Annotated in this window: 51 protein-coding genes, 1 pseudogene and 1 riboswitch (2 of these 53 only partly in view); of the genes and pseudogenes, 31 read left to right on the top strand and 21 right to left on the bottom strand. The window is 66.2% G+C overall.

All coding sequences use genetic code 11. From position 1 onward, the window contains the following. On the top strand, positions 1 to 1,943 hold the 3' portion of the coding sequence (locus ACDI39_RS10785; protein ID WP_253081709.1) for a pyridoxamine 5'-phosphate oxidase family protein. It extends 91 nt beyond the left edge of the window; the window shows 1,943 of its 2,034 coding nt (coding positions 92-2,034); its start codon lies off the left edge, out of view; the stop codon is at positions 1,941 to 1,943. 46 nt (positions 1,944 to 1,989) lie between these two features. Continuing rightward, positions 1,990 to 2,889, top strand: coding sequence for a LysR family transcriptional regulator (locus ACDI39_RS10780; RefSeq protein ID WP_253081708.1), 900 nt, complete (start codon positions 1,990 to 1,992; stop codon positions 2,887 to 2,889). Between the two features lie 71 nt (positions 2,890 to 2,960). Here the strand turns inward: ACDI39_RS10780 and ACDI39_RS10775 are convergent, their stop codons facing one another. Then, positions 2,961 to 3,869, bottom strand: coding sequence for a DMT family transporter (locus ACDI39_RS10775; RefSeq protein WP_253091576.1), 909 nt, complete (start codon positions 3,867 to 3,869; stop codon positions 2,961 to 2,963). Positions 3,870 to 3,967: 98 nt separating this feature from the next. On the opposite strand from ACDI39_RS10775, the gene ACDI39_RS10770 reads away from it, so the two are divergent. After that, positions 3,968 to 4,822: a LysR family transcriptional regulator gene (locus ACDI39_RS10770; protein WP_486538627.1), complete on the top strand. Its 855-nt coding sequence runs from the start codon at positions 3,968 to 3,970 to the stop codon at positions 4,820 to 4,822. A gap of 4 nt (positions 4,823 to 4,826) precedes the next feature. Here the strand turns inward: ACDI39_RS10770 and ACDI39_RS10765 are convergent, their stop codons facing one another. After that, positions 4,827 to 5,660: an oxidoreductase gene (locus ACDI39_RS10765; RefSeq protein ID WP_225788346.1), complete on the bottom strand. Its 834-nt coding sequence runs from the start codon at positions 5,658 to 5,660 to the stop codon at positions 4,827 to 4,829. 93 nt (positions 5,661 to 5,753) lie between these two features. On the opposite strand from ACDI39_RS10765, the gene ACDI39_RS10760 reads away from it, so the two are divergent. Further along, the gene (locus ACDI39_RS10760) at positions 5,754 to 6,722 is read left to right on the top strand and encodes an AraC family transcriptional regulator (RefSeq protein WP_486538625.1); all 969 of its coding nucleotides are present in this window, start codon (positions 5,754 to 5,756) and stop codon (positions 6,720 to 6,722) included. Positions 6,723 to 7,336: 614 nt separating this feature from the next. Here the strand turns inward: ACDI39_RS10760 and ACDI39_RS10755 are convergent. Together ACDI39_RS10755 and ACDI39_RS10750 are read right to left on the bottom strand one after the other, a co-directional pair. Continuing rightward, positions 7,337 to 8,590, bottom strand: coding sequence for a ribonucleotide-diphosphate reductase subunit beta (locus ACDI39_RS10755; RefSeq protein WP_225788344.1), 1,254 nt, complete (start codon positions 8,588 to 8,590; stop codon positions 7,337 to 7,339). Between the two features lie 256 nt (positions 8,591 to 8,846). Then, positions 8,847 to 11,726, bottom strand: a complete 2,880-nt coding sequence (locus ACDI39_RS10750) for a ribonucleoside-diphosphate reductase subunit alpha (RefSeq protein WP_225788341.1) — start codon at positions 11,724 to 11,726, stop codon at positions 8,847 to 8,849. 758 nt (positions 11,727 to 12,484) lie between these two features. Here ACDI39_RS10750 and ACDI39_RS10745 point away from each other — a divergent pair. Together ACDI39_RS10745 and ACDI39_RS10740 are read left to right on the top strand one after the other, a co-directional pair. Continuing rightward, positions 12,485 to 13,198, top strand: a complete 714-nt coding sequence (locus ACDI39_RS10745; RefSeq protein WP_253091480.1) for a response regulator — start codon at positions 12,485 to 12,487, stop codon at positions 13,196 to 13,198. Beyond that, positions 13,195 to 14,799: an ATP-binding protein gene (locus tag ACDI39_RS10740; protein WP_486538622.1), complete on the top strand. Its 1,605-nt coding sequence runs from the start codon at positions 13,195 to 13,197 to the stop codon at positions 14,797 to 14,799. Before ACDI39_RS10745 ends, ACDI39_RS10740 begins: the two co-directional genes overlap by 4 nt. 3 nt (positions 14,800 to 14,802) lie before the next feature. Here the strand turns inward: ACDI39_RS10740 and ACDI39_RS10735 are convergent, their stop codons facing one another. Both ACDI39_RS10735 and ACDI39_RS10730 read right to left on the bottom strand, forming a co-directional pair. After that, positions 14,803 to 15,504, bottom strand: coding sequence for a 4'-phosphopantetheinyl transferase family protein (locus tag ACDI39_RS10735; protein WP_253081557.1), 702 nt, complete (start codon positions 15,502 to 15,504; stop codon positions 14,803 to 14,805). Between the two features lie 112 nt (positions 15,505 to 15,616). Next, on the bottom strand, positions 15,617 to 16,408 hold the full coding sequence (locus tag ACDI39_RS10730; protein WP_225788337.1) for a dienelactone hydrolase family protein: 792 nt from the start codon (positions 16,406 to 16,408) through the stop codon (positions 15,617 to 15,619). 129 nt (positions 16,409 to 16,537) lie between these two features. Here ACDI39_RS10730 and ACDI39_RS10725 point away from each other — a divergent pair, with 129 nt between their 5' ends. The 4 genes from ACDI39_RS10725 (at position 16,538) to ACDI39_RS10710 (ending at position 21,008) form a co-directional block, all read left to right on the top strand. Beyond that, positions 16,538 to 17,140 carry an outer membrane protein gene (locus ACDI39_RS10725; RefSeq protein ID WP_225788336.1) on the top strand — a complete coding sequence of 201 codons (603 nt, stop codon included), beginning with the start codon at positions 16,538 to 16,540 and terminating at the stop codon, positions 17,138 to 17,140. A 131-nt stretch (positions 17,141 to 17,271) separates the two neighbouring features. Beyond that, a complete protein-coding gene (locus tag ACDI39_RS10720; protein WP_225788335.1) occupies positions 17,272 to 17,949 on the top strand; it encodes a response regulator in 678 nt (225 codons plus the stop codon). After that, positions 17,946 to 19,292, top strand: a complete 1,347-nt coding sequence (locus ACDI39_RS10715) for an ATP-binding protein (RefSeq protein WP_225788334.1) — start codon at positions 17,946 to 17,948, stop codon at positions 19,290 to 19,292. The genes ACDI39_RS10720 and ACDI39_RS10715 overlap by 4 nt, the downstream gene beginning before the upstream one ends. A 393-nt stretch (positions 19,293 to 19,685) precedes the next feature. Next, positions 19,686 to 21,008 (top strand): dicarboxylate/amino acid:cation symporter, encoded by a 1,323-nt coding sequence (locus ACDI39_RS10710; RefSeq protein ID WP_225788333.1) that lies wholly within the window; start codon positions 19,686 to 19,688, stop codon positions 21,006 to 21,008. Between the two features lie 239 nt (positions 21,009 to 21,247). Here ACDI39_RS10710 and ACDI39_RS10705 read toward each other — a convergent pair whose 3' ends face one another. Together ACDI39_RS10705 and ACDI39_RS10700 are read right to left on the bottom strand one after the other, a co-directional pair. Further along, on the bottom strand, positions 21,248 to 21,742 hold the full coding sequence (locus ACDI39_RS10705) for a SprT family zinc-dependent metalloprotease (protein ID WP_225788332.1): 495 nt from the start codon (positions 21,740 to 21,742) through the stop codon (positions 21,248 to 21,250). A gap of 126 nt (positions 21,743 to 21,868) precedes the next feature. Continuing rightward, complete coding sequence (locus tag ACDI39_RS10700; RefSeq protein WP_225788331.1) at positions 21,869 to 22,468, bottom strand: Yip1 family protein; 600 nt, start codon at positions 22,466 to 22,468, stop codon at positions 21,869 to 21,871. 253 nt (positions 22,469 to 22,721) lie between these two features. On the opposite strand from ACDI39_RS10700, the gene ttcA reads away from it, so the two are divergent. Beyond that, positions 22,722 to 23,546, top strand: coding sequence for a tRNA 2-thiocytidine(32) synthetase TtcA (ttcA, locus tag ACDI39_RS10695; protein ID WP_225788330.1), 825 nt, complete (start codon positions 22,722 to 22,724; stop codon positions 23,544 to 23,546). A gap of 3 nt (positions 23,547 to 23,549) precedes the next feature. Next, a complete protein-coding gene (locus ACDI39_RS10690; protein WP_225788329.1) occupies positions 23,550 to 24,221 on the top strand; it encodes a DNA-3-methyladenine glycosylase I in 672 nt (223 codons plus the stop codon). Between the two features lie 39 nt (positions 24,222 to 24,260). On the opposite strand, the gene ACDI39_RS10685 is transcribed toward ACDI39_RS10690, so the two are convergent. Genes ACDI39_RS10685 through arsC form a run of 3 tightly spaced genes read right to left on the bottom strand, consistent with a single transcriptional unit; the run spans position 24,261 to position 25,616 of the window. Then, on the bottom strand, positions 24,261 to 24,668 hold the full coding sequence (locus tag ACDI39_RS10685; RefSeq protein ID WP_225788328.1) for a DUF2069 domain-containing protein: 408 nt from the start codon (positions 24,666 to 24,668) through the stop codon (positions 24,261 to 24,263). Beyond that, positions 24,661 to 25,266 (bottom strand): NAD(P)H:quinone oxidoreductase, encoded by a 606-nt coding sequence (gene wrbA / locus ACDI39_RS10680; RefSeq protein WP_253091477.1) that lies wholly within the window; start codon positions 25,264 to 25,266, stop codon positions 24,661 to 24,663. Before wrbA ends, ACDI39_RS10685 begins: the two co-directional genes overlap by 8 nt. After that, positions 25,263 to 25,616: an arsenate reductase (glutaredoxin) gene (gene arsC, locus ACDI39_RS10675; RefSeq protein WP_225788326.1), complete on the bottom strand. Its 354-nt coding sequence runs from the start codon at positions 25,614 to 25,616 to the stop codon at positions 25,263 to 25,265. Before arsC ends, wrbA begins: the two co-directional genes overlap by 4 nt. 86 nt (positions 25,617 to 25,702) lie before the next feature. Between arsC and ACDI39_RS10670 the strand changes: the two genes are divergently transcribed. Further along, entirely contained in the window at positions 25,703 to 26,164 is a 462-nt protein-coding gene (locus ACDI39_RS10670; protein WP_225788325.1) for a TlpA disulfide reductase family protein, read from the top strand. Positions 26,165 to 26,182: 18 nt separating this feature from the next. On the opposite strand, the gene ACDI39_RS10665 is transcribed toward ACDI39_RS10670, so the two are convergent. From ACDI39_RS10665 to ACDI39_RS10650, 4 genes are all read right to left on the bottom strand, one after another. After that, positions 26,183 to 26,587, bottom strand: coding sequence for an META domain-containing protein (locus ACDI39_RS10665; RefSeq protein WP_253081560.1), 405 nt, complete (start codon positions 26,585 to 26,587; stop codon positions 26,183 to 26,185). Next, positions 26,584 to 27,021, bottom strand: a complete 438-nt coding sequence (locus ACDI39_RS10660) for a hypothetical protein (protein WP_225788323.1) — start codon at positions 27,019 to 27,021, stop codon at positions 26,584 to 26,586. Before ACDI39_RS10660 ends, ACDI39_RS10665 begins: the two co-directional genes overlap by 4 nt. Before the next feature lie 31 nt (positions 27,022 to 27,052). After that, a complete protein-coding gene (locus ACDI39_RS10655) occupies positions 27,053 to 28,042 on the bottom strand; it encodes a 2-hydroxyacid dehydrogenase (RefSeq protein WP_225788322.1) in 990 nt (329 codons plus the stop codon). Between the two features lie 129 nt (positions 28,043 to 28,171). Further along, complete coding sequence (locus tag ACDI39_RS10650; RefSeq protein WP_225788321.1) at positions 28,172 to 30,928, bottom strand: response regulator; 2,757 nt, start codon at positions 30,926 to 30,928, stop codon at positions 28,172 to 28,174. Between the two features lie 229 nt (positions 30,929 to 31,157). Between ACDI39_RS10650 and ACDI39_RS10645 the strand changes: the two genes are divergently transcribed. The 7 genes from ACDI39_RS10645 to ACDI39_RS10615 all read left to right on the top strand — a co-directional run bounded on the left by ACDI39_RS10645 (position 31,158) and on the right by ACDI39_RS10615 (position 39,540). Next, positions 31,158 to 31,874, top strand: a complete 717-nt coding sequence (locus ACDI39_RS10645) for a response regulator transcription factor (protein ID WP_486538614.1) — start codon at positions 31,158 to 31,160, stop codon at positions 31,872 to 31,874. Between the two features lie 2 nt (positions 31,875 to 31,876). Continuing rightward, on the top strand, positions 31,877 to 33,289 hold the full coding sequence (locus tag ACDI39_RS10640; RefSeq protein ID WP_225788319.1) for a sensor histidine kinase: 1,413 nt from the start codon (positions 31,877 to 31,879) through the stop codon (positions 33,287 to 33,289). Positions 33,290 to 33,410: 121 nt separating this feature from the next. Next, complete coding sequence (cysM, locus tag ACDI39_RS10635) at positions 33,411 to 34,310, top strand: cysteine synthase CysM (protein ID WP_225788318.1); 900 nt, start codon at positions 33,411 to 33,413, stop codon at positions 34,308 to 34,310. Further along, positions 34,310 to 35,668 carry a 23S rRNA (uracil(1939)-C(5))-methyltransferase RlmD gene (gene rlmD / locus ACDI39_RS10630; protein WP_225788317.1) on the top strand — a complete coding sequence of 453 codons (1,359 nt, stop codon included), beginning with the start codon at positions 34,310 to 34,312 and terminating at the stop codon, positions 35,666 to 35,668. Before cysM ends, rlmD begins: the two co-directional genes overlap by 1 nt. Before the next feature lie 98 nt (positions 35,669 to 35,766). Continuing rightward, a complete protein-coding gene (gene relA / locus ACDI39_RS10625) occupies positions 35,767 to 38,007 on the top strand; it encodes a GTP diphosphokinase (protein WP_225788316.1) in 2,241 nt (746 codons plus the stop codon). Between the two features lie 133 nt (positions 38,008 to 38,140). Then, positions 38,141 to 38,974, top strand: coding sequence for a nucleoside triphosphate pyrophosphohydrolase (gene mazG, locus ACDI39_RS10620; RefSeq protein ID WP_225788315.1), 834 nt, complete (start codon positions 38,141 to 38,143; stop codon positions 38,972 to 38,974). Between the two features lie 26 nt (positions 38,975 to 39,000). Further along, a complete protein-coding gene (locus ACDI39_RS10615) occupies positions 39,001 to 39,540 on the top strand; it encodes a DUF2058 domain-containing protein (RefSeq protein WP_225788314.1) in 540 nt (179 codons plus the stop codon). Between the two features lie 144 nt (positions 39,541 to 39,684). Here ACDI39_RS10615 and ACDI39_RS10610 read toward each other — a convergent pair whose 3' ends face one another. The 4 genes from ACDI39_RS10610 to purM form a co-directional block, all read right to left on the bottom strand. Next, positions 39,685 to 39,867, bottom strand: coding sequence for a hypothetical protein (locus tag ACDI39_RS10610; RefSeq protein ID WP_225788313.1), 183 nt, complete (start codon positions 39,865 to 39,867; stop codon positions 39,685 to 39,687). Positions 39,868 to 40,321: 454 nt separating this feature from the next. Then, positions 40,322 to 41,032 (bottom strand): DUF3108 domain-containing protein, encoded by a 711-nt coding sequence (locus ACDI39_RS10605; RefSeq protein WP_225788312.1) that lies wholly within the window; start codon positions 41,030 to 41,032, stop codon positions 40,322 to 40,324. Positions 41,033 to 41,040: 8 nt separating this feature from the next. Next, on the bottom strand, positions 41,041 to 41,694 hold the full coding sequence (gene purN, locus ACDI39_RS10600; RefSeq protein ID WP_225788311.1) for a phosphoribosylglycinamide formyltransferase: 654 nt from the start codon (positions 41,692 to 41,694) through the stop codon (positions 41,041 to 41,043). Next, positions 41,694 to 42,752, bottom strand: a complete 1,059-nt coding sequence (gene purM / locus ACDI39_RS10595; RefSeq protein WP_225788310.1) for a phosphoribosylformylglycinamidine cyclo-ligase — start codon at positions 42,750 to 42,752, stop codon at positions 41,694 to 41,696. Before purM ends, purN begins: the two co-directional genes overlap by 1 nt. A gap of 301 nt (positions 42,753 to 43,053) precedes the next feature. Here purM and ACDI39_RS10590 point away from each other — a divergent pair, with 301 nt between their 5' ends. The 5 genes from ACDI39_RS10590 to ACDI39_RS10570 all read left to right on the top strand — a co-directional run bounded on the left by ACDI39_RS10590 (position 43,054) and on the right by ACDI39_RS10570 (position 47,499). Next, on the top strand, positions 43,054 to 44,115 hold the full coding sequence (locus tag ACDI39_RS10590) for a DUF2066 domain-containing protein (protein ID WP_225788309.1): 1,062 nt from the start codon (positions 43,054 to 43,056) through the stop codon (positions 44,113 to 44,115). A gap of 12 nt (positions 44,116 to 44,127) precedes the next feature. After that, complete coding sequence (locus tag ACDI39_RS10585; protein ID WP_486538609.1) at positions 44,128 to 45,201, top strand: AI-2E family transporter; 1,074 nt, start codon at positions 44,128 to 44,130, stop codon at positions 45,199 to 45,201. A 150-nt stretch (positions 45,202 to 45,351) separates the two neighbouring features. Next, a complete protein-coding gene (gene hda, locus ACDI39_RS10580; protein WP_225788307.1) occupies positions 45,352 to 46,056 on the top strand; it encodes a DnaA regulatory inactivator Hda in 705 nt (234 codons plus the stop codon). A 127-nt stretch (positions 46,057 to 46,183) separates the two neighbouring features. After that, a complete protein-coding gene (locus ACDI39_RS10575) occupies positions 46,184 to 46,822 on the top strand; it encodes a C40 family peptidase (RefSeq protein ID WP_225788306.1) in 639 nt (212 codons plus the stop codon). Between the two features lie 140 nt (positions 46,823 to 46,962). Continuing rightward, positions 46,963 to 47,499 carry a C40 family peptidase gene (locus ACDI39_RS10570; RefSeq protein ID WP_225788305.1) on the top strand — a complete coding sequence of 179 codons (537 nt, stop codon included), beginning with the start codon at positions 46,963 to 46,965 and terminating at the stop codon, positions 47,497 to 47,499. 149 nt (positions 47,500 to 47,648) lie between these two features. Here the strand turns inward: ACDI39_RS10570 and ACDI39_RS10565 are convergent. Further along, positions 47,649 to 48,956, bottom strand: a pseudogene (locus ACDI39_RS10565) (PQQ-dependent sugar dehydrogenase). A gap of 106 nt (positions 48,957 to 49,062) precedes the next feature. Next, positions 49,063 to 49,641: a hypothetical protein gene (locus tag ACDI39_RS10560; RefSeq protein ID WP_225788303.1), complete on the bottom strand. Its 579-nt coding sequence runs from the start codon at positions 49,639 to 49,641 to the stop codon at positions 49,063 to 49,065. A 150-nt stretch (positions 49,642 to 49,791) separates the two neighbouring features. After that, positions 49,792 to 50,014, top strand: a riboswitch (cobalamin riboswitch). Between the two features lie 118 nt (positions 50,015 to 50,132). Between ACDI39_RS10560 and cobO the strand changes: the two genes are divergently transcribed. The 6 genes in view from cobO to ACDI39_RS10530 are tightly spaced (each overlapping or abutting the next) and all read left to right on the top strand, a layout consistent with a single transcriptional unit that may run on beyond the window. Further along, complete coding sequence (gene cobO, locus ACDI39_RS10555; protein ID WP_225788302.1) at positions 50,133 to 50,744, top strand: cob(I)yrinic acid a,c-diamide adenosyltransferase; 612 nt, start codon at positions 50,133 to 50,135, stop codon at positions 50,742 to 50,744. Beyond that, positions 50,741 to 52,036, top strand: a complete 1,296-nt coding sequence (locus tag ACDI39_RS10550; protein WP_225788301.1) for a cobyrinic acid a,c-diamide synthase CobB — start codon at positions 50,741 to 50,743, stop codon at positions 52,034 to 52,036. The genes cobO and ACDI39_RS10550 overlap by 4 nt, the downstream gene beginning before the upstream one ends. Next, positions 52,033 to 52,683, top strand: a complete 651-nt coding sequence (bluB, locus tag ACDI39_RS10545; protein ID WP_225788300.1) for a 5,6-dimethylbenzimidazole synthase — start codon at positions 52,033 to 52,035, stop codon at positions 52,681 to 52,683. Before ACDI39_RS10550 ends, bluB begins: the two co-directional genes overlap by 4 nt. Continuing rightward, positions 52,680 to 53,588, top strand: a complete 909-nt coding sequence (cbiB, locus tag ACDI39_RS10540) for an adenosylcobinamide-phosphate synthase CbiB (RefSeq protein WP_225788299.1) — start codon at positions 52,680 to 52,682, stop codon at positions 53,586 to 53,588. The genes bluB and cbiB overlap by 4 nt, the downstream gene beginning before the upstream one ends. Further along, positions 53,581 to 54,573, top strand: coding sequence for a threonine-phosphate decarboxylase CobD (cobD, locus tag ACDI39_RS10535; RefSeq protein WP_253091472.1), 993 nt, complete (start codon positions 53,581 to 53,583; stop codon positions 54,571 to 54,573). Before cbiB ends, cobD begins: the two co-directional genes overlap by 8 nt. Beyond that, positions 54,570 to 55,650 carry the 5' portion of a cobyric acid synthase gene (locus tag ACDI39_RS10530; protein WP_225788297.1) on the top strand. Its footprint extends 374 nt past the window's final position, so the window shows 1,081 of its 1,455 coding nt (coding positions 1-1,081); the start codon lies at positions 54,570 to 54,572; its stop codon lies beyond the right edge, outside the window. Before cobD ends, ACDI39_RS10530 begins: the two co-directional genes overlap by 4 nt.

Here is a 55,650-nt window from a genome sequence, read left to right as displayed (position 1 = left end):
TGTTCGGGCAGAAGGTCATCCGCGACTACATGCCCGATCAGCACCGCGCGTTCTACCATCAGTTGCCATTCCTGGTCGCAGGTGCAGTGGACCCGGATGGCAAGCCTTGGGCGACGCTGCTCGAAGGCCCGGAAGGCTTCGTTCGCTCGCCCGATGCGCGGCAACTGCTGATCGCTACCGATCTCGTCGCCGATGACCCGGCTACGCCAGGGCTGGTCGCCGGGGAGGCCATCGGGTTGCTCGGGATCGAACTGCACACCCGGCGGCGCAATCGTCTCAATGGCCTGATCCGCCAGGCCAACGGCGGCCAGTTGGAGGTCGGGGTGGAGCAGTCGTTCGGCAACTGCCCGCAATACATCCAGCAGCGTGACTACACCCGGGTCGACGAGCCTGCCCAAGGGCGCATCGACGCAGTGGACCTGGATGCCGACGCCATCGCCATGATCGAAGGCGCCGACACCTTCTTCGTCGCCAGCTACATCGAGCAGGTCGACGGCCAGCGCTCGGTGGACGTGTCCCATCGCGGTGGCCGGCCGGGCTTCATCAAGGTCGAAGGCAACCGCCTGACCATCCCCGACTACGCCGGCAACCTGCATTTCAACACCCTCGGCAACCTGCTGCTGAACCCCATCGCCGGCCTATTGTTCGTCGACTTCACCAGCGGCAACCTGCTGCAGCTGTGCGGGCGAACCGAGGTGGTCCTGGACAGCCCTTCGATCGCTGCCTTCGAAGGCGCCGAGCGGCTCTGGACGGTGCAGGTCGAGCAGGTGGTGTTCCGTCCGGCCGCCGTGTCGCTGCGCTGGGCCTTCCAGGCATACGCCCCGACCAGCCTGATGACCGGCACTTGGGCCGAGGCCGAGCAGCGCCTGCAACAGCGCGAACGCCAGCGCCAGTGGCTGGCCTGGCGCGTGGTGCGTATCGAACAGGAGAGCCGCGAGATCCGCTCGTTCTACTTGCAGCCCGAGGATGAAGCGCCGGTAGACTTCGCCCCGGGCCAGCACATCCCCGTGCGCCTGCGGCTCGCTGGCGAGACGCCGCTGATCCGTACCTACAGCCTCTCCAGTGCACCATCCGACGGCTACCTGCGCATCAGCGTCAAGCGGCAGGGGGCGGTATCGCGGCATCTTCATGAGCACCTGAAGGTCGGCCACCGGCTGGACGTGCGTCTGCCCATGGGCCGCTTCACCCTCGATCGGCAGAGCCTGCGGCCAATCGTGCTGGCCGGTGCGGGCGTCGGCATCACGCCACTGATCGCCATGCTGCGCGAGCAACTGAACACCGGACAGGGGCGCCGTATCTACCTGTTCCATGGCGCACGCACGCTGGCCGACCTGCCGTTTCAAGAGGAGCTCGCCACGCTGAGGCAGCGAGCCGGTGGCCTGTTGAGCCTCCATCGCGCCCTGAGCCAGCCCGAAGCCCAGGCGGTGCAAGGTCGCGACTATGAGTTCGCCAGCCGCCTCGGTATCGAGCAGATCAAGGCCACCCTGGCGCTGGACGACTACGACTTCTACCTGTGCGGCCCAGCCAGCTTCACCCAGGATCTCTACGAAGGCCTGCGCGGTGTGCACGTGCCCGACGCGCGCATCCACGCCGAGGCCTTCGGCCCCTCGACCCTGCGTCGCCATACCGACGACCAGCCCGCCCTGCAACAGCCACCAGCGGCCACCGAATCGGTGCCGGTGTACTTCGCCACTTCCGCGAAGGAAGCTCGCTGGTCCCCCGGCAGCGGCACCCTGCTGGAACTCGCCGAAAGCCGCGGCCTGTCCCCGGACTTCAGTTGCCGTGGTGGCGCCTGCGGTACCTGCGCGACACGGTTGGCCAGCGGCCAGGCCCACTACCCGAACCCGCCCGCCGAACTGCCGCCCAGCGGCAGCGTGCTGATTTGTTGCGCCGTCCCGGCCCAAGGCGAGGAGGGCACGCAACCGCTGGTGCTGGAGCTCTAGCCCCGCCACTGGAATAATCGATCGACCACAACCACAGGGGCGCGGCATGGACCAGATCCACCTGATGAAGGTGTTCGTCGCGGTCGGCGAGCTGGAGAGCTTCGCCGCCGCCGCGCGTCGCCTGGGCATCTCGCCAGCGGCGGTTACCCGCGCCGTCAGCGCCCTGGAAGAACAGCTCGGGGTCAAGCTGCTGCAGCGCACCACCCGCAGCGTACGTTTGACCGAAGCCGGCGGCCGCTACCTGGAAGACACCCGGCATATCCTCGCCAGCATCGTCGAGGCCAACGAAGCCGCGGCCGGCATCAATGCGGCGCCCAAGGGCGATCTGGCGGTGACCGCGCCGATCCTGTTCGGCAAGAAGTTCGTCATGCCCTGCATCGTTCGCTACCTGCAGCAGTACCCCGAGGTGGACGTGTCCGCCTACTTCCTCGACCGTGTGGTGAACCTGGTGGAAGAGGGCATGGACGTCGCGGTGCGCATCGGCCAGCTCCCCGACTCTGGCCTCAAGGCGCTGCGCGTGGGCTCGATGCGCCGGCTGCTGTGCGCCTCGCCCGAGTACCTCGAGCGCCACGGTACACCGCGTCATCCGTCCGAGCTGCAAGGCCACGCGGTCATCGCTGCCGGCAATCTCTCGCCGCGCACCGACTGGCGCTTCGGCGCCCTCGACGATCCGACTCAGGTCCGCATGAAGCCGCGCCTGACGGTCACTGGCAACGACGCCGCCATCGCCGCTGCCAGTGCCGGGCTTGGCATTGCGCGGTTGTTGTCCTACCAGGTGGCCGACGAGCTGGCGGACGGGCGCTTGCAGGTGATCCTGGCTGCGTACGAGGAAGCACCGTGGCCGATCCATGTGCTGCACCGGGAGAGCAAGTACGGGGCGGCCAAGGTGCGGACGTTCATCGATATGCTGGTGGAGCATCTGCGGGGGCAGGTGCATTTAGGTTGAGGTACGCAGATTTCGGGTGCCCTCAGCGGCCCCAACACCACAAAGTACCGCTTGGCAGAAGTTCACATTCTTCAACACATCGCCGCCTCTGCATTGACCACCATCCAGACACCAACCAGGGACACCGCCGTGCCAAGTGCAATCTGCCACGAGAGCGGGTCGCCGAACATGGCCCAGGCCCACACCAGGGTAACGGCGGGGCTGAGATACAGGACGCTCGCAACCCGGGTGGGCGTGGAGCGCTTCAGGCATATCCAGTACAGCCCGTAGCCACCCAGGCTGGAGAGCAGTGCTGTCCACAGCACGCTCACGGCGAAACCCTGCGTCGGTAACGGAGCCAACCCGCCCTCGATACTCGCGAGCCCGGCGAAAATCACGCTGCAAGCGCAGCAGTGAAGCCACAGATTCGGCAACAGTCCGACGTTGGTCGCCACCTTCGAATGCTTCTGCCAAAGGGTCGCCAGCGCCAGGGACAGCATGCCGAGCAAGGGCAGTGCGTAGGCCCACAGCGGGGCGTGCCCCAGGCCCAGGGCATCGGCAGTCACCAGCAGCACGCCTGTCAGGCCGATCGCCAATCCGCCCCAGGTGCGCAAGCTCAGCCGCTGCCCCAGCAATCCGGCGGACAGCGCGGCGACACCCAAGGGCAGCAGGTCCGCCAGCAACGCGGCAAGGCCCGCCGGCACGCCCAGTGCGATGCCCTGCACGACACCGGCCAGGTACCCCGCCATGGCCAGCAGGCCGCTGCCTGCGGTGTGCAGCAAGGCCCGCGGTGACATGCGCAGCAGAGGGCGCCAGACGAACGGCAGGAGGATGAGCATGACGGCAATGCAGCGCCAGAAGACGACCAGCATCGGGGGCGCTTGGTCGACGGAGAAACGCGCGCCGACGAAACCAGAACTCCAGGCGAACACCAGCCCAGCTTCCAAGAGGGGCAGAGGCAGGGCAGTGGGCAAGCAACCGCAGTTCGAGGACAGGCTCATGACGGCTCCCAAGAGCAGAGGCATGCGCACACACTACGAATCAGCGCTAATCTAATAAATCAAAATTAATGGAAATACTGGTTCAGGATTCATGAACGATGAGCGCCATTCTGGATATCGAGCTACTCCGCACCTTCCACGCGGTCTCCCGTAGCGGTCGCTTCAAGGCGGCGGCCGAACAGCTGCACAAGAGCCCGGCCGCCATCAGCGTGCACATACAGCGGCTGGAAAGCATCGTGGGTGGGCGCTTGCTGGAGCGCGACAACCAGTCGGTCTCCCTCACGGCGCTCGGCAGGCGGTTGCTGGTCTCGACCACCGAGCTGCTCCACACTCATGATCGGGTGCTGTCCGAAGTGCAGGGCAGCAGTGTGACGGGGCGTATCCGCCTCGGCGTGCCGGATGAATATGCCGACCACGTCATCCGCGACATCCTGCCCTGTTTCGCCGAACAGCGTCCGAACGTGGTACTGGAAGTCAAGACCGGGCCCAGCCTCACGCTGCGCGAGCAGGTCCGGCGCGGCAGGCTCCATGCGGCGGTGGCCGTGGTGCCCAAGGGAGAACCTGTGGACGGGCAGAAGCCGCTTGCTGGCACCACGCCGGTGTGGGTCGGCGCAGCCAACGGCCCATCGGTTCTGGCCAACCCACTTCCCCTGGCGCTCTACGCAGCGGAGTGCCCCTATCGCGAGGCGATGCTGAGCGCACTTCGCAACAGTGGGCGGAAATGGCGCGTCGTGCTGGACAGCCCATCCAGCCAGGCAGTGAAGGCATGCGTGGAGACGGGCATGGCGATCACCCTGCTGGACCGCTCGCGTGTCACCGGCCGGATGGTGATATTGGCAGGCCTGCCCGAGGTCGCCGAGCACGACGTCGTGTTCCTCACGTTCGCCCAGGCCCAGTCGGAAGAGCCGGTGGTACTGCTCTCGCAGATGATCGGGCAGTACTTCAGGCTTTGAGCCCTCAGCCATCCGTGGAACGGGTGAGGGTTTCCCAGGCGGCGATTTCCTCCCCGAGCGCCCCGAGTTTCTGGCGCACCAGGCCAAGGGCATCGCTGCCGAGCAGCAAGTGGGCTGGCGGATGCTGCGAGTCGATTACCTCCAGCATGGCGCGGGCAGCTTTCTTCGGGTCTCCAAGCTGCTTGCCGCTTTTTTCCTGTCGCGCCTTGCGCACAGGGTCGAACAGCGTGTCGTAGTCGGCGATGCAGCGAGGGCTTCGCACCATGGAGCGGCCGGCCCAGTCCGTGCGGAAGGAGCCGGGCGCCACGGCGGTCACGGCAATGCCGAAGCCTTCGACTTCCTTGCCCACCACCTCGGAGATGCCCTCCAGCGCGAACTTGCTGCCGCAGTAGTAGGCGATGCCGGGCAGGGTGATGAAACCGCCCATCGAGGTGATGTTCAGGATATGGCCGCGCCGCCGTTGGCGCATGTACGGCAGCACGGCCTTCATCATCGCCACGGCGCCGAACACGTTCACCTCGAACTGCCGGCGCATTTCCGACAGCGGAGATTCTTCGAGGATGCCTTCGTGGCCATAGCCGGCGCTGTTCACCAGCACATCCACCGAGCCGACGGTCGTTTCGACCTGGGCGACCACCTGGTCGATGGCCGCGAAATCGGTCACGTCCAGCAACCGTCCGAATGCCCGGCCGGGGGCGAGCGCTTCGAGCGTGGCCTTGGCCTGCTCGCTACGAACCGTGCCCACCACACGATGGCCATCGGCCAAGGCTTCTTGGGCAAGGGCCAGTCCGAAGCCGCTGCTGGCTCCGGTGATCAACAGGGTTTTGCGAGGTGGCATGGCGATGGCTCCATTGCAGGGGGAATGAGCGCATAATACTCAGCCGCCAGCCGCTGCCAGAGGGCGTATCTTCTGACTTTATTGCCTAATTCTATGAAAGATGCCGTATCCGAACGCCACGATCACCAGGTGTCCCCGAACCAGGCGCGCATGGTTGCCCTGCTCGAGGCGCTGGCACCTAGCGAGGGGTACAACCTCACGCCCCTGGCCAGCGTCCGCCTCCTCAGATCGAATCGCCCCCTGGCGCGGACACCCGTTCTCTACGATCCCGGTATCGTGATCGTATGCCAGGGCTGCAAGCGCGGGTATTTCGGCGATCAGGTCTATGTGTACGACGAGCAGCACTACCTGGCCGTCGCCGTGCCCGTTCCCTTCACCATGGAAACGGACGCGACGGCCGAGCGTCCGCTATTGGCCATCTACCTGCACCTGGACTTCCAGCTCGCCGCCGAGCTGATGGTCCAGATCGACCAGCGGCAGGCGCCCTCGCCGAAGCAGGCGCCGCGGAGCATGATGTCGAGCCCCATGGATGAGCCGCTCGCCGATTCCGTCCTGCGCTTGCTGACGGCGATGAACGACCCCCTCGAAGCGACGATCCTCGGCCCCGCTTTGCTGCGCGAGCTGTATTTCCGCGTCCTGACCGGCGCCCAGGGTACTGTCATGCGTGCCGCGCTGGCCATGCAAGGGCAGTTCGGCAGGATCGCCAAGGCGCTTCGGCGTATTCACACGGCCTACGCGCAGCCGCTCGACCTTGCGCAACTGGCCGACGAAGCCGGCATGAGCGTGCCTTCGTTCCACAGCCACTTCAAGGCGATCACCCAGACGTCGCCGATGCAATATGTGAAATGCACCCGCCTGCATCAGGCCCGCTTGCTGATCGTGCGCCAGGGCATGACGGTGCAGGCTGCCAGCCATGCCGTGGGCTATGCCAGCGCCTCGCAGTTCAATCGCGAGTTCAAGCGGCTGTTCGGACGCTCGCCCCAGGCGGAGGCCAGGCGCATGCGCGAGAGTTTCGCTATTCCACCGGCGCATGCGCAGGCGTCGTATGTGTCTTCCCATTAGGTTCCGCTGCGCGGTGCTCTTGCCGGAGCCGTTCAGGCCGGCAAAAAACTCAATTCAGGCGCGCCCATGCAGTTTGCGAACGGTGAAGACCTTGCCCGTCGTAACCTTGCCCCGAGGCTTGGTTTCGCCAAACACTTCAACGCGACCGTCGGCATGGGGCGCGATAGTACGCTAGATGTGTGGCGGCGGCAGCTATTTCCGGGATCTGATTCTCCGGGCTCTCGATAGCCGCTTCGCTGAGTGGGTTCTTCGGAAGGGATGCCATTTTTCTCCTGGGGCCTGTCAGACGCGAAGACTCGTGTAGTTGTGCCGACGCTTACCCACAGGCAAAAGGGCTTCCTCATCACAGGACTGCGTCAAAAGCTTGCAAGATGCATGAGCGTGGGGATGTGGACGCTGCAGGCACAAAAAAGGCTGCCATTTGGCTAATGCCGTTCACTTAAGCCATTGGGGCCGCTTTGCGGCCCTTCGCGGGCAAGCCCGCTCCCACAAGTACGCTGCAAATGCACGATCCTGTGGGAGCGGGCTTGCCCGCGAAGGGCTGCAAGGCAGCCCCAATCGATGTCACATCAGACTTAAGTGAACAGCATTAGCCATTTGGCAGCCCTTTAGGTTTAATCCCAGCTCAACGCCCCACCCGTCTGATACTCGATCACCCGCGTCTCGAAGAAGTTCTTCTCCTTCTTCAGGTCCATGATCTCGCTCATCCAAGGGAACGGGTTGGTCGTCCCGGGATACTCTTCCTTCAACCCAATCTGGGTCAGTCGACGGTTGGCGATGAACTTGAGGTAGTCCTCCATCATCGCCGCGTTCATGCCCAGCACGCCGCGTGGCATGGTGTCGCGGGCGTATTCGATCTCCAGCTGGGTCCCTTGCAGGATCATCTGGGTCGCTTCTTCCTTCATCGCCGCATCCCACAGGTGCGGGTTCTCGATCTTGATCTGGTTGATCACGTCGATACCGAAGTTCAGGTGCATCGACTCGTCACGCAGGATGTACTGGAACTGCTCGGCCACGCCGGTCATCTTGTTGCGGCGGCCCATGGACAGGATCTGGGTGAAGCCGCAGTAGAAGAAGATGCCTTCCAGCACGCAGTAGTAGGCGATCAGGTTGCGCAGCAGTTCCTTGTCGGTCTCGACGGTGCCGGTGTTGAATTCCGGGTCGGAGATGGCGCGGGTGTACTTCAGGCCCCAGGCCGCCTTCTTAGCGACCGACGGGATCTCGTGGTACATGTTGAAGATCTCGCCTTCATCCATGCCCAGCGACTCGATGCAGTACTGGTAGGCGTGGGTGTGGATCGCCTCTTCGAAGGCCTGGCGCAGGATGTACTGGCGGCACTCGGGGTTGGTGATCAGGCGGTACACGGCCAGGGCCAGGTTGTTGGCCACCAGGGAGTCGGCGGTGGAGAAGAAGCCGAGGTTGCGCATCACGATGCGGCGCTCGTCCTCGGTCAGGCCGTCCTGGCTCTTCCACAGGGCGATGTCGGCGGTCATGTTGACCTCTTGCGGCATCCAGTGGTTGGCGCAGCCGTCGAGGTACTTCTGCCAGGCCCAGTCGTACTTGAACGGTACCAACTGGTTGAGGTCGGCGCGGCAGTTGATCATGCGCTTCTCGTCGACACGCACGCGGGCGCTGGAGCCTTCCAGCTCGGCCAGGCCTTCGGCGATGTCCAGTTCGTCCAGGGCGGCCTTGGCGCGCTTGACCGCGTCGGAGTCGGCGGCGCTGGCCTGGCGGGCTTCCTGGGCGGCGGCGTCACCGGCGCTGTCCAGTTTGTCGAGGGTGGCAGCGGCGGCGTTGCCCTGCGCAGCGGTGTTGCCTTTGGCGGCGACTTCGCCGTCTTCTTTATCGAATTCGTCCCAGCTCAGCATGGTAAGTGCTCCTGCTCGAGGGCCATCTACAAGTATGGCCGGTGGATCTTGGTTGCGGTGCTTGAGCCCCGGTTCGGGGGTACTGCGGTGCACGCAAATCTGATGTGCCCGGGGAAGGGCTGACCGGGGCGGTGGGGCCCCGGCTTGTTGTGTCTGGCTGTAGGAGGGCGGTGGCCCTTTCGCGGGCAAACCCGCTCCCACAGGGTCTGTGCCGTGGCACAGAAAAGAGGCTTCCCGGAGGAAGCCTCAGCGAGCCTTACTGGCAGGCTTCGCAGTCAGGCTCGTCGATCGCGCAGGCCTTCGGCACCGGGGCTGGGCCAGCAGCCTGGACCGGGGCGCTGTCGCCGCCGCTGGAGACGGCATTGAGCTTGCCGGTGTTGATGGTCGACTTCTCGGTGCTGGTCGCGGCCAGGGCACGGAGGTAGTAGGTGGTCTTCAGGCCACGGAACCATGCCATGCGGTAGGTCACGTCGAGCTTCTTGCCCGAGGCGCCGGCGATGTACAGGTTCAGCGACTGGGCCTGGTCGATCCACTTCTGGCGACGGCTGGCCGCTTCGACGATCCAGCGGGTCTCGACTTCGAAGGCGGTGGCGTACAGGTCCTTCAGCTCTTGCGGGATACGCTCGATCTGCTGGACCGAACCGTCGTAGTACTTCAGGTCGTTGATCATGACCGAGTCCCACAGGCCACGGGCCTTGAGGTCGCGGACCAGGTACGGGTTGATCACGGTGAACTCGCCCGACAGGTTCGATTTCACGTACAGGTTCTGGTACGTCGGCTCGATCGACTGCGACACGCCGGTGATGTTGGCGATGGTCGCGGTCGGCGCGATGGCCATGATGTTCGAGTTGCGGATGCCTTTCTTGACGCGCTCACGCACCGGCGCCCAGTCCAGGGTCTCGTCCAGGTTGACGTCGATGTACTTGGCGCCACGGGCTTCGATCAGGATCTGCTGGGAGTCCAGCGGCAGGATGCCCTTGGACCACAGCGAGCCCTGGAAGGTCTCGTAGGCACCACGCTCGTCGGCCAGGTCGCACGAGGCCTGGATGGCGTAGTAGCTGACCGCTTCCATGGAACGGTCGGCGAACTCCACGGCAGCGTCCGAGCCGTACGGGATGTGCTGCAGGTACAGCGCGTCCTGGAAGCCCATGATGCCCAGGCCGACCGGGCGGTGCTTGAAGTTCGAGTTCTGCGCCTGCGGCACCGAGTAGTAGTTGATGTCGATCACGTTGTCGAGCATGCGCACGGCGGTCTTGACGGTACGCGCCAGCTTGGCGGTATCCAGCTTGCCGTCGGTGATGTGGTTCGGCAGGTTGATCGAACCCAGGTTGCACACGGCGATTTCGTCGGCGTTGGTGTTCAGGGTGATCTCGGTGCACAGGTTCGAGCTGTGCACCACGCCCACGTGCTGCTGCGGCGAGCGCAGGTTGCACGGGTCCTTGAAGGTCAGCCACGGGTGGCCGGTCTCGAACAGCATCGACAGCATCTTGCGCCACAGGTCCTTGGCCTGGACGACCTTGAACACCTTGATCTTGTTGTACTCGGTCAGGGCTTCGTAGTACTCGTAGCGCTCTTCGAAGGCCTTGCCGGTCAGATCGTGCAGGTCGGGGACTTCCGAGGGCGAGAACAGGGTCCACTTGCCGTCGTCGAAGACGCGCTTCATGAACAGGTCCGGGATCCAGTTGGCGGTGTTCATGTCGTGGGTACGGCGACGGTCGTCACCGGTGTTCTTGCGCAGCTCGAGGAATTCCTCGATGTCCAGGTGCCAGGTTTCCAGGTAGGCGCAGACCGCGCCCTTGCGCTTGCCGCCCTGGTTGACCGCGACGGCGGTGTCATTGACCACCTTCAGGAACGGCACGACGCCCTGCGACTTGCCGTTGGTGCCCTTGATGTACGAGCCCAGGGCACGCACCGGGGTCCAGTCGTTGCCCAGGCCACCGGCGAATTTCGACAGCATGGCGTTGTCGTGGATGGCCTTGTAGATGCCCGACAGGTCGTCCGGCACGGTGGTCAGGTAGCAGCTCGACAGCTGCGGACGCAGGGTACCGGCGTTGAACAGGGTCGGGGTCGAGGCCATGTAGTCGAACGACGACAGCAGGTTGTAGAACTCGATCGCACGGGCTTCGCGGTCTTTCTCCTGCAGCGCCAGGCCCATGGCCACGCGCATGAAGAACACCTGCGGCAGCTCGAAGCGCACGCCATCCTTGTGGATGAAGTAGCGGTCGTAGAGGGTCTGCAGGCCCAGGTAGGTGAATTGCTGGTCACGCTCGTGGTCGATGGCCTTGCCCAGGCGCTCCAGGTCGTAGCCTTTGAGGGCCGGGTCGAGCAGCTCGAACTCGACGCCTTTCTCGACGTAGGCCGGCAGGGCCTTGGCGTACAGCTCGGCCATCTCGTGGTGGGTGGCGCTGTCGGCCACGTCCAGGAAGCCCAGGGCCTCGGCGCGCAGGGTGTCCATCAGCAGGCGGGCGGTGACGAAGGAGTAGTTCGGTTCACGCTCGACCAGGGTACGGGCGGTCATCACCAGGGCGGTGTTGACGTCCTTGATGGCCACGCCGTCGTACAGGTTCTTCAGGGTGTCGCGCTGGATCAGCTCGCCATCGACCTCGGCCAGGCCTTCGCAGGCCTCGCTGATGATGGTGTTCAGGCGCGCCATGTCCAGCGGCGCCAGGCTGCCGTCGGCCAGGGTGATGCGGATGGTCGGGTGCGGCTCGACCACGCTGTCGGTGTTGGCGCGGGTGGCACGCTCCTTGGCGCGTTGCTCGCGGTAGATCACGTAGTCGCGGGCGACCTTCTGCTCGCCGGCGCGCATCAGGGCCAGTTCGACCTGGTCCTGGATTTCTTCGATGTGGATGGTGCCACCCGACGGCATGCGGCGCTTGAACGTCGCGGTGACCTGCTCGGTCAGGCGGGCGACGGTGTCATGGATGCGCGACGAGGCGGCGGCGGTGCCGCCTTCAACTGCGAGGAACGCCTTGGTGATGGCCACGGTGATCTTGTCGTCGGTGTAGGGGACGACAGTGCCGTTGCGCTTGATCACACGCAGTTGGCCTGGGGCGGTGGCAGCCAGATCCTGGTTCGAATCGGCGGCCTGCGGCGCCTTGGCCTGCGGGTTCTCGCGAGTTGTGTCGGTTTGCATGGGTGGGTGTCTCCACAGTTTCTATATTGTTCAGGCGCCTTTTGGGCGCCCACCGTTCCGTCCACTTGCTCGATGACCCGGGCGGGGATGCGTCGTGCGCGCGCATCCGCCCGCTCGGGCGTACCGACTTCGGGACAGACTCAGGAATAAGGGGCAATAACCTGCCGCTCCCTGGCCGAAGTCAAAGGTTCTGGGCTGCGCCCAAAAACTGTTGCTGATGAGTGCCCGGCGTAGCCTGCAACACCCATGCCCGAACAAGGCCCTGCAAGGGCTTGCCTCGGTCGCCTCCGCAGGAGCGGTTTGGCTGCTGAAATCACCTGAAGTTCAGCCAGAAAAATCGCTTGAATTTGCCTGGCGACTTGTGTTTGTGATTTTGCGCGAAACCCAATATCTAGTGGTTCGCTGCGATGGGGATACAAGATAATGCGGTATCGGGGTCTTTGCAAGGCGAGCGCCTGTGGATAACTTGTGCGTACTTTGTGTGTGATCCGTGGGTATTCGCTGTAGGCCTTATGCCCAGTGGTTTTCACCTTTTTTCTGCGTCCCAATGCCTCGCTGCGGATTTTGGCGGGCGCGAACCCTATCACAAAAAACGGTTCAGTCCAGGGGCGCGGGCGAGGTTGGCAGTACCCGGCGCGGAACGTAGTATCCGGGGGCGATGTTGCGCTTCGGTGACGGGCAATGGGCTGCAAAGCGGCCCGCCTCGGCAACATGGCAGCCCCAGCCCTGCATAACGACAACAACATCGAGGTAGGCCCATGGACCAGCCCAGCAACCGCATCCTGATCGTCGAGGACGACCAGCGCCTGGCCGAGCTCACCGCCGAATACCTGCAAACCAACGGTTTCGAGGTGGCGGTGGAGGGCGACGGTGGCCGTGCCGCGCGGCGTATCGTCGACAGCCAGCCGGACCTGGTGATCCTCGACCTGATGCTGCCTGGCGAGGACGGCCTGAGCATCTGCCGGCGGGTGCGTGGCCAGTACGCCGGCCCCATCCTCATGCTCACCGCCCGCGGCGACGAGCTCGACCAGGTGCAAGGGCTGGACCTGGGCGCCGACGACTATGTCTGCAAGCCGGTGCGCCCACGGCTGCTGCTGGCGCGCATCAATGCCCTGCTGCGCCGCAGCGAGACACCCGACAGCAAGCGCCAGCAGTTGCAGTTCGGCGCCCTGCGCATCGACAACCGCCTGCGCGAGGCCTGGCTGGGCGAACAGGCGATCGACCTGACCGGCGCCGAGTTCGACCTGCTCTGGCTGCTGGCGAGCAACACCGGGCGCGTGCTGTCGCGCGAAGAGATCTTCACTTCCTTGCGTGGCGTCGGCTACGACGGCCAGGACCGCTCCATCGACGTGCGCATCTCCAAGATCCGTCCCAAGATCGGCGACGACCCGATCCACCCGCGTCTGATCAAGACCCTACGCAGCAAGGGCTACCTGTTCGTCGGCGAGGCTGCCCAGGCACCCGGCCCATGAACTCGATCTTCCTGCGCATCTATGGCGGCATGCTCGCGGTACTGGTGCTGGTGGCCGTGCTGGGCGTGCTCAGCCTGCACCTGGTCAACGAAGTGCGTGCCGGCCAGCACCGTGAGCGCCTGGCCCAGGGGACATTCAGCCTGATGGCCGACAACCTGGCGCTGCAGAACGAGGTGGAGCGCAAGCGCTCGCTGGTGATCTGGGAGCGCCTGCTCGGTGTGCCGCTGGACTTGCAGCCCCTGTCGGCGCTCACCCTCGATGGCCGCCAGCGGGCCCGCCTGCGCCGTGGCCTGGTGGTGGTGGAGAAGACCGGCCCGCATGCGGTCCGGGTGCTGCGCCAGGTCGGCCAGGAGGACGAGCTGCTGGTCGCCCAGGTCAAGCAGGTCAGCGAGCAACTGGCGCGCGCCACCCTGTTCCTGCTGGCCGACGAGCTGGTGCGCTACCCGGTGACCGAACAGCAGCGGCGCCTGGCAGAGATCAAGCAGAGCAAGGGGTTTGGCTTCGACATCGCCTTGCAGCGCCTGGAGCGGGTCGGCCTGGACGACGACCAGCGGCGCCGGGTAGAGGAGGGCGACACGGTGATGGCCCTGGGCAAGGATGGCGACGCCATCCGGGTGTTCTCGGGGCTGGCCGGCTCGCCCTGGGTGCTGGAGATCGGCCCGCTGTACCAGCTCAACCTCTACCCACCGCAGTTGCTGGTGCTCATCGCCTTCCTCGGCCTGTGCCTGATCGGCCTGGTGGTCTACCTGCTGGTGCGCCAGCTGGAGCGGCGCGTGTCGGGCCTGGAGATCGCCGCCACCCGGTTGGCCAAGGGCAGCCTGGATACCCGCGTGCCGGCGGGCGATGCCGATTCGGTGGGGCGCCTGGCGACCGCCTTCAACGACATGGCCGAACACCTGCAGCGCTCCCTGACCATGCAGCGTGAACTGGTGCGGGCGGTGTCCCACGAGCTGCGCACACCGGTGGCGCGGTTGCGCTTCGGCCTGGAGATGATCGAAAGCGCCAGTACCGAACAGGCCAGGGCCAAGCACCTGGCCGGCATGGACAGCGACATCCAGGACCTGGACAAACTGGTGGACGAGATGCTGACCTACGCCCGCCTGGAGCAGGGCGCACCGGCGCTGACGTTCCAGGCGGTGGACCTGGATGCCCTGCTGGACCGGGTGATCGAGGAACTGGCCCCCCTGCGTGCCGAGGTCAAGGTGGTGCGTGGCGAATGCCAGGGGGGCGAGGCCACGGGGGCCTGGGTCGAGGCCGAGCCACGCTACCTGCACCGAGCCCTGCAGAACCTGGTGGGCAATGCCATGCGCCATGCCGAGTCGCAGGTTCGCTTGAGCTACCAGATCGGCCAGCAGCGCTGTCGCATCGACGTGGAGGACGACGGGCCGGGGATCCCGGAGGGCGTCTGGGATCGCATCTTCACGCCTTTCACGCGCCTGGACGACAGCCGCACACGTGCCTCGGGCGGGCATGGCCTGGGGCTTTCCATCGTACGGCGGATCATCTACTGGCACGGCGGGCGGGCCGTGGTGGGGCGCAGCGAGCAGTTGGGCGGCGCCTGCTTCAGCCTGAACTGGCCACGGGCCCAGGCGCCGGAGTGAAGGTCAGACGCTGACCAGGCTGAGCAAGTGGCCATCGGCGACGCGGAACTGGCCTTCCAGTTCTCGGCCGTTGTGCCATTGGGGGGACAGGTCGGTGAGCAGGCGCAGGCGGGCGAAGCCGTCGGTGGACCACTCCAGCAGTTCGGCGTGCTCGAAATAGAAGCGCTGCCGGGTCAGCGGGTAGAGCGTCTTGAACAGGCTTTCCTTGAGCGAGAAGGTCAGGGTCACGGCCAGGCCGACCTGCGCGCGATCCAGGCGCTGGAGCTCTGCCGGCGTGAGGATCTCGCCGGCCAGGCGCTCGGCGCGCTCGTCGTCCAGCAGGCTCTCCTGGTCCAGGCCCAGGCCTTGGCAAGCGCCCTCGGCGGCCACCACCGCGGCGGCCCAGCCCTTGCCGTGGGTGATCGAGCCATGGATGCCGGCCGGCCAGATCGGCGAGCGGTCCTCGTGGGTGCCCGGCACGTAGTCGCGCCCGTCCAGGCGTTGCAGTGCGGCGCGGGCGCAGACCCGGCCGGCCAGGTACTCGGCCTGGCGCTTGGCCACCGAGCGTTGCAGGCTGGCGCTCTGCTCGATACCGGCGCGCTGGAAGTCGTCGGCGGCCAGGTGGCTGGGGTCGAAGGTGCAACTGACCAATACCGCGCCGGGGACCGGGCGGGGCAGGGGCCAGTGGTGCTGGAGGGGGGTGCAGCAGGACGGGAGTTTGTTCATGCAGGCTATTGTGCCAGCCGATCAAGCGGCATGGGAGCTTGATCTACCAGGGTGCCTTGCAGCCCACCGCCGACAAGCCGGCGATGGGCCGCGCAGCGGCCCCAATGCCTCGTCAGTCGAACAGTTTTTTGAAAAACGCCTGCATGTCCGCCCAGGAGCTCTCGTCCGCCGCCTTGTTGTAGGCAATGTCCGGCCCGCCATGTTCCCCATGGCTTAGCCGGTCGGCATCCGGGTTGGTGAAGCCATGCTTGGCCCCGGGGATGCTGACGAACTCGAAGCTCGCCCCGGCGGCGTCCATCTCCTTCTTGAACGCCTTCACCTGCTGCTCGGTGATCATGCTGTCGGCCGCGCCATGCTCCACCAGGATCCTGGCCTTGACACTGCCAGGCGCGGCCGGGGCCTGGGTGGCCAGCGCGCCATGGAAGCTCACCACCCCGGCCAGCGGCACGCCACGGCGGGCAGCGTCGAGCACCACCTTGCCGCCGAAGCAGTAGCCGATGGCGGCCAGCTTGGCCTCGTCGGTATAGGGCTGCAGCTTGAGCAACTCGAGGCCGGCATCGAAGCGCCGGGTCGCGGCCTTGGGATCCTTCATCGCAGCGGCCATGAAGGCCTGGGCATTCTCGGGATGCTCGGTGTTCTTGCCATCGCCGTACATGTCGATGGCCAGGGCGCTGTAGCCAAGGGCGGCAAGGTCCCGGGCACGGCGCTTGGCATAGTCGTTCAGCCCCCACCATTCATGCACCACGACGACGCCGGGGCGCTTGCCTTCGACGGCGTCGTCGTAGGCGTAATAGCCCACCAGGCGCTGGCCGTCGGCATCCTGGTAGGGGATTTCACGGGTCTGCACCGCCGCCTGGGCGAGGGCGGTGGCGCACATCAGGGCCAGGGCAAGCAAGGAACGCATGGTCGGTACTCCTTCACAGGGTGCGATTCGTTCAGCCAGGGTTCAGCCAGGGTTCAGCGGCGGTTCAGGGCACCTTCCCTACTCTAGCCCCCAGACACAGACAACGCATCCAACTGGAGTAGCCAACCCATGAAAACACTCAACACCCTGATGGTCGCCATGGCCGTTTGCGCCGCCAGCCTCACCGCCCAGGCTGCCGATGACACCTTCGCCAGCCTGACCTACGGCCAGACCAGCGACAAGGTACGCAAGTCCGGCCTGCTGCAACGCAACGCCGGCCACCTGAACAGCGACGGCATCATCGGCAAGGACGACACCTGGGGCGTGCGCCTGGGCAAGGTGAACGACCAGGGCCGCTATTACCTGACCTACGACAACGTCTCGGGCGAGCACAGCGGCCTCAAGCTGCGCCAGGAGAACCTGCTCGGCAGCTACGATGTGTTCCTGCCGGTGGGCGACACCACCCAGCTGTTCGGCGGTGGCAGCCTGGGCGTGACCAAGCTGTCCCAGGAGTCTTCCGGCTACAGTCGCGACACCGACATGGGCTATGCCGTGGGCCTGCAGGCCGGTGTGTTGCAGCAGGTCACCGACAACGCTTCGGTGGAGCTGGGTTATCGTTACCTGCGTAGCAATGCCAGCACCGAGCTGGTGGAACACGGCGGTCCGAAGGTCGGCACCCTGCGCCTGACCAGCAGCGCCCAGACCTACCTGTCGGCCAACTACCGGTTCTGACCCGCGCTGGTATGCTGTAGCGGCCCCACGGTGCTTGGTCATTTGGGGCCGCTTCGCGTCCCAGGATGACGAAGCCGCGATACGGAAGGCTTCAGGCAGCGACGCCGGCGTCGTAATTTAAGGAGAGTGGCATGAAATTGCTGGTGGTCGAGGACGAGGCGCTGCTGCGCCATCACCTGTACACGCGCCTGAGCGAGAGCGGGCATGTGGTCCAGGCGGTCGCCGAGGCCGAAGAAGCGCTTTACCAGGCCGATCAGTACCACCACGACCTGGCGGTAGTCGACCTGGGCCTGCCGGGCATGAGCGGGCTGGACCTGATCCGCCAGCTGCGCAGCCAGGGCAAGAGCTTTCCCATCCTGATCCTCACTGCACGTGGCAACTGGCAGGACAAGGTCGAAGGCCTGGCCGCCGGTGCCGACGACTACGTGGTCAAGCCCTTCCAGTTCGAGGAGCTGGAAGCCCGCCTCAATGCCCTGTTGCGCCGTTCCAGCGGCTTCACCCAGCCGACCATCGCCGCCGGCCCGCTGGTGCTGGATCTCAACCGCAAGCAGGCGACCCTGGACGACCAGCCGCTGGCGCTGACCGCCTACGAATACCGCATCCTCGAGTACCTCATGCGCCATCACCAGCAGGTGGTGGCCAAGGAGCGCCTGATGGAGCAGCTCTATCCGGACGACGAGGAGCGCGACCCCAATGTCATCGAAGTGCTGGTCGGCCGCCTGCGCCGCAAGCTGGAGGGCGACCGTGGCTTCAAGCCGATCGACACGGTGCGCGGCCTGGGCTACCTGTTCACCGAGCGCTGCCGATGATCCGTTCCCTGCGCCTGCGGCTGATGCTGGCCGCCGCGCTGCTGGCCCTGCTGTTCATGCTGGCGCTGTTGCCGGCCTTGCAGAAGGCCTTCAGCCTGGCCCTGCAAGAGTCGATCGAGCAACGCCTGGCCTCGGACGTGACCACCCTGATCTCGGCGGCGCGCATCGAGCATGGTCGCTTGCACATGCCGACGCTGTTGCCGGACGAACGCTACAACCTGCCCTATACCGGCCTCCTGGGCTACATCTTCGACCGCGAGGGCCGGCTGGTCTGGCGCTCGCGGGCCACGTCCGACCAGAACATCAACTACCGCCCACGCTACGACGGGCGTGGCAACGAGTTCGCTCGCATCCGCCAGGACGACGGCGAGGAGTTCTTCGTCTATGACGTCGAGGTCCAGTTGCTCGGTGGCAAGAGCGCGGCCTTCAGCATCGTCGCCCTGCAGCCGGTGCGCGAGTACCAGCACACCCTCGACGGCCTGCGCGAGAAGCTCTACCTGGGCTTCGGCGCGGCGTTGCTGGCGCTGATGGTGTTGCTCTGGGCCGGGCTGACCTGGGGCCTGCGTTCGCTGCGGCAACTGAGCGTGGAGCTGGACGAGGTGGAGGCGGGCGTGCGCGATGGCCTGAGCCGCGAACACCCGCGCGAACTGCTGCGCCTGACCGGTTCGCTCAACCGCCTGTTGCACAGCGAGCGCGAGCAGCGCCAGCGCTATCGTGACTCCCTGGATGACCTGGCGCACAGCCTGAAAACCCCGCTGGCCGTGTTGCAGGGCGTAGGCGAGAGCATGGGCCAGGGCAGCGGCGAGCGCGAGCAGGCGCGGGTGCTGCAAAGCCAGATCGAGCGCATGAGCCAGCAGATCGACTACCAGTTGCAGCGCGCCAGCCTGCGCAAGAGTGGGCTGGTGCGCCACCGGGTGATCCTGCGGCCGCTGCTCGAGACCTTGTGCAGCACGCTGGACAAGGTCTACCGCGACAAGCGCGTGAGCGTCGAGCTCGACATTGCGCAGCAGGCGTGGGTGCCGATGGAGCAGGGGGCCTTGCTGGAGTTGCTCGGCAACCTGCTGGAGAACGCCTACCGCCTGAGCCTCGGCCGGGTGCGCGTGGGCCTGGAGACACCACCGGGGCGGTTGGTGCTGTGCATCGAGGACGACGGCCCTGGTGTGCCACCCGACCAGCGTGAACGCATCCTCCAGCGTGGCGAGCGCCTCGATCGCCAGCACCCGGGGCAGGGCATCGGCCTGGCGGTGGTCAAGGACATCATCGACAGCTACGACGCCGAGCTGAGCCTGGACGATTCCCCACTGGGCGGGGCGGCCTTTCGCATCGTCTTCCATCTCGATTGAGCGTAGGCTCGGCCCAATACCCGTCCGCATTGGGGCTGCGAAGCGGCCCCAGCATTCTCCAAACCCAACACTGCAAGTGCGCGAATGACGCGGTAAAGCCCACCGCCAACCGGGCGGATTCCCGCCAACCCTGCCTGTTCGATTCCCGCCGGCGGGCGGAAATCCGCCAACCTCCTCCTGCGCGACTGCCCTGTCATTGGGCAGCAAAGCCCTGAAAACACGGGGCCTGCACCCATGCTGGGCATTTTGGCATCGCCCTTGCTATCGACCCTGCAGACCTGCCCAGGCAGCTCGAACACAACGACAAATCCCTCCAGGTGCAGGAGGGTTCGCGCTTTAGGTGCCCCGACACCCTGGGAAGGGTGGAGCCGGCACACTTGAGGAAAATTAGCCATGACGACACGTCAGCCGCTGTACAAATCCCTGTATATCCAGGTGTTGGTCGCCATCACCATCGGTATCCTGCTCGGCCACTACGCCCCGGAAACCGGCGTCGCTCTCAAACCCCTGGGTGACGGATTCGTCAAACTGATCAAGATGGTCATCGCCCCGATCATCTTCTGCACCGTGGTCAGCGGCATCGCTGGCATGCAGAGCATGAAGTCGGTCGGCAAGACCGGCGGCTACGCGCTGCTGTACTTCGAGATCGTCTCCACCATCGCCCTGATCATCGGTCTGGTGGTCGTCAACGTGGTCAAGCCGGGCGCCGGCATGCACGTCGACGTCAGCACCCTGAACGCCAGCAGCGTCGCCGCCTATGCCGCCGCCGGCGCGCAGCAGAGCACCGTCGGCTTCCTGCTCAACATCATCCCCAACACCGTGGTGGGTGCCTTCGCCAATGGCGACATCCTGCAGGTGCTGATGTTCTCCGTGCTGTTCGGCTTCGCCCTGCACCGCCTGGGTAGCTACGGCAAGCCGGTGCTCGACCTGATCGACCGCTTCGCCCACGTCATGTTCAACATCATCAACATGATCATGAAGCTGGCCCCGATCGGTGCCTTCGGCGCCATGGCCTTCACCATCGGCCAGTACGGCGTCGGCTCGCTGGTGCAGCTGAGCTACCTGATGATCTGCTTCTACCTCACCTGCCTGCTGTTCATCCTGGTGGTCCTGGGCTCCATCTGCCGTGCCCACGGTTTCAGCGTGCTGAAGCTGATCCGCTACATCCGTGAAGAGCTGATGATCGTCCTGGGCACCTCCTCCTCGGAGTCGGCCCTGCCGCGCATGCTGGCCAAGATGGAACGCCTGGGCGCGAAGAAGTCCGTGGTCGGCCTGGTGATCCCCACCGGCTATTCGTTCAACCTGGACGGCACCTCGATCTACCTGACCATGGCCGCGGTGTTCATCGCCCAGGCCACCGACACCACCATGGACATCACCCACCAGATCACCCTGCTGCTGGTGCTGCTGATCGCCTCCAAGGGGGCGGCGGGGGTCACCGGTTCGGGCTTCATCGTCCTGGCCGCCACCCTGTCCGCCGTCGGCCACCTGCCGGTTGCCGGCCTGGCGCTGATCCTGGGTATCGACCGCTTCATGTCCGAGGCCCGTGCCCTGACCAACCTGATCGGTAACGCCGTCGCCACCGTGGTCGTGGCCAAGTGGGTCAACGAGCTGGATACCGACCAGTTGCAGGCCGAGCTGGCGTCTGGCGGTTCGCCGCTGGTCGACCCTCGTCCGGTCGACGACCTGGGCGTGGCCGAAGGTCCGGCCCGCTGATCCTTGCTTGAATGGAACAGGCGACCCTTGGGGCAATGCCTGTCAGTTAAGCGGCGTTCTGTCATTTTTGGGGCTGCCTTGCAGCCCATCGCCGGCAAGCCGGCTTCCCACTGGGTTCGAGTCGACCGTAAATGATGTGGCTTGCTCAGGACCGTGTGGGAGCCGGCTTGCCGGCGATGGGGCGCGAAGCGGCCCCGAATGGCAGCAAGAACCGCCATTGAGGCAAGCCCGCTCGCCGGCTACTCGAGGCGAGTCTCCCCGCTGTACACCAATATCTGCCGACACCGCCGGCACAGGTAGCGCCGCCCCTGGCGCACCAGCTTGTGCCGCTGCGCGGTGAACGGAAAGTCGCTCTCCGGGCATGGGCAGCGATAGATGTAGCGCATCGTCGTGCGCCGCTCCACGGCATAGTTGTGGCAGCGATGCGGCGGCAACTCGTACACCCCGCGCATGATCAACTGCCATTCCTCGCCATGGGGCTGGATGCTGTCGCCGAACAGCTGGTGCGCCACCAGGTGGGCGACCTCATGGGCCACGGTCTGGCGCAGGAAGTCTTCCTGGTTCTCGCGATACAGCTGCAGGTTGAAGCGCAGCAGGTTCTCGTGCAGGTGGGCGACGCCGGCCTTCTGGCCGCGCAGCTTGAAGCTGACTTCCGGGCGCGGGAAGGGGCGTTTGAAGAAGGCTTCGGCTTGCTGGTAGCAGGTTTCGACGCGTTGTCTGAGCAGTTCGGGCATGGCAGGCGGGTTCTCCTGGCCGGGCATTATGCCGCAAGCGCCAGGCGCCTGCCGAGCCATCGGTCTGCGCACGGCCAGAGGCCGCCTTGCGGCGGCCCCTGGTGATGCCCCAGTGTTGGAATCGATCTAGTTGGTATAGACAGGCCCCACGCCCAGGCCCCAGATGATCACGGTGGCGGCCATGATCGCCACCAGCACCACCAGGCCTACCGCCAGCACCGAACTGGAGAACAGGAAGCCCTCGTCGGTGGGGATGTTCATGAAGGTCGGCAGGCCGACATACAGCAGGTAGACCGTGTAGCAGATCGCCGCCGTGCCCACCAGCATGCCTAGCCACAGGTGCGGGTAGAGCGCCGCCAGACCACCGATGAACAGTGGGGTGGCGGTATAGGTGGCGAAGGCGATGCATTGCGCCATGGAAGGGTTGGCATCGTAGGTGCGCGCCATCCAGTGGATGAAGGCGCCCATCACCGCGACGCCGGCGAGCATCGCCAGGTAGGACATGATGCTCATCCATAGCGCACTTTCCATGGTCAGCATCACCGCCGGCCTGTCGCCGATGACCCAGCCGACCTGGGTCGTGCCGATGAACGCCGATACCGCCGGGATCGCCGCCAATATCAACGTGTGGGTCAGGTACATGTGGCTGATGCTTTCTTCCTCGCCACGAATCTCCCGCCACTCCTGATCAGGATGGGTAAACAGCCCCAGAACGTGATGGATCATGCCGGTCACTCCTATCGTCGTTGCCAAACGCCCCCCAAGTGGAGCGCTTGTGGCCCGAGGCCAGGACACCGATGCAAGCGGTCTTGTGGCCTTATGTCGCAGTATAGGAAGCCGTTACCCGCATAAAACCGGCTTTTTAGAGCAAATTGCGCTGTCAGGCGGGCTCTTGATTCTTTATCGGAATGGCCTACGCCAACGCTCGGTTTGTGCGTAAAATAGCCGGCTTTTGTCACACCTCGCGGATCCAAGCGCTATGGGCACCCTCTCGGTCAACCAGAACAAACTGCAAAAACGCCTGCGGCGTCTCGCCGGCGAAGCCATCACCGACTACAACATGATCGAGGATGGCGACAAGGTCATGGTCTGCCTGTCCGGCGGCAAGGACAGCTACACCATGCTCGATGTTCTGTTGCACCTGCAGAAGGTGGCGCCGATCCGCTTCGAGATCGTCGCGGTGAACATGGACCAGAAGCAGCCGGGCTTCCCCGAAGAGGTGCTGCCGGCCTACCTCAAGACCCTGGGCATCGAGTACCACATCGTCGAGAAAGACACCTACTCGGTGGTCAAGGAGCTGATTCCCGAGGGCAAGACCACCTGCTCGCTGTGCTCGCGCCTGCGCCGTGGCACCCTGTACACCTTCGCCGACGAGATCGGCGCGACCAAGATGGCCCTGGGGCACCACCGCGACGATATCGTCGAGACCTTCTTCCTCAACATGTTCTTCAACGGCTCGCTCAAGGGCATGCCGCCCAAGCTGCGTGCCGACGACGGCCGCAACGTGGTGATCCGCCCGCTGGCCTACTGCAGCGAGAAGGACATCCAGGCCTACTCGGACATGAAGCAGTTCCCGATCATCCCCTGCAACCTGTGCGGTTCCCAGGAGAACCTGCAGCGCCAGGTGGTCAAGGAGATGCTGCTGGAGTGGGAGCGCAAGCACCCGGGGCGTACCGAGAACATCTTCCGGGCCCTGCAGAACGTGGCGCCGTCGCAACTGGCCGACCGCAACCTGTTCGACTTCGCCGGCCTGAAAATCGACGAGAGCGCCACGCCGCGCTTTCTCGACGTGCTGAATATCTGACCCATGCGCGACTATCGGTGGCTGCATGAATACTGCCTGAACCGCTTCGGCTCGGCGGCGGCCCTGGAGGCCTTCCTGCCGCAGCCCAGGACGCCGGCCCAGTTACGCGACATCAGCGACGATCGCTACCTGTCGACCTTGGCCCTGCGGGTGTTCCGCGCCGGGCTCAAGCACAGCCTGGTGGACGCCAAGTGGCCAGCGTTCGAGCAGGTGTTCTTCGGCTTCGACCCGCACAAGGTGGTGCTGATGGGCGCCGAGCACCTGGAGCGGTTGATGCAGGACGAGCGCATCATCCGCCATTTGGGCAAGCTCAAGAGCGTGCCGCGCAACGCGCAGATGATCCTCGACGTACAGAAGGCGCACGGCAGCTTCGGCGCGTTCATCGCCGACTGGCCGGTGACCGATATCGTCGGGTTGTGGAAGTTCCTGGCCAAGCATGGCAACCAGTTGGGCGGGTTGTCGGCGCCACGCTTCCTGCGCATGGTCGGCAAGGACACCTTCATCCCCACCGATGACATGAGCGCCGCCTTGATCGCCCAGGGCGTGATCGACAAGCAGCCCACCAGCCAGCGCGACCTGGCGCTGGTGCAGCAGGCGTTCAACCAGTGGCACGAGGAGAGCGGGCGGCCGCTGTGCCAGCTGTCGGTGATGCTGGCGCATACCGTCAACCATTGAGCCTGCGGCGCCCCCTTCGCGGGCACGCCCGCGAAGGGTTCAACACCCTTCCCCAGCCAGCCTCCGCTCATGCTGGAACTTCCAGCGCACATAAAGAAGCCCGCTGACGAACAACCCCAGGCTCACCAGCACCTCGATCCAGCCGAATACCGCCCGCGCCGGGTCGAACGCCGCCAGCACGCCCTTGATGAAATAGATGTTCACCACGAAGCAGGTCCAGGCGTGCGCCCGGGCACTGCCCAGCAGCATGCCCGGCATCAGCAGGAGCAGGGGCACCAGTTCGATGGCCAGGATCACCTCGACCCGTGCCCCATGCAGGTTGGCGAAGAACAGGTTGTTCACCACCAGCAGGGCGATCAGGCCGAGAAAGAACGCCAGCCCCAGTGCCCGCGCCAGGCGCAGGCGAGGCTCCAGCCAGGCCACTGGGGGCAGAGGCTTCTTAGCCACGCTGGCTCTCCAGGGCCTTGGCGGTATTCCCCAGGCGTTGGCCGAGTGCACGGCACAGGGCGATCTCGTGGTTGTCCAGTTCGCGCTTGCCATCGGCACCGGCATGGTGGCTGGGCCCATAGGGCGTACCACCACCACGGGTCTCGAGCAGCGCCGATTCGCTGTATGGCAGGCCCATCACCAGCATGCCGTGGTGGATCAGCGGCAGCATCATCGACAGCAGGGTGGTTTCCTGGCCGCCATGCAGGCTGGCGGTGGAGGTGAACACGCCGGCCGGCTTGCCGACCAGTTCGCCACCCAGCCACAGGCTGCTGGTGCCATCGAGGAAGTATTTGAGCGGCGCCGCCATGTTGCCGAAGCGGGTCGGGCTGCCCAGGGCCAGGCCTGCGCAGTGGCGCAGGTCGTCGAGGGTGGCGTAGAGCGCACCGCTGGCGGGAATGTCCGGCGCCACCGCCTCGCACTCGGTGGAGATCGCCGGCACGGTGCGCAGGCGCGCTTCCAGGCCGGTCATCTCGACACCACGGGCGATGTGCCGGGCCATCTCGCTGGTCGAGCCGTGGCGGCTGTAGTACAGGACCAGGATGTACGGATCGCTCACGGCAGGATCTCCAGTACCTTCTCCGGAGGACGACCGACCACCGCCTTGTCGCCGGCGACCAGGATCGGCCGCTCGATCAGTTTCGGGTGCTGGACCATGGCCTCGATCAGTTGCGCATCGGTCAGTTCCGGGTTGGCCAGGCCGAGGGACTTGTACTCGTCCTCGCCGGTGCGCAGCAGCTGGCGTGGGGCGATGCCCAGCTTGCCGAGCAGGGCTTCGAGGGTGGTGGCGTCCGGCGGGGTTTCCAGGTAGCGCACGATGGTCGGGGCCAGGCCGCGCGCTTCGAGCAGTTCCAGGGCGCCGCGGGATTTCGAGCAGCGCGGGTTATGATACAGGGTCAGGTCGGTCATGACGGGTCGCATCCAACGGGGTGTGGCGGCTATTCTAACCGCAGCGACTGACGCATAGGCTTTAAAACTTCGAGAAGGATTGACCCATGGCAAGGCGTTTGGCAGCTGTACTGGCCATCACCGCGAGCCTGTTGCTCGGCGGTTGCGGTGCAGACTACGGCGTGGACCAGCACGGCAACACGGTAAAGGCCGAGCAGCTCGACGGACAGTGGCTGGTGCTCAACTATTGGGCCGAGTGGTGCGGCCCGTGCCGTACCGAGATTCCCGAACTCAACGCCGCGGCCCGGCAGTGGGAAGGCCAGGGCATCAAGGTGGTCGGGGTGAACTTCGATGGCCTGCAGGGCCAGGACCTCAAGCAGGCCGCCGAGACGCTGGGCATCGCCTTCACCGTGCTGGCCCAGGACCCGGCCGAGCGCTACGACCTGCCACGCAGCGAGGCGCTGCCGGTGACCTACATCATCGACGACAAGGGCAAGGTGCGTGAGCAACTGATGGGCGAGCAGACGCTCGAAGGGCTGCAGGCGAAGATCAAGGCGCTTAGGGGGTAAGCGGCAAGCTGCAAGCCGTCACCCTTCCTCAGGCCAGAAGCGCAGAGGCTTGCCCTCGGCAGGCCAGAAGCGTACCTGTTCGATCGGCGAGACATCCCAGCGTTGCACCGTCTCCAAGGCTTCCAGGAAGCGTCGCTCCTGGTCCATCAGCGCCGGCGCGCAGAGCTTGCGGGTCTTGCCCACCTTGCCGAAGCTCAGGCGTTCGCCCTCCAGCGTGTAGGACGCAAACCAATGGTTGCAGCCGGCATTGCCGTAGGCACGGCCATCGCTGGCGAGGGTCAGGGTCAGGCGGCTGTAGTCGATCAGCGGGCGCTCGCCGATCCATTCCAGCACGTAGCTGCGCTCCTGCTGCAGCTTCGAGGGCTCGGCGGCGCAGCCGAGCAGGCCGCAGGCCAGCAGCGCGGCGGTCAACAGGTGTTTCACCGGGCGCTCTCCTGGCATTGCGGGCACAGGTGCTGCTCGCCACGGCTGGCCCAGCCCAGCTCGGCGATACGTGCACTGGCCGCCGGCTGGCGGGCCTTGTTACCGAGCTTGGCATCCACGGCGAACTCGAAGTCCAGCACGGCATCGCAGCTGTCGCACTTGACCTGCCAGTTGAGGATCTCCAGCTCGTTGAACACCGGGCCACTGGCCACGGCGACCCATTGGCCAGGTGGATTGATCAGGTGGCGTACGCTTTCCACGGCCAGGCGCATGGACAGGCCCTTGCTGCCCTTGAGGGTGACCAACAGGGCATCGTCTTTCTGGATCGAGCCACCGTTGCCGGTCACCTGGTAGCGGCCCGGCGCCAGCGCGCGGCACTCGATCAGGGTGTGTTGCGGGTTGAATAGGGTGTAGCGGAAATCGTGTTCGACCATGGGTCCTCCAGAATTGCCGCGTATCCTAGCATTAACCTTCCACGGTGTTGCGCGGATCGCCCGCCGCCCAGCGGACGACATTGTCGAGCGTGGTCGCGGCGATCGCGTCCAGCGCCTCGCGGGTGAGGAATGCCTGGTGTGCGGTGACGATCACGTTGGGGAAGGTCAGCAGCCGCGCCAGCACGTCGTCTTGCAGCGGCAGGTCGGAACGGTCTTCGAAGAACAGTTGGGCCTCCTCTTCATAGACATCCAGCCCCAGGTAGCCCAACTGGCCGCTCTTGAGCGCGTCGATCAGTGCCGGGGTGTCGACCAGCGCACCCCGCCCGGTGTTGATCAGCATGGCGCCGGGCTGCAGCCAGGACAGGCTTTGGGCGTTGATCAGGTGGCGGGTCTGCTCGGTCAGCGGGCAGTGCAGGCTGATGATCTTCGCCTCGCGCAGCAGCTCGGGCAACGCCAGGTAACGCGCCCCGAGGGCCAATAGCTCGGGGTTGGGGTGGGGGTCGTAGGCCAGCAGCCGGCAGCCGAAGCCCGCCATGATGCGGGCGAAGGCTGCGCCGATCTGGCCGGTGCCGATCACCCCGACGGTCTTGCCGTGCAGGTCGAAGCCAGTCAGCCCGTGCAGGGTGAAGTCGCCTTCGCGGGTGCGGTTGTAGGCCCGGTGCAGGCGGCGATTGAGGGCCAGGATCAAGGCCACGGCATGTTCGGCCACGGCATGTGGCGAATAGGCCGGTACTCGCACCACCGCCAGATCCAGGCGCTGGGCGGCAGCCAGGTCGACATGGTTGTAGCCGGCCGAGCGCAGGGCGACCAGGCGGGTGCCGCCGGCGGCCAGGCGCTCGAGGACCGGTGCATCCAGTTCGTCGTTGATGAAGGCGCAGACCACCTCGAAGCCGGCGGCCAGGGCGGCGGTGTCGAGGGTCAGGCGCGCGGCCTGGAAATGCAGCTCCAGGCCGCTGTCGGTGGCGGCCCGGAGGAAGCTTTCCTGGTCGTAGTGCTGACTGCTGAACAACAGGATGCGCATGGCGTCTCTTCCTTGTTGGTGGTGTCGGCAGTCTAGCCAGCCTGCCGGGGCAGGTGTTGATCTGGGGCGGGCAAATGGATGGATTGCCTTGTGTCGCGAACAGGCTGCGAAGCGGCCTCAATGGCGCAGTCAGGCGCTCAAGCGCGCCTGTGCAGCCAACCGGGTGATGGCCCTGTCCAGCTCGTCCAGGGCCAGCTGCACCTGGGGGCTGTCCTGCTTGAGCAGGGTCTCGCTGCGTTGGCAGGCCGCGCGCAGCTGCGGTACACCGCAATAGCGCGAGGCACCGTTGAGGCGATGCACCCGCTCGATCATCGCCGTGCGATCACCGGCTTCGCGGGCGGCACGGATGGCTTCGCGATCGCTCTCCAGCGACGCCAGCAGCATGGCCAGCATGTCGGCGGCCAGGTCCGGTTTACCGGCAGCCAGGCGCAGGCCCTCCTCGGGGTCGAGCACCTTCAGCTCGCTGCTGTCAGGCAGGCGCTCAGGGCTGCGTTCCGGTTGCGGCGCAGCCAGGCTGAAGCCGGTCCATTTCATCACCACCTGGGCCAGTTGGCGCTCGCTGATCGGCTTGGTCAGGTAGTCGTCCATACCACTGTGCAGCAGGGCACGCTTCTCGTTGGCCATGGCATGGGCCGTCAGCGCGACGATGGGCAGTGCCGGGCCGCTCTGGCTGCTTTCCCACTGGCGGATCTGCTCGGTGCAGGCACGGCCGTCCATGCCGGGCATCTGCACGTCCATCAGCACTAGGTCGAAGGGTTCGTCCTGTACCGCCTGGACCGCCGCATAGCCGTTGTCGAGCGCCAGCACCTCGGCGCCCAGGCCTTCGAGCAGGGTCTGCACCAGCAGCAGGTTGGCCGGGTTGTCGTCGACGCACAGGATCTTCGGCACCCGCTGGCCGGCGCCGCCACGGGGCTCGCTGGCCACCCGGCGCGGCTGCAGCAGTTCCAGCAGCAGGCGGCGCAGCTTGCGCGTGCAGGTCGGCTTGGACAGCAACTGGCCGTGGGCATTGGGCAGGTAGGGGTGGTAGAGCGCCTGCTCGGTGGTCGGGCACAGCACCACGCACCGGCAGCCGAAACGCTCCAGTTGCGGGTGGTAGCGGCCGAGCTGCTCGGGCGAGAGGTTACCCAGGTTGGCGCCGAGCACGGCGAACTCGAACGGCTGGCCGGCCTGGCTGGCCGCTTGCACGCCCTGCAGCAGTTGCTCGAAGGAGGCGAACAGGCTGACGCTCAGGCCGCAGTCCTCCAACTGGTGCTCCAGGGCCTGGCGGGCCAGCTCATGGCCATCGACGATCGCGACGCGGCGGCCGAGCAGCGCCTGCAACGGCGCTTCCTGGGGATCGTCATGGGCCTTGGGCAGGCTGAGGCTGATCCAGAACTGCGAGCCCTCGCCAGGGGTGCTGTCGACGCCGATCTCGCCACCCATCTGCTCGATCAGGCGCTTGGAAATCACCAGGCCCAGGCCAGTGCCGCCGGGCTGGCGCGACAGCGAGTTGTCGGCCTGGCTGAAGGCCTGGAACAAGGTGCGCACATCCTGGGGCGAGAGGCCGATGCCGGTGTCCTGGACACTGATGCGCAGTTGCACGCTGTCTTCCTGCTCGTCCTCGAGCATGGCGCGCACGACGATGGTGCCTTCGCGGGTGAACTTGATGGCGTTGCTCACCAGGTTGGTGAGGATCTGCTTGAGCCGCAGCGGGTCGCCGACCAGCGACAGCGGCGTGTCGCGATAGACCAGGCTGAGCAGCTCCAACTGCTTGGCGTGGGCGGCCGGGGCGAGGATGGTCAAGGTGTCCTGGATCAGGTCGCGCAGGTTGAAAGGGATGCTGTCGAGCACCAGCTTGCCGGCCTCGATCTTGGAGAAGTCGAGGATCTCGTTGATGATCCCCAGCAGGTTGTCGGCGGATTTCTCGATGGTGCCCAGGTAGTCGAGCTGGCGTGGCGTCAGCTCGCTCTTTTGCAACAGGTGGGTGAAGCCGAGGATACCGTTGAGCGGGGTGCGGATCTCGTGGCTCATGTTGGCCAGGAACTCGGACTTGATCCGGCTGGCCTCCAGGGCCTCCTTGCGCGCCATGTCCAGCTCGATGTTCTGGATCTCGATGGTTTCCAGGTTCTGGCGCACGTCCTCGGTGGCCTGGTCGATGCTGTGCTGCAGCTCCTCGTGGGCGTTGTGCAGGGTCTGGGCCATGCGGTTGATGCCCGCGGCCAGCTCGTCCAGCTCGTGGCTGCCCATGGTTGGCAGGCGTTCTTCCAGGTTGCCGTCCTTGAGCTGGTTGACCGCATGCTTGATGCGTGCGATCGGGTCGTTGATCGTGCGGCTCATGCGCAGGGCGAGCAGGGCGGTGAGGGCCAGGCAGGCGAGGATCAGCAGCAGGCTGGTGAACAGGTTGCGGTAGGCGCGCAGCAGGGTGCCGTCATGGGACAGCTCGATCTCGACCCAGCCGAGCAGGCGCTCGGCCTCGGCGGGGACCGCATGGGTGGCCAGGTCGCGGTGATGGCCGAATACCGGCATCAGGTAGCGGGTGGCATCGTTGCCAGTGCGGTGCAGCAACTGGGTGCCGGTGCCACCGCTGGGCGGTGGGTTGAGCATGCTCGGGCCGGCATGGGCCAGGTCGGTACGGTCGGGGCGCAGGAACGCCACGGCGCGCACGTCGGCCTGTTCCAGGGCCTGGGCGGCGATGCGCCCGAGCTGGTCCTGGGTCTGCTTGGCGAGGGCCGGGGCGGCCAGCGGTGCCAGTTGCTCGGCGATCATCTTGCCGCGCTGGAGCAACTGGGTACGCAATTCGTTCTGTTGCAACCAGGTGAAATAGCTGCCCAGCACCAGCGCCATCAGGCTGGCCGGCAGCAGGGCCAGCAACAGGACCCGGCTTCTGATTCCCAAGCGATCTAGCACACTCGTCTCCTGTCATGTGCTTGCATGCCGTCGGTGTACGGACGGACCCAGGCGGAACGTTACCCCGGCTGCCAGGCCAATGCACTCATTTGTATCTGTTTCATACGGTCCTTGCCGGGAAGACAGGGGCTGCACCGCCAGCATAAAAGCGCAACCGGTCGCGAGCCGGTTGCGTTGGCAAGACAGCTTGCTCAATAATTGCGCAATTGAGAATCAATGTCAGAAGCCAATGAATCCCGTAGCCATTCAAACATCCAGCATTCTCTCCATCGAGGACGACCCCGTGCTCGGCGCCTACCTGCGCGAGGAACTGCAACGTGGCGGCTTCCAGGTGACCTGGTGCCGCAACGGCCTGGAGGGTCTGGAAACCGCCGGTCGCCAGGCATTCGACGTGGTCCTGCTGGATATCCTGCTGCCCGGCCTCAATGGCCTCGATGCCCTGGCCCAGTTGCGCCGGCGCAGCAGCACGCCGGTGATCCTGATGTCGGCGCTGGGCGCGGAGGCCGATCGCATCACGGGTTTTCAGCGCGGTGCCGACGACTACTTGCCCAAGCCCTTCAGCATGACCGAACTGCAGGTGCGCATCGAAGCGATCCTGCGACGCGTGGCCCTCGAGCGACGCCACCAGCCATCGCGTGAGTCGGCGCCTGGGCAGCTGCGCTTCGACGAGGACGCCTGCGACGTGTGCCTGGATGGCCGATGGGCGGGGCTTACACCCAGTGAATACCGCTTGCTGGACACCCTCAACCGCAGCCAGGACGAAGTGCTGAGCAAACCCTTTCTCTACCAGCAGGTGCTGCAGCGCGGCTATTCCCGCCACGACCGCAGCCTCGACATGCATGTCAGCCAGATCCGCCGCAAGCTCAAGGTGATCGGCTACCAGGAGCGGCAGTTGCGCACGGTCTGGGGCAAGGGCTATGTCCTCAGTGCCGGCGAGGTGGACTGAGCGTGCTCGACCGTCATTCGTTGTTCTGGAAGCTGGCGATCCTGCTGGTGGGGTTCTGCCTGCTGATGATCGGCCTGAGCTACACCTGGGGCCGGCACATGGAAACCCAGAACGCCTTCCTGGCCGAGTCGGCCCGGCAGCACTTGCGCGGCTATGCGGTGGAGGCCGAGCGGGCCTGGCGCGAAGGCGGCCGGGCCGGGGTCGATCGCTGGCTGGCCGACATGCGCCAGCGCGAGTCCGGCTGGGTCGGGGTGTTCGATGCCGAGCTGCAGCCGCTGGGCAGCGCCACGCTGACCCCCGAACACATCCAGCACCTGACCCGCCTGCGGGGCGTCGACTGGCCCATGAGCCGGCGCAGCATCGGCCAGCCCTGGCTGCGCCTGCCGTTCCCCGATGCACCGGAGCAGGGCATGCTGGTGATCGAGCTGCCGGAGCGTTTCAACCCTGGCCAGTACCGGCTGTTCTGGCAGGTCCTCACCAACGGCGTGATCCCGGGGCTGTTCACCCTGCTGCTGTGCGTCGGCCTGTACCGGATGCTGATCGTGCCGCTGAACCAGTTGCGCGAGCAGGCCAATGCCTGGCGCGCCGACCAGTTGTCGGCGCGCCTGGACGCGCGAACCATCGGCCGGCATGACGAGCTGGGCGAACTGGCCCGTGCCTTCGACCAGATGGCCGAGCGCCTGCAGGGCACCGTGGCCCTGCAGCAACAGTTGTTGCGCGACCTGTCCCACGAGATGCGCACCCCCCTCAGCCGCCTGCGCGTGGCCTGCGACGGCGAGACCGACCTGCAACGCCTGCGCGAACGCCTGACCCGCGAGGTGGACTGCATGCAGCAACTGGTCGAGGACACCCTGCAACTGGCCTGGCAGGATGCCGAGCGCGCGCCGATGAACCTCGAGCCGATCCAGTTCCAGGCGCTGTGGGACATGCTCGCCGAGGACGCCTGCTACGAGAGCGGCTGGTCGCCGGCCCGGCTGCGCTGCGAGGTGCCCGCCGACTGCTGGGTGCAAGGCAACCTCAACCTCCTCGCCCAAGCCCTGGAGAACATGCTTCGCAACGCCATCCGTCATTCGCCCGCGCAGGGTGTGGTGCGCCTGGGCGGGCAGCGCGAGGGCAACCATTGGCGGATCTGGCTGGAAGACCAGGGCGGCGGGGTGGCCGAGCAGGACCTGGAACGGATCTTCGCGCCGTTCTCGCGCCTGGACGGCTCCCGCCCCGGCGATGGTGGTTTCGGCCTCGGCCTGAGCATCGCCCGCAGTGCCATCCAGCGCCAGGGCGGCACGCTCTGGGCAGAAAACGGCAAGCAGGGCCTGCGCCTTTACATGCGCCTGCCGGTGCATGTGCAGGCCCCCTCGTGGGACAAGCCCAGCCCGACAGGTGCCGCGCTGAACCAGGCGCCTGTGGTGGGCGTCTAGATGGCCGGTTCGCACGTGCTTTATAGCTTGTAGTTATAGCGACCACAGATTGCGTGATATGGCCGGGAAAGGTTTGCCGGTATGATAGGCGCCCCTGCCGTCCGGATTGTGAAATACGCCCATGACCTTGCAGTACCCAACCATCGCCGATTGCGTCGGCAATACGCCCCTGGTTCGCCTGCAGCGCATTGCCGGTGAAACCAGCAATACCCTCCTGCTCAAGCTCGAAGGCAACAATCCCGCCGGGTCGGTCAAGGACCGCCCTGCGCTGTCGATGATCGCCCGCGCCGAACTGCGTGGCCAGATCAAGCCCGGCGACACCCTGATCGAGGCCACCTCCGGCAACACCGGTATCGCCTTGGCCATGGCAGCGGCGATCAAGGGCTACAAGATGATCCTGATCATGCCGGACAACTCCACCGCCGAACGCAAGGCGGCGATGACCGCCTATGGCGCCGAGCTGATCCTGGTCAGCAAGGAGGAGGGCATGGAAGGTGCCCGCGACCTGGCCGAGAAGCTGCAGGCCGAGGGTCGGGGCCTGGTTCTCGACCAGTTCGCCAACGGCGACAACCCGATCGCCCACTACACCAGCACAGGTCCGGAGATCTGGCAGCAGACCCAGGGCAGCATCACCCACTTCATCAGCTCCATGGGCACCACCGGCACCATCATGGGCTGCTCCCAGTACCTCAAGGAGCAGAACCCAGCGGTGCAGATCGTCGGCCTGCAGCCGATGGAAGGCTCGGCCATCCCCGGCATCCGCCGCTGGCCCGAGGAATACCTGCCGAAGATCTTCGACGCCAGCCGGGTCGACCGTGTGGTCGACATGTCCCAGGAGGAAGCCGAGCAGACCACCCGCCGCCTTGCCCGCGAAGAGGGCATTTTCTGTGGCGTGTCTTCCGGTGGTGCGGTCGCGGCCATGCTGCGCCTGTCCCGGGAGGTCGAGAACGCGGTGATGGTGGCGATCATCTGCGATCGCGGCGACCGTTACCTGTCCACCGGCCTGTTCGACGCGAACTGATGTCCAGGAAGAAAAGCAGCGGCGGCCTGCGCTTCCAGCCGGCCGGCGGCAACCGTGCGGCCCAGGTGCCGGTGGGCAAGAAGCAGCACCTGCAGATCGAGCGCCTGGCCGGCGATGGCCGTGGCATCGCCTTCCATGACGGGCGCACCTGGTTCGTCAGCGGTGCCCTGGCGGGCGAGGCGGTCGAGGCGCGGGTGCTCGGTGCCCGCGGCAAGGTGGTCGAGGCACGCCTGGAGCGGGTCCTGCAGGCCAGCCCCGAGCGCCGCGAAGCGCCGTGCCGCCACTATGCGCGCTGCGGAGGCTGCAACCTGCAGCACCTGCCCCATGAAGGCCAACTGGCGCTCAAGCAGCGCCTGCTGGCCGAGCAACTGCAACGGGTCGCCGGCGTGCAGCCCGAGGCGTGGGCGGCTCCCTTGAGCGGGCCGGAGTTCGGCTACCGGCGGCGGGCGCGGGTCGCCGTGCGCTGGGACGCGAAGGCCCGTCAGCTGGCGGTGGGGTTCCGTGCCGAGGCCAGCCAGGACATCGTCGCCATCGACGAGTGCGCGGTGCTGGTACAACCCTTGCAGTCGATCCTGCGCCACCTGCCGACCGTGCTGCGCAGCCTGGGCAAGCCCCAGGCGCTGGGCCACGTCGAATTGTTCAGTGGTACCGCTGAGGCGGTGCTGGTGCGTCATGTGGCGCCGCTGCCGGCGGACGATCTGGCGCGCCTGCAGGCCTTCTGCAAGCAGGCCGGTGCCCAGCTATGGCTGCAGGGCGAGGGCGAGCCGGCACCGGTCGAGCCCGGGCAGACGCTGGGGTTTGCCCTCGAGCCCTGGGGGCTGGAGCTGGCCTGGCGGCCAGGCGACTTCGTCCAGGTCAACGCCCAGGTCAACACGGCGATGATCGAGCAGGCGTTGGCCTGGCTGGCGCCGCACGCCGAGGAGCGGGTGCTGGACTTGTTCTGCGGCCTGGGCAACTTCGCCCTGCCGCTGGCCCGCCAGGCCCGCGAGGTGGTGGCGGTGGAGGGTGTGCAGGCCATGGTGGACCGGGCGGCGGCCAATGCCCGGGACAACGACGTGCATAACGCACGGTTTTTTCAGGCCGATTTATCGCAGCCTTTGGCGGGCGCCGGATGGGCCGCCGAAGGCTTTTCTGCGGTACTCTTGGATCCACCGCGCGACGGTGCCTTCGAGGTGGTGCAAGGCATCGCCCGCCTCAAGGCCAGGCGGCTGGTCTATGTGTCATGCAACCCGGCCACGCTGGCGCGAGACGCCCAGGTGCTGGTCGGCCAAGGGTACCGGTTAACAAGGGCCGGGATTCTCGACATGTTTCCTCAGACGGCGCATGTCGAGGCCATGGCGTTATTCGAAGCGGGCTAGCCAGGCTGGCCCCTTGGTGCGGTTCCCAGGGAATGGGGGGCTGCACGGTGATTGCCAGCGCACCCGCGTGGTGCGCTGTATGGAAAGGTAGAAAAAAGATGGTACAGGTGAGAGTGCACCAGCCGGTCAATACCGACGGCAGTATCAATCTCGAAGCATGGCTGGATCATGTGGTGAGCGTCGATTCGGCGCTGGATCGCGAGGCGCTCAAGGAGGCCTGCGAATTCGCCCATGAGGTGGAGAAAAAGGGCAACCCGGCCAAGCATTCCTGGGCCGATGGCACTTCCAGCTTCCAGGCGGGGCTGGAGATCGCCGAAATCCTTGCCGACCTCAAGCTCGACCAGGACTCCCTGGTGGCGGCGGTGGTCTACCGCTCGGTGCGCGAGGGCAAGGTGACCCTGGCCGAGGTCGGGCAGCGCTTTGGTCCGGTGGTGTCCAAGCTGATCGACGGCGTGTTGCGCATGGCTGCCATCAGCGCCAGCCTCAGCCCGCGCCAGTCGCTGGTGCTCGGCTCCCAAGCGCAGGTCGAGAACCTGCGCAAGATGCTCGTGGCCATGGTCGATGACGTGCGCGTGGCGCTGATCAAGCTGGCCGAGCGTACCTGCGCCATTCGTGCGGTCAAGGCCGCCGACGACGAGAAACGCCTGCGCGTGGCGCGCGAGGTGTTCGACATCTATGCGCCACTGGCGCACCGCCTGGGCATCGGTCATATCAAGTGGGAGCTGGAGGACCTGTCCTTCCGCTACCTCGAGCCCGACCAGTACAAGCAGATCGCCAAGCTCCTGCACGAGCGTCGGCTGGACCGCGAGCGTTTCATCAGCGATGTGATGAACCAGTTGCAGAACGAACTGCTGGCCACCGGGGTCAAGGCCGACATCAGTGGCCGGGCGAAGCATATCTATTCCATCTGGCGCAAGATGCAGCGCAAGGGCCTGGAGTTCAGCCAGATCTACGACGTGCGCGCCGTGCGCGTGCTGGTCCCGGAAATCCGCGACTGCTATACCGCGCTGGGTATCGTGCATACCCTGTGGCGGCACATTCCCAAGGAGTTCGACGACTACATCGCCAACCCCAAGGAGAACGGCTACCGCTCCCTGCACACGGCGGTGATCGGCCCAGAGGGCAAGGTGCTGGAGGTGCAGATCCGCACCCACGGCATGCACGAGGAAGCCGAGCTGGGCGTCTGCGCCCACTGGCGCTACAAGGGCACCGACGTCAAGTCCAGCTCCAACCACTATGAAGAGAAGATTTCCTGGCTGCGCCAGGTGCTGGAGTGGCACGAGGAGCTGGGCGACATCGGCGGCCTGGCCGAGCAACTGCGCGTCGACATCGAGCCGGACCGGGTCTATGTGTTCACCCCCGACGGCCATGCCATCGACCTGCCCAAGGGTGCCACGCCGCTGGACTTCGCCTACCGCGTGCACACCGAGATCGGCCACAACTGCCGCGGCGCCAAGATCAACGGGCGCATCGTGCCGCTCAACTACAGCCTGCAGACCGGCGAGCAGGTGGAGATCATCACCAGCAAGCACGGCAGCCCCAGCCGCGACTGGCTGAACTCCAACCTGGGCTACGTCACCACTTCGCGGGCGCGGGCCAAGATCGTCCACTGGTTCAAGCTGCAGGCGCGCGACCAGAACGTCGCCGCCGGCAAGACCCTGCTCGAGCGCGAGCTGAGCCGCCTGGGCCTGCCCCAGGTGGACTTCGAGCGCCTGGCGGAAAAGGCCAACGTCAAGACCGCCGAGGACATGTTCGCCGCCCTCGGTGCCGGCGACCTGCGCCTGGCGCACATGGTCAACGCCGCCCAGCAACTGCTCGAGCCGGAGCGCAACGAGCAGATCGAGCTGGTCCCGCGCAAGGCCAGCAGCGCCAAGTCCGGCAAGCGTGGCGACATCCAGATCCAGGGGGTCGGCAACCTGCTCACGCAGATGGCCGGCTGCTGCCAGCCGCTGCCGGGCGATGCCATCGTCGGCTACATCACCCAGGGCCGCGGCGTGACCATCCACCGCCAGGACTGCGCCTCGGTGCTGCAACTGGCCGGCAAGGAGCCGGAGCGGATGATCCAGGTCAACTGGGGCCCGGTGCCGGTGCAGACCTACCCGGTCGACATCGTCATCCGCGCCTACGACCGCCCGGGCCTGCTGCGCGACGTGTCGCAGGTGCTGCTCAACGAGAAGATCAACGTGCTGGCGGTCAATACCCGCTCGAACAAGGACGACAACACCGCGCTGATGTCGCTGACCATCGAGATTCCTGGCCTGAACGCCCTGGGGCGCCTGCTGGGCAGGATCTCGCAGTTGCCGAACATCATCGAGACGCGGCGTAATCGTACCCCTTGAAACACTGCAATGGGGCCGCTGTGCGGCCCATCGCCGGCACGCCGGCTCCCACGGGCACCGGGCATGGCAGCCTCTTCGTGGGGGCTGGCTTGCCAGCGATCGGGGGCATGGCCCCCGCGAGGAAGAGACACCTATGACCTACACCCTCGACGACCTGCTGCACCTCATGGCCCGCCTGCGCGACCCGCAGCACGGTTGCCCCTGGGACCTGCAGCAGGACTACGCCAGTATCGTCCCGCACACCCTCGAGGAGGCCTACGAGGTCGCCGACACCATCGAGCGCGGTGATTTCGAGCACCTGCAGGGCGAGCTGGGCGACCTGTTGTTCCAGGTGGTCTACTACAGCCAGCTGGCCCGGGAGGAGGGGCGCTTCGAGTTCGCCGGCGTGGTCGATGCCATTACCCGCAAGCTGATCCGCCGCCATCCCCATGTTTTCCCCACCGGCGACCTCTACGCACCGCTGGATACCCCGCGCCTGAGCGAGGCCCAGGTCAAGTCGCGTTGGGAAGCGATCAAGGCCGAGGAGCGCGCGGAAAAGAGCGAGCCCGAGCAACTGTCGCTGCTCGACGATGTACCGGCGACGCTGCCGGCCTTGTCGCGGGCGGCCAAGCTGCAAAAGCGCGCGGCCACGGTCGGTTTCGACTGGCCCGAGGCGCTGCCGGTGCTGGACAAGGTCCGCGAGGAGCTGGACGAAGTGTTGCAGGCCATGGCCGATGGCGATGCCGAGGCCCTGGAGGACGAAGTCGGCGACCTGTTGTTCGCCACCGTCAACCTGGCCCGCCACCTCAAGCACGACCCGGAAAATGCCCTGCGCCGCGCCAACCGCAAGTTCGAGCGGCGCTTCCGTTTCATCGAGCAGGCATTGCGCGAGCAGGGCCTGTCCATCCAAGATCGTACCCTCGACGAGTTGGACGCCCTCTGGGGCGAAGCCAAGCGTCAGGAAAAGAACCTGCCCAGCTGCGGCTGAGCTGTTGCATAAGTGAGTGAACACCCATGAGCCTTTCCCTTCGCGATCAATTGCTCAAGGCCGGTCTGGTCAACCAGAAGCAGGTCAAGCAGGCTAACAAAGCCGAGAAGAAACAGAAGCGCCTGGAACACAAGGGCCAGGTCGAAGTCGACGATACCCAGCAGCGCCTGGCCAAGGAGGCCATGGCCGAGAAGGCCAGGAAGGACCAGGAGCTGAACCGCCAGCTCCAGGAGAAGGCCGAGCAGAAGGCCCGTGCCGCGCAGGTCAAGCAGTTGATCGAGGCGACCCGCCTGCCCAAGCTCAATACCGAGGACTACTACAACTTCGTCGATGACAAGAAGGTCAAGCGTATTGCCGTCAATGCCTTGATGCGCAGCAAGCTCAGCAATGGCGCCCTGGCGATCGTCGCTCATGGCGGTGGCTACGAAGTGATCCCACGCGAGGCCGCGGTGAAGATCCAGGAGCGCGATCCCAAGCGCGTGCTGCTGCTCAACACCCATGTCGAGGAGGCGGACGAGGACGATCCCTACGCGGCCTACAAGATCCCTGACGATCTCATGTGGTAAGCCACGAAAAACAGCCTTGGCTCAATGCCGGTCAGTTAAGATTTTCAGTTGTCATTTGGGGCGCGAAGCGGCCCCAAATATGACAAAGCGCCGCTTAACTGACAGGCATTGCGCCTTGGCGCGTTTTTTCCTGGGAACGTCCGGTCATTGCACAGCGCGCTGGCTTTCCAGGCATTCGAGCTCGGTGCGGTACTGCTGGGCTTCTTGCTCGGTGTGGAACATGCCCACCAGTTCACCCTGCTGATGCACGTCCCAGATCCGCAGGCCGCAGGCCTGGCTTTCGTGGGACATTTTCGATTCGTCGCGTTCGGTTACTTGGACTGTCATCGGTAAACTCCACTTTCGGTTGACTGCGGCAACGTGTCGCAGGACTTCTTTATAGAGTTTGTTAGCAGGCTAAGTAAATAAATCGGCCATGAAACATGTTTCATGAAGCCTGGCTTCAAGAGAATGCGCGGCCTCGACACCTTGCTCGGCATCAGGCCCGCAAACAGCTTGCAGCGTGCCGCTCGAAGCAAAAAAGAAACCCCGCACAGTGGCTAATGTCAGTCAGTTAAGCGGCGCTTTGTCATTTTTGGGGCTACCTTGCAGCCCATCGCCGGCAAGCCGGCTCCCACAGGGACCGCGGCGACCACACATGATGCGGTTTGCACGGACAGTGTGGGAGCCGGCTTGCCGGCGATGGGGCGCGAAGCGGCCCCAAATGACAACTGAACGTCTTAACTGACCGGCATTGCGCACAGTGGCGGGGTTTCGGTTGGCGCAGGCAGTGGAGCGGGTGTCAGTTGCCCTTCACCGACTTGCCGTCGACCGTGCCGTCCTGCAGCACGATCACGTACTCCTTGCCATCGGTCTCGACCTGGCGCAGTTGTACCAGCAGGTAGTCCCAGTCCTTGGCGAACCACAGCTCGGTGATGCGTTTGCTCTGGCTCGGGTCGCGCACGCGCTCGACCTTGACCGCGTCGACCTGGCCGGCCTTGGTGGCCACTTTCTCGGTGCCGAGCACGCGGAAGTCGTAGGTGTCGATCTCGTCACCGTCGACCACCTGGTAGGTCATGCTCTTCTTGCCGGCGGCCACGTCATGCTGCAGGGCCAGCTGGTAGGACGACTTGTCCAGCACGCCGCGGTTGAGCGGCAGGTTGATCGCGTCGCCACGATCGCTGCCGGTGACCTTCTTGCTGGTCCAGTCGAAGTCCAGGTCGACCTTCTTCGCCTTGCCCAGGCCGCCACGCTCGAAGTGGTACTTCTGCGGCAGCAGGGTGTCGTTGTCCAGGCGCAGGGTGCTTTGCTCGGTCAGGCTGGCGATCATCATGGATGCCTTGAAGTTCAGGCTCCAGGTACCGTTGGCATTCTTTTCCAGGCTGCGCTCGGCGGTGCCGCTCATGGGCAGCTGTTTCCAGTCGGCGGTGTAGCTGGCCGAGAAAGGCTTCAGATCAGCTGCCTGGAGAGGCAGGGCGAGCACGGCGAGAGCCAAGAGCAGGGCACGACGCATAAGTTCTCCTAGGGTCGAATCAAGTGGCCGCTGGCCGCCAGCGGCTGGCCATCCAGTAATGCACCCTGTGCGCCCAGACGCAAGCGTCCTTCGGCGAACCAGCGCACCGCCAGCGGGTAGATCTGGTGTTCCTGGCGGTGAACCCGCTCAGCCAGGGCCTGCGGCGTGTCATCCGGCGCCACCGGAACCACTGCCTGTACGACCAGAGGGCCGCCGTCGAGTTCCTCGGTGACGAAGTGCACGCTGCAACCGTGTTCGCTATCGCCGGCCTCCAGTGCCCGCTGGTGGGTATGCAGGCCCTTGTACTTGGGCAGCAACGACGGGTGGATGTTGAGCAGGCGGCCCTGGTAGTGACGGACGAAGCCACCCGTGAGGATGCGCATGAAACCGGCCAGTACCACCAGGTCCGGCTCGAAGCCGTCGATCAACGCCATCAGTGCCGCGTCGAAGGCCTCGCGGCCCTCGAAGCCGGTGTGCTCCAGCACGGCGGTGGCGATACCGGCCGCCTGGGCGCGCTGCAGGCCATAGGCGTCGGCACGGTTGGAGATCACGCCACGGATGCGCACCGGGCTGTCTTCGCCGCGGCTGCTGTCGATCAGCGCTTGCAGGTTGCTGCCGGAGCCCGACAGCAATACCACTACGTTGCAGGTCTCGCTCGGCATCAGTGCGCCTTGAGGTTGTGCAGCTCGACCTGGGCAGCGCCGGCCGGGGCCTCGGCGATGCGGCCGATGACCCATGGCTGTTCACCGGCTTCGCGCAGCACCTGCAGGGCGCTGTCGACCTGGTCCTGGGCCACGCAGATGACCATGCCGACGCCGCAGTTCAGTACGCGGTGCATCTCGTGCTCGTCGACGTTGCCTTTTTCCTGCAGGAAGTCGAACACCGCCGGGCGCTGCCAGCTGGCCACGTCGATGATCGCCTGGGCGTTGTCGGGCAGTACGCGCGGAATGTTGTCCAGCAGGCCGCCGCCGGTGATGTGGGCCATGGCCTTGACCGCGCCGGTGTCCTTGATCAGCTTGAGCAGGGGCTTGACGTAGATGCGGGTCGGCGCCATCAGCAGGTCGGCCAGTGGCTTGCCGTCGAGCTGGGTGTTGTCGATGTCGGTAGCGGACACTTCGAGGATCTTGCGGATCAGCGAGTAGCCGTTGGAGTGCGGGCCGGAGGAGGGCAGGGCGATCAGGGCGTCGCCGGTGGCCACCTTGGAGCCGTCGATGATCTCGGACTTTTCCACCACGCCGACGCAGAAGCCGGCCAGGTCGTAGTCCTCGCCTTCGTACATGCCCGGCATCTCGGCGGTTTCGCCGCCCACCAGGGAGCAGCCGGCCAGCTCGCAACCGGCGCCGATGCCGGTGACCACGGTGGCGGCGACATCGACGTTGAGCTTGCCGGTGGCGTAGTAGTCGAGGAAGAACAGCGGCTCGGCGCCGCAGACGATCAGGTCGTTGACGCACATGGCGACCAGGTCCTGGCCGATGCTGTCGTGCTTGTTCAGGTTCAGCGCCAGGCGCAGCTTGGTGCCGACGCCGTCGGTGCCGGAGACCAGAACCGGCTGCTTGTAGCCGGCCGGGATCTCGCAGAGGGCGCCGAAGCCGCCCAGGCCACCCATGACTTCAGGGCGCGCGGTGCGCTTGGCCACGCCCTTGATGCGTTCGACCAGTGCTTCGCCGGCGTCGATGTCTACACCGGCGTCCTTGTAGCTCAGGGAGGGTTGCTTGCTCATTGATCCAGGCCTTTAGGAGGGAGGGATTCGGAAAAACGACCAGGGCGGCCAAGGCCGGCTCGGGGAGCGGCGGCTGCCTGTACGTCACTGGTCTGCGAAGGCGCGCGATTTTATCAGGGTTGCTGTGCAGCGGCCATCCTCAGGCCGACGGGCAGGCCGGGAAATTGGCAAAAACTGGCCGTGGGTGGTTGGCGTGGTCGCTTCTGTATAAGCTGCAAGCTGCAAGAAAAAGCGGGGCGTGCATCGATCTGCCTTTTCTTGCAGCTTTGTAGCTTGCAGCTCACCTGGACAGGAATCCGCCATGCGTTTTATCAATCACCTGGCTGTGGCTTGCCTGGCTCTGGCCGGCACCGTCGCCCAGGCCGAAACCGTTTCCGGGCTCTATCAGGTCCGCGAACCCATCGAGGGGCAGGGCAGCGAAGCGCGCGCCCAGGCCACCGGCAAGGCCCTGGAAACCCTCGTGTTGCGCCTGACCGGCGACCCCAAGGCGGCGCAGAGCCCGGCGCTGGCCGGCCTGCGCAAGGACCCACGGCAGATCATCAACCAGGTCGGCACCGAGGCCGGCCCGCCCGAATCCGTGCTGGTCGAATTCGACCCCGGCAGCACCGAGCGCGCCCTGCGCCAAGCCGGTCTGGCGCTGTGGGGCAGCAACCGGCCGTCGATCCTCGGCTGGTGGCTGAACGACAGCGTCGAAGGCAGCAACCTGGTCGGCGATGGCCAGTCCAGTGCCGGCCCCCTGCGCCGTGCCGCCCAGCATCGCGGCCTACCGCTGCGCCTGCCGTTGGCCGACTTGCAGGAGCAACTGGTGGCCAATGCCAAGCAACTGGAAGGCAATGACCCGGCGCCGCTGCGCGAAGCCTCCGAGCGCTATGGCGCCGATGCCCTGCTGGCGGTGCATGCCCAGGAGACCGACGGCAAGTGGCAGGGCACCTGGCAACTGTGGCTGGGCGAGCAGCGTGAGCGGGGCAAGGCCGAGGGCCCCGACCAGGCGGCCCTGGCCGATGCCGTGATGCTGGCGGTGAGCAGCCGCCTGGCACCGCGCTACGCCACCCGCCCGGGCGCCAGCGGCGAGCTGCAGGTACAGGTACAGGGCATGAACCTGCAACGCTACGCCGAACTCGGCCGCGTGCTCGAACCCTACGGCCCGCGCCTGCGACAGGCCGAGGGCGACACCCTGACCTACAGTGTCACCGGCAATCGCGAGCAACTGCGCGCGCAACTGGGCCTGGCCAAACTGCAGGAACTGCCGGCCGATGCGGTGCCCCCGGCACCCGCCACCTCCGAAGACCCGGCGGCGCAGCAGCCAGGCGCGGCCCAGGCGGCCGCGCCCAAGCCGTTCGATGGCCTGCGGTTTCGCTGGTAGGGAGCGCCGCTCATGACCGATCTACGCCGTTGGGCCTGGCTGGGCGTGGCCCTGCTGGTCGCCGTGCTGTTGTACTGCCTGCACAACATCCTTTCGCCCTTCCTGGTGGGTATTCTCCTGGCCTACCTGGCCGACCCGCTGGTCGACCGCCTGGAGCGCCAGGGCCTGTCGCGGACCTGGGGCGTGGTCGTGGTGTTCAGCTTGTTCACCCTGATCTTCCTGGCCCTGCTGCTGGTGCTGATCCCCATGCTGGCCAAGCAGCTGGTGCGCCTGTACGAGCTGGCGCCGCAGATGCTCGACTGGCTGCAGCACGTGGCCCTGCCCTGGGTGCAGAGCCGCCTGGGCCTGGCCGATGGCTTCTGGAAGTTCGACAAGATCAAGGCCGCCATCGGCGCGCACATGGGCCAGACCACCGACATCGTCGGCATGCTGCTGTCCCAGGCCACCGCCTCGAGCCTGGCGTTGATCGCCTGGCTGGCCAACCTGGTGCTCATCCCGGTGGTGGGCTTCTACCTGCTGCGCGACTGGGACCTGATGATGGCCAAGCTGCGCAGCCTCCTGCCACGCCAGCGCGAGGCGCAGGTGGTGGGGCTGGCCGGCGAATGCCATGAGGTGCTGGGGGCGTTCGTCCGTGGCCAGTTGCTGGTGATGGTCGCCCTCGGCCTGATCTATGCCGGCGGCCTGATGCTGGTGGGGCTGGAACTGGGCCTGCTGATCGGCCTGCTGGCAGGGCTGGCGGCCATCGTGCCGTACATGGGCTTCATCATCGGCATCGGCGCGGCGTTGGTCGCCGGGTTGTTCCAGTTCGGCGGCGAGCTGTACCCCATGCTCGGCATCATCGCGGTGTTCATGGTCGGCCAGGCCCTCGAAGGCATGGTGCTGACGCCGCTGCTGGTGGGCGATCGCATCGGCCTGCACCCGGTGGCGGTGATCTTCGCCATCCTTGCCGGCGGTGAGCTGTTCGGCTTCACCGGGGTGCTGCTGGCGTTGCCGGTGGCGGCGGTGATCATGGTGCTGCTGCGGCATGTGCACGACCTGTACAAGGAATCGGACATGTATGCCGGGGATATCGATCCGCCGTTGTGAACGCAGCGGCGTAGCCCTGGGGAAGCAGGTGCAAGTCATTGATTTTGCTTGCTCTCCAAGCTGCGCCGATTGTGCCGCCCGCGTTGCGGGTATAGACTTTGCACACTGTTCACCAAAGGCCCCCTGTGGTCCTCGCGACCGCCCGCCAGCATGAAACCGATCCAGTTGCCCCTGGGTGTGCGCCTGCGCGATGACGCCACCTTCATCAACTATTATCCGGGCGCCAATGCCGCGGCATTGGGCTACGTCGAGCGGCTTTGCGAGGCCGACGCCGGCTGGACCGAGAGCCTCATCTACCTGTGGGGCAAACAGGGCGTTGGCCGTACCCACCTGCTCCAGGCCGCCACCCACCGCTTCCAGCAACTGGGCGAGCCGGCTGTCTACCTGCCCCTGGCGCAACTGCTCGACCGTGGCGTGGAACTGCTCGACTACCTGGAGCAGTACGAGCTGGTGTGCATCGACGACTTGCACGTGATCGCTGGCAAGGCCGACTGGGAAGAGGCCATGTTCCACCTGTTCAACCGCTTGCGCGACAGCGGTCGACGCCTGCTGCTGGCGGCGTCCAGTTCGCCACGCGAGCTGCCGATCAAGCTGCCGGACCTCAAGTCGCGCCTGACCCTGGCACTGATCTTCCAGATGCGTGGCCTGTCCGACGAAGACAAGCTGCGGGCCTTGCAACTGCGGGCCTCGCGCCGTGGCCTGCACCTGACCGACGAGGTCGGCCATTTCATCCTGACCCGGGGCACGCGCAGCATGAGCGCGCTGTTCGATCTGCTCGAGCGCCTGGACCAGGCTTCGCTGCAAGCGCAGCGCAAGCTGACCATCCCCTTCCTCAAGGAAACCCTGGGCTGGTGAGCCCCCGAAAGTAGCGGGCCAGAGCCTCGAAACGGAAAAGTCACATTTTTTTCGATAAAATTTGCAAATGGCCATGATAGAGGGCATAGTTTCCCCCTTCTAAAGGACTACAGACACGGTCGTGCCCATGCTCAAGCGCTTCGCACCCCTCGTGCCACTTGCACTCGTGAGCCTGCTTTTCGGCTGCGCCACCCAAGGCCCGGTTACCCAACCGCAGGATCAACAGCCCGTCACCGCCCAGTCCGCGGCCATGGCCAAGCCTTCCGCCTCTTCCGTTTTCGCCGAGGAGCCGCTGGCCACCGAGGAAGACCTGGACACTTTTTCCAGCAACGGCAAGCCCTACGAACTGCCGGCCCTGGCCGACAGCATCCTGGAGCGTGGCATGTCGCTGATCGGCACCCGTTATCGCTTCGGCGGTACTTCGGAGAAGTCCGGCTTCGATTGCAGCGGTTTCATCGGCTATCTGTTCCGCGAGGAGGCCGGCCTCAACCTGCCGCGCTCGACCCGCGAGATGATCAACGTCGATGCCCCCAAGGTTGCCCGCAACAAGCTCAAGCCTGGCGACCTGCTGTTCTTCAGCACCAATGGTCGTGGCCGGGTCAGCCATGCCGGCATCTACCTGGGTGACAACCAGTTCATCCACTCCAGCAGCCGCCGCAGCGGTGGCGTGCGCATCGACAACCTCGGTGACCGCTACTGGAGCAAGACCTTCCTCGAGGCCAAGCGCGCCTTGGCCATGGCGCCGACCACGATCTCGCGCAACTGATATCAAAATGCTGTACCCTGCCACGGCGGCGATGCTGAAAAAGCTCGCCGCCGTGCGCATTTACGAAAAGCGTCTAATCTGAATTCTCAACTCTTTTGACTTCGGCTACGGCCGAACGGTCTCGACAGGAAGTTCTGGCCATGGCGATGATGGCGCGCTTCGCACTCCTTTCCCTGGCGGCACTGCTCGCCGCCTGTTCCAGCCGAGCCCCGGCACCTGCGCCGGTGGCCAAGGCCCCCGTTACCTTCAACGCGCAGGCGGCGTCCTCGCCGGTGGCCGACGACGTGCTGTTCCGGGCTATCGGCCTGGTGGGCACGCCCTATCGCTGGGGCGGCAACACGCCGGACGCCGGGTTCGACTGCAGTGGGCTGATCGGCTACGTGTACCGGGATGCGGCGGGGATCAGCCTGCCGCGCTCGACCCGCGAGATGATCGTCATGCGGGCGCCGAACGTGGATATCGGTTCGCTGCAGTCCGGGGACCTGGTGTTCTTCGCCACCAACGGTGGGTCGCAGGTCAGCCATGCGGGGATCTACGTAGGGGAGGGGCGGTTCGTGCATGCACCTTCCACGGGCGGGACGGTGCGCTTGGATTACCTGTCCAACAGCTACTGGGCCCGGGCCTACCTGCAGGCCAAGCGGGTGCTGCCGCCGGGGCACCTGGCGCGCAATCCCTGAGTCCGATGCCCGCCTGCGAAACGGCATCGGGGCTACCTGGCAGCCCCACAGGTTCACCGTTGCCTCAAGATCAGTGGTGAACCTGTGAGGGCGGGCTTGTCGGGGCACGAACCGCCGTGAATGGGCCGGCACAGGCCAGCCCAAGCCCCTCACTGCTCCTTGCTCACCCGCCAGATCACGTTCCCGACATCATCGGCCACCAGCAACCCGCCCCGCTGGTCATTGATCACGCCCACCGGCCGCCCCATGGCCTTGCCCTTGCCATCGAGAAACCCCGTCAACAGGTCGATCGGCTTCCCGGCGGGTTTCCCCTCGGTGCTGAACGGCACGAAGATCACCTTGTAGCCACTGTGCGGCTTGCGGTTCCACGACCCATGCTGGCCCACGAACGCCCCCTGCTCGAACGGCGCCGGCAGCACACCCGGCTGGGCGAAGGTCAGCCCGAGGGATGCGGTATGCGGCCCCACCGCGTAGTCCGGCACGATGGCCTGGGCGACCTTTTGCCGATCCTGCGGCTCGACCCGCCGGTCCACATGCTGGCCGTAGTAACTGAACGGCCAGCCATAGAAGCCCCCGTCCTTGACTCAGGTGATGTAGTCCGGCACCAGGTCGCTACCGATCTCGTCGCGCTCGTTGACCGCCGTCCACAACGCACCGCTGTGTGGTTCCCAGGCCAGGCCGTTGGGGTTGCGCAGGCCGGAGGCGAAGATCCGGTGCTGGCCGCTGGCCGGGTCCACCTCCCAGATCGCCGCACGGCCTTCTTCCTGGTCCAGGCCGTTTTCGCCGACATTGCTGTTGGAGCCCACCGTGACATAGAGCTTCTTGCCATCGGGGCTGGCGATCACGTTCTTGGTCCAGTGGTGGTTGAGCCGGCCGCCGGGCAGGTCGACCACTTTCTTGCCTTCAGCGCGAATCTGCATGGCCCCCGGCTCGTAGTGGAAGCGCAACAGGCGGTCGGTATCGGCCACGTAGAAGTCCTTGCCCACCAGGGCCATGCCGAAGGGTGAGTTGAGCCCTTCGATGAAGGTGGTGCGAATTTCCGCGACGCCATCACGGTCAGCGTCGCGCAGCAGGGTGATGCGGTTGGCGCTGGGTACGCCGGCGCCGGCCCGTTTCATCACCTGGCCCATGACCCAGCCACGGATTCCCTTGCCGTCGTCGGGCTTGGCCGGGGCGTTGGTCTCGGCCACCAGCACGTCGCCGTTGGGCAGCACGTAGAGCCAGCGGGGATGATCGAGGTGCTCGGCGAAGGCCACCACCTGGGTGCCGGTCGCCGACGTGGGCTTGGCGCCCTCCGGCCAGCCGATCGCCGGGGCGATGTTGACGGTCGGGATCAAGGTCTTGTTCGGCTCGGGCAGTTGCGGGGACGGTCCCGATCCGTCGCTGACGTCCAGGCGCGCGGATTCTCCGCAGCCGCCGAGGCTGACGGCCAGGGCCAGCAGTAGCGCGATATGCATCCTGTCCATGCTCGGGTCCTCGTGGGGGCTCATGTGGAATCAGAGCGACGGGCCACCGTCGAGGTTCAACTTGTCGGTAGGGCGCATTCGGCTAGCTGGGCCCCGCTCAGGCCTGCTTGAGCAGCAGCGCCACGCCGGGAAAGTACTGCGCCGCTTCATTGTGCAACTTGCGATAGGCGTAGGGAAAATACCAGGCGATGGCGCAAGCGCTGTGCTTTTGCAGGTCGTCGACCAGGTCCTGCAACTCCTCGGGGCTGGCATGCTGGCCGGCTTTCCACGGGCTGACGAACAGGGCGCCGACCTTGAGTTGGCTGGGATAGGCGATCTGCCGGGCGAGGGCGGCGGTTTCCTGCACAGCCGTGCTCAGGTCCAGGCGGGCGATGCGCGGCCAGCGCTGGCTGGCGCGCAGGTGGACGCTGTCTTCCGAGGTGCTGATGGACAGGTCGCAGCGGCCCTCGCGCTCGCCCTCGTCACGTTGCTTCTTGCTCATGGACTGTTCCAGCGCCACCAGTTCGGCCTGCCAGGCCGCGGCCGCGAGCAGGCCGGTGTTGGCCGCGGTGCCATGCCAGTACGGGGCTTCGTTGTCGCCATGGACCTGGTTGAAGCGGTCGATGCATTCCGGCCAGCGCTCCAGCGCCGGGCGCAGGAACTCCAGGCGCGGGTTATTGATGATCAGGCCTTGCATGCTGCGCTCTCCTGTCGTTGTGATCGCGTTCAGCGAAAATTGATGTCTATGTGATATCACTGCTTTCAGTTTGTTACAAGCGGCCGGATCGGCCATTGATCCAGGCCAGATCGGCCTCGTTTCATTGACGCTCCGGGTGCAACCCTCTAACCTTCGCGGCGTGTTTCAGGTGCTCTGCCAGCCGAGGCTGGGCAGGGTGAAACTGGGAAGCCGGTGGGCGCCAGCAAGGCGCGATTCCGGCGCTGCCCCCGCAACGGTAGGTGAGTCGAGGACCGCGCAGGGCCACTGGATGCAGGCATCCGGGAAGGCGCGCGGCCCATGGGCCCAGGCCCTGCTCACGAGCCCGGAGACCGGCCTGTCACTGCCAACGGCATCACGGAGGGTGATGCGCGGTGCACCGTGGCGTCCGCCATGGCCCCTGCGCGTTCTCCGTCTGCCCGCCTATCGACCTGTCGTCGCCCATCCGTGCCGACAGCCTGCGGAGAACCCTGATGAGCGAATCCACCGAACGCGACGAACGCCACCTGGCGCGCATGCAGCGCAAGAAGGCGATCATCGACGAACGCATCGCCAACGCGCCCAACGAATGCGGCTTGCTGCTGGTGCTCACCGGCAACGGCAAGGGCAAGAGCAGCTCGGCCTTCGGCATGCTTGCCCGGGCCCTGGGCCACGGCCTGCAATGCGGCGTCGTGCAGTTCATCAAGGGCCGCAACAGCACCGGCGAAGAGCTGTTCTTCCGGCGCTTCCCCGAGCAGGTGCGCTACCACGTGATGGGCGAGGGCTTCACCTGGGAGACTCAGGATCGCCAGCGCGACATCGCCGCCGCCGAGGCGGCCTGGGCGGTTTCGCGCCAACTGCTGCAGGACCCGGGCGTGCAGTTCGTGGTGCTCGACGAGCTGAACATCGCCCTCAAACACGGCTACCTCGACCTCGACCAGGTGCTCTCGGACATCCAGGCCCGTCCGCCGATGCAGCACGTCATCGTCACGGGCCGTGCCGCCAAGCCGCAGATGATCGAGCTGGCCGATACCGTCACCGAGATGGGCATGGTCAAGCACGCCTTCCAGGCCGGCATCCGCGCGCAGAAGGGCGTGGAACTATGAGCCGACCCCGGCATTGTCCGGCGGTGCTGATCGCAGCACCGGCGTCCGGCCAGGGCAAGACCACGGTCACCGCCGCCCTGGCGCGCCTGCACCGCAACCTCGGGCGCAAGGTGAGGGTGTTCAAGTGCGGGCCGGATTTTCTCGACCCGATGATCCTCGAACGGGCCAGCGGTGCACCGGTGTACCAGCTCGACCTGTGGATGATCGGCGCGCAGGAAAGCCGCCGCCTGCTCTGGGAAGCGGCGGGCACGGCCGACCTGATTCTTATCGAGGGGGTCATGGGGCTGTTCGACGGCACACCGTCGAGCGCCGACCTGGCGCGTCACTTCGGTGTACCCGTGCTGGCGGTGATCGATGGCACAGCCATGGCCCAGACCTTCGGCGCCCTGGCCTTGGGCCTGGCACGCTACCAGCCGGACCTGCCGTTCGCCGGGGTGCTGGCCAACCGCGTCGGCAGCCTGCGCCATGCGCAACTGCTCGAGGGCAGCCTGACCGAGGGCCTGCGCTGGTACGGCGGGCTCTCCCGCGAGCGTGGCATCGAGCTGCCCAGCCGCCACCTGGGGCTGGTCCAGGCCAACGAGCTGAACGACCTGGACCTGCGCCTGGACGCCGCGGCCGAGGCCCTGGGCGCCAGTTGCGACGCCACGCTGCCGCCAGCGGTGGCCTTTGCCGAACCCGACCCTATCGCCCCCAGGCCGTCGCTGGCCGGTGTGCGCATCGGCGTGGCCCGTGACGAAGCCTTCGCCTTCACCTATGGCGCCAACCTCGATCTGTTGCGCGAGCTGGGCGCCGAACTGCGCTTCTTCTCGCCCTTGCACGACCGGGAACTGCCCACGGTAGACAGCCTTTACCTGCCAGGGGGCTACCCTGAGCTGCATCACCAGGCCCTGGCGGCCAATGCCCCTCTGCTCGAGGCGATCCGCGCCCATCACGCCCAGGGCAAGCCGCTGCTGGCCGAGTGCGGTGGCATGCTCTACCTGCTCGAGGCCTTGACCGACGTGGCCGGTGAGCGCGCCACGCTGCTCGGCCTGCTGCCGGGCGAAGCGGTGATGCAAAAGCGCCTGGCGGCCCTGGCGCTGCAGGCTGTGGAACTTCCGGAAGGGACCCTGCGCGGGCATACTTATCATCACTCCCTGACCAGCACCCCGCTCGAACCGATCGCCCGCGGCCAAAGCCCCAACGGCGGTCGTGGCAACGAGGCGGTCTATCGCCAGGGACGACTGACGGCGTCGTACATCCACTTCTATTTCCCCTCCAACCCTGACGCGGCGGCGGCGCTGCTGCGGCCATGAGCGAACACGCCTTCAGCGACGCCGAGCGCGCCGCGGTCTACCGGGCCATCGGCGAGCGCCGCGACATGCGCCATTTCATCGGCGGTGAGGTAGCGCCAGCGCTGCTGGCCCGCCTGCTGGCCGCCGCGCACCAGGCGCCGAGCGTCGGCCTGATGCAGCCCTGGCGCTTCATTCGCATCAGCCGACGCGAGCTGCGTAGGCAGATCCAGGCGCTGGTGGAGCAGGAGCGCGTGCGCACCGCCGAAGCCTTGGGCGAGCGCTCCGACGCTTTCATGAAACTCAAGGTCGAAGGCATCCACGACTGCGCCGAAGTGCTGGTGGCGGCGCTGATGGACAACCGCGAGGCGCACATCTTCGGCCGCCGCACCCTGCCGGAAATGGACCTGGCCTCCCTGGCCTGCGCGATCCAGAACCTCTGGCTGGCGGCGCGCGCCGAGGGCCTGGGCATGGGCTGGGTGTCGCTGTTCGAACCGCAGGCCCTGGCCCAACTGCTGGGCATGCCCGCTGGCGCCAAGCCGGTGGCGGTGCTGTGCCTGGGGCCTGTGGCGCAGTTCTATGCCGGGCCGATGCTGGTGCTGGAGAACTGGGCCGAGGAGAAGCCCTTGGGCGAGATGCTGTACGAGAACCAATGGGGAGAACGGCCATGAGCGTGGCCCTGCTGACCGTGGCCGGCGTGGCCCTCGATGCGTTGCTGGGCGAACCCCGGCGGCGCCATCCGTTGGTGGCCTTCGGCAACCTGGCGTCGCGCCTGGAGCAACGCCTCAACGCCGGCGGGCGCGGCTGGCGCAGCCACGGCGTGAGCGCCTGGTGCCTGGCGGTGGTGCCGCTGACCCTGCTGGCGCTGATCCTGTCCTGGCTGCCCTATGTCGGCTGGCTGGTGGACGTGCTGGCGCTGTACTGCGCCCTGGGCCTGCGCAGCCTCGGCGAGCATGTGCTGCCGGTGGCCGAGGCCCTGCGGCGTGGCGACCTGGGCGCGGCCCGGCAGCGGGTGGGCTACCTGGTCAGCCGCGAAACCCGCGAGCTGGACGAGCCCGCCGTGGCCCGGGCGGCCACCGAGTCGGTGCTGGAGAACGGTAGCGATGCGGTGTTCGCCGCGCTGTTCTGGTTCGTCGTCGCCGGTGCCCCAGGCGTGGTGCTGTATCGCCTGAGCAATACCCTCGATGCCATGTGGGGCTACCGTAACCAACGCTTCGAGCGCTTCGGCTGGGCCGCGGCGCGCATCGACGATGTACTCAACTACCTGCCCGCCAGGTTGGTGGCGCTGACCTACGCCCTGCTCGGCAAAACCCGACTGGCCCTGGCCTGCTGGCGTCAGCAGGGGCCCCAGTGGGACAGCCCCAACGCCGGCCCGGTGATGGCCGCCGGCGCCGGTGCCCTGGGCGTGGAGCTGGGCGGCCCGGCGGTGTACCACGGCGAACTGCATGTGCGTGCGCGCCTGGGCGAAGGGCCGGTGGCCGACGCCCAGGCCATCGAGCGCGGCTGGAGCCTGGTGCAGCGCGGTGTGTGGCTGTGGTTGCTGGTGATCTGCCTGGGAGCCTATCTGAATGCTTGAACATGGTGGCCGACTGCTGCGTGCGGTGCGGCAGTACGGTATCCCCCGGGAGCAGTGGCTCGACCTGTCCAGTGGCATCGCCCCGTGGCCCTATGCGATTCCAGCGATCCCATTGGAGGCCTGGGCACGCCTGCCCGAGACCGAGGACGGCCTGGAGCAGGCGGCGCGCACCTACTATGGCGCCAGCGCGCTGTTGCCGGTGGCCGGTTCCCAGGCGGCGATCCAGGCCTTGCCCTACCTGCGCCCGGCAGGCCGGGTCGGTGTGCTTGCGCCGTGCTATGCCGAGCACCCGCATGCCTGGCGGCGGGCAGGGCACGCACTGGTCGAGTTGGATGACGCCCAGGTCGAAGACAGCCTCGACAGCCTCGATGTGCTGGTGCTGGTCAACCCCAACAACCCGACCGGGCGGCGACTGCCCCGCGAACGCCTGCTCGGCTGGCATGCCCGTCTGGCGCGGCGCGGTGGCTGGCTGCTGGTCGACGAGGCCTTCATGGACAACACCCCCGCCGACAGCCTGGTCGATTGCGCCGCGCGCCCTGGGTTGATCGTGCTGCGCTCGTTCGGCAAGTTCTTCGGCCTGGCAGGCGTGCGCCTGGGTTTCGTGATGGCCGAGCCACCCTTGCTGCAGCGCCTGGCCGAAGCGCTTGGCCCCTGGAGCATCAGCGGCCCGACCCGGGTGCTGGGGCAGGCCTGTTTCAGCGAGCGATCGGCGCACCCGGCGCAAATTGCCCGCTGCGCCCAGGCCAGCCAGCGCCTGGCCGCCTTGCTCGAGGCGGCTGGCCTGCCTGCGGCGGGTGGCTGCGACCTGTTCCAATACGTGCGCACGCCGCACGCCGCCCACCTCCATGACTTTCTCGCCCGACGCGGCATCCTCGTGCGCCTGTTCGAGCAGCCGCCGGCGGTGCGCCTGGGGCTGCCCGCCAGTGCCGCACACGAGCAACGCCTGCGCCAGGCGCTGGCGGACTACCAGAAGGAATCGGCATGACCACGCTCATGGTGCAAGGCACCACCTCCGATGCCGGCAAGAGCACGCTGGTCACCGCACTGTGCCGCTGGCTGCTGCGCCAGGGCATCGGCGTGGTGCCGTTCAAGCCGCAGAACATGGCGCTCAACAGCGCGGTGACCGCCGACGGTGGCGAGATCGGCCGCGCCCAGGCGGTGCAGGCCCAGGCCTGCCGGCTGGCGCCGCATACCGATATGAACCCGGTGTTGCTCAAGCCCAACAGCGACACCGGCGCCCAGGTGATCGTCCACGGCCGTGCCGTCACCAGCATGAACGCCGTCGCCTACCATGACTACAAGGCCATCGCCATGCAGGCCGTGCTGGCTTCGCACCAGCGTCTGCGCGCAGCCTACCCGGTGGTGATGGTCGAAGGCGCGGGCTCGCCGGCGGAGATCAACCTGCGGGCCGGCGACATCGCCAACATGGGCTTTGCCGAAGCGGTGGACTGCCCGGTGATTCTGGTGGCCGACATCAATCGCGGCGGGGTCTTCGCCCACCTGGTCGGTACCCTCGAGCTGCTGTCGCCGAGCGAGCAGGCGCGGGTCAAGGGGTTCGTCATCAATCGCTTCCGTGGCGACATCGCCCTGTTGCAGCCGGGCCTGGACTGGCTGGAGCAGCGCACCGGCAAGCCGGTGCTGGGCGTGTTGCCCTACGTCAGCGACCTGCACCTGGAGGCCGAGGACGGCATCGACGTGCGCCAGGCCGCCAAGGGCGAGCGGGTGCTCAAGGTGATCGTCCCGGTGCTGCCGCGCATCAGCAACCATACCGACTTCGACCCGCTGCGCCTGCACCCCCAGGTGGACCTGCAGTTCATCGGCCCGGGCCAGCCTGTCCCACCCGCCGACCTGATCATCCTGCCCGGCTCCAAGAGCGTGCGCGGCGATCTGGCGCAACTGCGCGAGCGTGGCTGGGACACCGCCATCGCTCGCCACCTGCGCTATGGCGGCAAGCTCATCGGGATCTGCGGCGGCCTGCAGATGCTCGGCCACGCCGTGCATGACCCGCTGGGCCTGGAAGGGGCGGCGGGCTCCAGCCCGGGGCTTGGCCTGCTCGACTACG

The sequence above is a fragment of the Pseudomonas sp. Tun-23181 genome (assembly GCF_057415455.1).
The sequence above is the reverse complement of the archived record's forward strand: the minus strand, read 5'-3'. Positions and strand labels throughout refer to the sequence as shown.

Coding starts and splice junctions, on each gene's coding strand:
- ACDI39_RS10690 (WP_225788329.1), top strand. CDS start 23,550: ATGCGCGACTATCGGTGGCTGCATGAATACTGCCTGAACCGCTTCGGC.
- ACDI39_RS10655 (WP_225788322.1), bottom strand. CDS start 28,042: ATGCGCATCCTGTTGTTCAGCAGTCAGCACTACGACCAGGAAAGCTTC.
- mazG (WP_225788315.1), top strand. CDS start 38,141: ATGACCTACACCCTCGACGACCTGCTGCACCTCATGGCCCGCCTGCGC.
- purN (WP_225788311.1), bottom strand. CDS start 41,694: ATGCCGAGCGAGACCTGCAACGTAGTGGTATTGCTGTCGGGCTCCGGC.
- ACDI39_RS10750 (WP_225788341.1), bottom strand. CDS start 11,726: ATGCAAACCGACACAACTCGCGAGAACCCGCAGGCCAAGGCGCCGCAG.
- arsC (WP_225788326.1), bottom strand. CDS start 25,616: ATGACCGACCTGACCCTGTATCATAACCCGCGCTGCTCGAAATCCCGC.
- ACDI39_RS10770 (WP_486538627.1), top strand. CDS start 3,968: ATGAGCGCCATTCTGGATATCGAGCTACTCCGCACCTTCCACGCGGTC.
- ACDI39_RS10610 (WP_225788313.1), bottom strand. CDS start 39,867: ATGACAGTCCAAGTAACCGAACGCGACGAATCGAAAATGTCCCACGAA.
- ACDI39_RS10645 (WP_486538614.1), top strand. CDS start 31,158: ATGAATCCCGTAGCCATTCAAACATCCAGCATTCTCTCCATCGAGGAC.
- ACDI39_RS10550 (WP_225788301.1), top strand. CDS start 50,741: ATGAGCCGACCCCGGCATTGTCCGGCGGTGCTGATCGCAGCACCGGCG.
- cobO (WP_225788302.1), top strand. CDS start 50,133: ATGAGCGAATCCACCGAACGCGACGAACGCCACCTGGCGCGCATGCAG.
- ACDI39_RS10780 (WP_253081708.1), top strand. CDS start 1,990: ATGGACCAGATCCACCTGATGAAGGTGTTCGTCGCGGTCGGCGAGCTG.
- rlmD (WP_225788317.1), top strand. CDS start 34,310: ATGTCCAGGAAGAAAAGCAGCGGCGGCCTGCGCTTCCAGCCGGCCGGC.
- ttcA (WP_225788330.1), top strand. CDS start 22,722: ATGGGCACCCTCTCGGTCAACCAGAACAAACTGCAAAAACGCCTGCGG.
- ACDI39_RS10560 (WP_225788303.1), bottom strand. CDS start 49,641: ATGCAAGGCCTGATCATCAATAACCCGCGCCTGGAGTTCCTGCGCCCG.
- ACDI39_RS10765 (WP_225788346.1), bottom strand. CDS start 5,660: ATGCCACCTCGCAAAACCCTGTTGATCACCGGAGCCAGCAGCGGCTTC.
- ACDI39_RS10670 (WP_225788325.1), top strand. CDS start 25,703: ATGGCAAGGCGTTTGGCAGCTGTACTGGCCATCACCGCGAGCCTGTTG.
- ACDI39_RS10755 (WP_225788344.1), bottom strand. CDS start 8,590: ATGCTGAGCTGGGACGAATTCGATAAAGAAGACGGCGAAGTCGCCGCC.
- ACDI39_RS10705 (WP_225788332.1), bottom strand. CDS start 21,742: ATGCCCGAACTGCTCAGACAACGCGTCGAAACCTGCTACCAGCAAGCC.
- ACDI39_RS10730 (WP_225788337.1), bottom strand. CDS start 16,408: ATGCGTTCCTTGCTTGCCCTGGCCCTGATGTGCGCCACCGCCCTCGCC.
- relA (WP_225788316.1), top strand. CDS start 35,767: ATGGTACAGGTGAGAGTGCACCAGCCGGTCAATACCGACGGCAGTATC.
- ACDI39_RS10700 (WP_225788331.1), bottom strand. CDS start 22,468: ATGATCCATCACGTTCTGGGGCTGTTTACCCATCCTGATCAGGAGTGG.
- ACDI39_RS10605 (WP_225788312.1), bottom strand. CDS start 41,032: ATGCGTCGTGCCCTGCTCTTGGCTCTCGCCGTGCTCGCCCTGCCTCTC.
- ACDI39_RS10615 (WP_225788314.1), top strand. CDS start 39,001: ATGAGCCTTTCCCTTCGCGATCAATTGCTCAAGGCCGGTCTGGTCAAC.
- ACDI39_RS10745 (WP_253091480.1), top strand. CDS start 12,485: ATGGACCAGCCCAGCAACCGCATCCTGATCGTCGAGGACGACCAGCGC.
- cbiB (WP_225788299.1), top strand. CDS start 52,680: ATGAGCGTGGCCCTGCTGACCGTGGCCGGCGTGGCCCTCGATGCGTTG.
- ACDI39_RS10710 (WP_225788333.1), top strand. CDS start 19,686: ATGACGACACGTCAGCCGCTGTACAAATCCCTGTATATCCAGGTGTTG.
- ACDI39_RS10725 (WP_225788336.1), top strand. CDS start 16,538: ATGAAAACACTCAACACCCTGATGGTCGCCATGGCCGTTTGCGCCGCC.
- ACDI39_RS10575 (WP_225788306.1), top strand. CDS start 46,184: ATGCTCAAGCGCTTCGCACCCCTCGTGCCACTTGCACTCGTGAGCCTG.
- ACDI39_RS10715 (WP_225788334.1), top strand. CDS start 17,946: ATGATCCGTTCCCTGCGCCTGCGGCTGATGCTGGCCGCCGCGCTGCTG.
- ACDI39_RS10585 (WP_486538609.1), top strand. CDS start 44,128: ATGACCGATCTACGCCGTTGGGCCTGGCTGGGCGTGGCCCTGCTGGTC.
- ACDI39_RS10570 (WP_225788305.1), top strand. CDS start 46,963: ATGGCGATGATGGCGCGCTTCGCACTCCTTTCCCTGGCGGCACTGCTC.
- bluB (WP_225788300.1), top strand. CDS start 52,033: ATGAGCGAACACGCCTTCAGCGACGCCGAGCGCGCCGCGGTCTACCGG.
- ACDI39_RS10735 (WP_253081557.1), bottom strand. CDS start 15,504: ATGAACAAACTCCCGTCCTGCTGCACCCCCCTCCAGCACCACTGGCCC.
- hda (WP_225788307.1), top strand. CDS start 45,352: ATGAAACCGATCCAGTTGCCCCTGGGTGTGCGCCTGCGCGATGACGCC.
- ACDI39_RS10760 (WP_486538625.1), top strand. CDS start 5,754: ATGAAAGATGCCGTATCCGAACGCCACGATCACCAGGTGTCCCCGAAC.
- ACDI39_RS10775 (WP_253091576.1), bottom strand. CDS start 3,869: ATGAGCCTGTCCTCGAACTGCGGTTGCTTGCCCACTGCCCTGCCTCTG.
- ACDI39_RS10660 (WP_225788323.1), bottom strand. CDS start 27,021: ATGGTCGAACACGATTTCCGCTACACCCTATTCAACCCGCAACACACC.
- cobD (WP_253091472.1), top strand. CDS start 53,581: ATGCTTGAACATGGTGGCCGACTGCTGCGTGCGGTGCGGCAGTACGGT.
- purM (WP_225788310.1), bottom strand. CDS start 42,752: ATGAGCAAGCAACCCTCCCTGAGCTACAAGGACGCCGGTGTAGACATC.
- cysM (WP_225788318.1), top strand. CDS start 33,411: ATGACCTTGCAGTACCCAACCATCGCCGATTGCGTCGGCAATACGCCC.
- ACDI39_RS10740 (WP_486538622.1), top strand. CDS start 13,195: ATGAACTCGATCTTCCTGCGCATCTATGGCGGCATGCTCGCGGTACTG.
- ACDI39_RS10720 (WP_225788335.1), top strand. CDS start 17,272: ATGAAATTGCTGGTGGTCGAGGACGAGGCGCTGCTGCGCCATCACCTG.
- ACDI39_RS10590 (WP_225788309.1), top strand. CDS start 43,054: ATGCGTTTTATCAATCACCTGGCTGTGGCTTGCCTGGCTCTGGCCGGC.